The sequence below is a fragment of the Bacteroides sp. 4_1_36 genome (assembly GCF_003466325.1).
Taxonomy (GTDB): domain Bacteria; phylum Bacteroidota; class Bacteroidia; order Bacteroidales; family Bacteroidaceae; genus Bacteroides; species Bacteroides uniformis.
Window position 1 is genome coordinate 1 of the sequence record NZ_QSOX01000021.1, and the last position, 57,271, is coordinate 57,271.

Genomic DNA, 57,271 nt, shown 5'->3' on the forward strand with positions numbered 1-57,271 from the left:
GGATTATCGCCTGTATATTCAATTCTGATTTCATGCCATATAAGCAAGTGGGATAATCGCCTATAAATTCATTTGGAAAGGAAAAACCGACATTATACGGTTTGTTTTCTGTCCGGTTGGTGCAACTGTATTTGACTACGCCTGACAAGATAAACCCGAAGAAAGAACATACATCATCTTCATGGAGAATAAACTCATTCTTTTTATAATGTCGTAACTCTCCATGTTTTAGACACAATTCTTTAAAAAAATCTATGTCTATATTGCTCATATATGAATTAAATTCAGTCATCATTTACTTGCCATTGGTGCAAATGTATAAAAAATGCCTGAAATATGCTTGATAGTACTTAACTACATTGTTTAAATATTCAAAAAAGTATGTAACATAACATGTTTGTTATATTTTTAAGTTCAAAGGTTTAGTACGTTTCTTTGTCTGTATATCCAAAACGAACTAAACTTATTTAGACAGCAAATTATATATGCTGGCGAAAAAAGAAAAACAGAGTTTCTTTCTCTTTTTGCCAGTATCATGTCTATTTTTCACTGAAAAACGAGAGAAAACAGATATAAAAACATCTCCTACCACATTTACCCCTTAACAACAAATATCCTTTTCTGTTTTCTTATAATCACTCTATTTGTATGCAAATTGTATGCTTTAAAAATATTAATATTGATGTGCTTTATACCATAATTAACTGATATTCAGTATTAAATAAATAAATGTTGGTACGGATTAATCACCACCAACCGCAACAAGTTCGTGCTGGGTCCTTCGGGCAGCGGCAAGTCTTTCTTCATGAACCACCTCGTGCGCCAATATTATGAGCAAGGCGCACATGTGGTATTGGTGGACACGGGAAACTCCTATCAGGGCTTGTGCGGCATGATCCGACGCAAGACAGGCGGAGCGGACGGCGTGTATTTCACCTACACGGAAGAGAAGCCCATATCGTTCAACCCGTTCTACACCGACGATTACATCTTCGACGTGGAGAAGAAGGACAGCATCAAGACCCTGCTGCTGACGCTCTGGAAGTCGGAGGACGACAAGGTGACAAAGACGGAGAGCGGCGAGCTGGGCAGTGCCGTGAGTGCCTATATTGAGCGCATCCAATCCGACCGTAGCATCGTGCCGTCGTTCAACACCTTCTACGAGTATATGCGTGACGACTACCGCAAGGAACTGGCACAGCGTGACATCAAGGTGGAGAAGTCCGACTTCAACATCGACAACATGCTCACCACCATGCGGCAGTATTACCGGGGCGGACGCTACGACTTCCTGCTCAACTCCACGGAGAACATCGACCTGCTCGGCAAGCGGTTCATTGTCTTCGAGATAGATTCGATTAAGGAAAACCGCGAACTGTTCCCCGTCGTGACCATCATCATCATGGAAGCCTTCATCAACAAGATGCGGCGACTAAAAGGGGTACGGAAACAGCTTATTGTGGAAGAGGCTTGGAAGGCTCTCTCTTCAGCGAACATGGCTGAATATCTGCGCTATATGTACAAGACGGTCAGAAAATATTACGGCGAGGCAATCGTGGTGACGCAGGAGGTGGACGACATCATTTCCTCTCCCGTGGTCAAGGAGAGCATCATCAACAACTCCGACTGCAAGATACTTCTCGACCAGCGCAAGTACATGAACAAGTTCGACCAGATACAGGCGTTGCTCGGACTGACGGAAAAGGAGAAAGGGCAGATACTCTCCATCAACATGGCGAACAACCCTTCACGGCTCTACAAGGAGGTGTGGATAGGCTTGGGTGGCACACAATCGGCGGTCTATGCCACCGAGGTCAGTGCAGAAGAATATCTGGCGTACACCACCGAGGAAACGGAGAAAGTGGAGGTTTACCGTCTGGCGGAGAAGTTGGGCGGCGACATCGAAGCCGCCATCCGGCAACTTGCCGAGAAGCGGAGAACCAAAAGTTAATCATTTAATCATCAGCTAAAAACAAGAAATGCGTATGAATTTATCAAAAGTTAAAATGCTGCAAGTCAGCAAGTGCCTGATCGGATTGGCGGTCATGATGCTGCAATCCTGCGATGTGGTCGATAACCGCCGTGATATGCTGTGCGGGAACTGGGAGAGCGTGGAGGGGAAGCCCGATGTGCTTATCTACAAGGAGGGCGAAGCCTACAAGGTGACGGTGTTCCGCCGGAGCGGTCTGCGCCGCAAGCTGAAACCGGAAACCTATCTCTTGCAGGAGGAAAACGACAACCTGTTCATGAACACCGGCTTCCGCATCGACGTGTCCTACAACGAGGCAACGGACGTGCTGACCTTCTCGCCGGGCGGCGACTATGTGCGGGTGAAACCGCAGCCGGGACACCCGACAGAAGAATAACAACCACTAAAATCCAAAGTAACATGAGAACAAGAATAACAATGATTATCTGCCTGTGCCTGCTTTTCGCAGGCAGGGCAAGCGCACAGTGGGTCGTAAGCGATCCGGGCAATCTGGCGCAGGGTATCATCAATGCCTCCAAAAACATCATCCATACCTCCAAGACTGCCACGAACATGGTGAGCAACTTTCAGGAAACGGTGAAAATCTATCAGCAGGGCAAAAAGTATTACGATGCCCTCAAATCGGTGAACAATCTCGTCAAGGACGCCCGCAAGGTGCAGCAGACCATCCTGATGGTAGGCGACATCACCGACATTTATGTAAACAGTTTCCAAAGGATGCTCCGTGATGGAAATTTCAGACCAGAAGAGCTGTCGGCAATCGCTTTCGGTTACACGAAACTGCTGGAAGAGAGCAACGAAGTATTGACGGAACTGAAGAATGTGGTGAACATCACCACGCTCTCCATGACCGACAAGGAGCGCATGGACGTGGTGGAACGCTGCTACTCCAAAATGAAGCGTTACCGCAACCTTGTGAGCTATTACACCAACAAGAACATCTCCGTGAGTTATCTGCGTGCGAAGAAAAAGAACGACCTCGACCGCATCATGGGGCTGTACGGGAACATGAACGAAAGATACTGGTAAGCCTATGGAGTTCGATAACCTTCATCAGATTTTACGCTCACTTTATGAGCAGATGATGCCGCTATGTGGGGACATGGCGGGTGTGGCGAAAGGCATCGCCGGGCTGGGTGCGCTGTTCTACGTCGCCTACCGGGTATGGCAGTCGCTGGCGAGAGCCGAACCGATAGACGTATTCCCGATGCTCCGTCCTTTTGCCATCGGTCTGTGCATCATGTTCTTCCCGACTGTGGTGCTGGGCACGATAAACAGCATCCTCTCACCCGTCGTACAGGGCACGGCAAAGATGCTGGAGGCGGAAACGCTGGACATGAACCGATACCGGGAGCAGAAGGACAAGCTGGAATACGAGGCGATGGTACGCAACCCCGAAACCGCCTACCTCGTGTCCAACGAGGAATTTGACAAGCAACTGGAGGAACTCGGCTGGTCGCCCTCCGACATGGTGACGATGGCGGGAATGTATATCGACCGGGGAATGTACAACATGAAGAAGAGTATCCGCGACTTCTTCCGCGAGATACTGGAACTGCTGTTCCAAGCCGCCGCCCTCGTGATAGACACCGTCCGCACCTTCTTTCTCGTGGTGCTGGCGATACTCGGTCCGATAGCCTTCGCCCTGTCGGTATGGGACGGTTTCCAAAGCACGCTCACGCAGTGGATATGCCGCTACATACAGGTCTATCTGTGGCTTCCGGTGTCGGACATGTTCAGCACCATACTGGCGAAGATACAGGTGCTGATGCTGCAAAGCGACATCGAGCGGATGCAGGCAGACCCGAACTTCTCGCTGGATTCGAGCGACGGGGTGTATATCGTGTTCCTCTGCATCGGCATCATCGGATACTTCACCATTCCCACCGTTGCCGGCTGGATTATCCAAGCCGGAGGCATGGGCGGTTACGGTCGCAACGTGAACCAGATGGCGGGACGAGCCGGAAGCATGGCGGGCAGCGTGGCGGGTGCAGCCGCAGGAAACGTGGTCGGACGTGCCGGGAAACTGCTGAAATAATCAACTGACAATTAAAAACGAATAAACAACAATGGAATTTAAGTCACTTAAAAACATCGAATCATCGTTCAGGCAGATACGCCTGTTCGGTATCGTCTTCCTCTCGCTGTGCACCGTGGTGACGGTGTGGAGCGTGTGGAACTCCTACCGTTTCGCGGAGAAGCAACGGGAGAAAATCTATGTGTTGGACAACGGCAAGTCGCTGATGCTTGCGCTGTCGCAGGATCTGTCGCAGAACCGTCCAGCGGAGGCACGGGAGCATGTGCGCCGCTTCCACGAGCTTTTCTTCACGCTGTCACCTGAAAAAAGCGCGATTGAACACAACGTAAAACGTGCCTTGCTGCTGGCAGACAAGAGCGTGTACCACTATTATTCGGACTTCGCCGAGAAGGGGTACTACAACCGCATCATCGCCGGAAACATCAACCAAGTGTTGAAGGTGGACAGCGTGGTGTGTGACTTCAACGCCTATCCCTACCGAGCCGTGACCTACGCCACGCAGAAAATCATCCGGCAAAGCAACGTCACCGAGCGCAGCCTCGTGACCACCTGCCGCCTGCTGAACGCATCACGGTCGGACGACAATCCCAACGGCTTCACCATCGAGGGTTTCACCATCATCGAGAATAAGGATTTACAGACTATCAAACGGTAACGGATTATGAAACGGAAAGTAAAAAGTATCAGAAAAACAATGTGGGGCGTGTACTGGAAGCTCCACGACAAACGGAAACGGCTGGTGGCAAGGCTCAAAGGGTATCTGGACGGTTTGCCGCCGGAAACACGCCGCCGCATCGTACTGGGGATGCTCGCCGCCTTCGCGGTGCTTGCCCTCTACACCTTCGGCAGAGCCGTCTATGACATCGGCAGGAACGACGGCTTACGCATGGAAACGGGACACGCCGGACGGGTGGAACTGCCGACCCCGGTGGAAACTGACAATCACTTAACACCTTATTTATATGGAACAGACGAAGAATGAACCGACGAAAGAGAACAAAGCCGCTCCCGACACGGGAAAGCCGAAAAAGGGGCGCGAACCGCTGACCGAGGCGCAGCGGCTGAAACGGCAGAAGATGATAGTCCTGCCCGCTATGGTGCTGGTGTTCATCGGGGCGATGTGGCTGATATTCGCCCCGTCCTCCGGCAAGGAGCAACAGCCGGGAACAGACGGATACAACACCGAGATGCCCGACGCGGACAAGGCGAACCGGCAGATTATCGGCGACAAGTTGAAAGCCTACGAGCATGGGGAGATGGAAGAGCGTCTGGAGAGCCGCAACCGTGCCATCGGGCAGCTGGGCGACATGTTCGACCGCGAGATAGCTGGAACGGAGGACGGGACGGACTTCGACCTCGCCAATCCGGGCGGCAAAGAGGAAAAGGCACAGCCCGCCACGCCGCAGACCATCCAATCCTCCGCAGCCGCCTACCGTGACCTGAACGCCACCCTCGGCAACTTCTACGAACAGCCGAAGAACGACAATGCCGAGATGGATGAGCTGTTGGAGCGCATCGCCTCGCTGGAGTCGGAACTGGAAAGCGAGAAGGGCAGGACTTCATCTATGGACGAACAGGTGGCACTTATGGAGAAGTCCTATGAGCTGGCGGCAAAGTACATGGGCGGTCAGAACGGAGGAAAGCCGGAACAGGCGGCAGAGCCTTCCACCGTGCAGAAGGGAAAGAAGAACACGGCGACACCCGTAAGGCAAGTGACCCGCCAAGTCGTTTCCTCCCTTGCACAGCCCATGAGCAACGCGGAGTTTGTCGCCACCTTCTCGCAGGAGCGCAACCGGGGGTTCAACACGGCTGTCGGCACTACAGAGGTATCGGACCGGAATACCATCCCGGCATGTGTGCATGGTGCGCAGAGCGTGACGGACGGACAGACGGTAAGGTTGCGCCTGCTGGAGCCTATGGCGGTGGCGGGCAGAACAATCCCACGCAATGCAGTGGTGGTCGGCACGGGCAAGATACAGGGTGAGCGGCTCGACATCGAGGTCACCTCGCTGGAATACGATGGCACGATTATCCCGGTGGAGCTTGCGGTCTATGACACGGACGGACAGCCCGGTATCTTCATCCCGAACTCGATGGAGATGAACGCCGTCAGGGAGGTCGCCGCCAACATGGGCGGCTCGTTAGGGAGCAGCATCAACATCTCCACCAATGCCGGGGCGCAGCTCGCCTCCGATTTGGGCAAGGGGCTGATACAAGGCACGAGCCAGTACATCGCCAAGAAGATGCGAACCGTAAAGGTGCATCTGAAAGCCGGGTACAGGGTCATGCTCTATCAGGAAAAGGACTGAAAACAACAATCAATCAAAAAAACATTTACCACTAAAATCCAAAAGTAATGAGAAAAGTAATCATCATGTTTGCCCTCGCTATGGGCATCGCAACTGCCAACGCGCAGGAGAATGTAACCGTTGAAACGACCAAAGGAAGTGAACAGCCGACCTTGACGAAGGAGGTCTATCCGCAGAAGGAGGCGGACGGCGACCTGTATCACGGTCTGTCGCGCAAGCTGACCTTCGACCGCATGATACCGCCGCACGGACTGGAAGTGACCTATGACAAGACCGTCCACGTCATTTTTCCGGCGGAGGTGCGCTATGTCGATTTAGGCTCGCCCGACCTGATTGCCGGGAAAGCCGACGGAGCGGAGAACGTCATCCGCGTGAAGGCTACCGTGAGAAATTTTCCCAACGAAACGAATATGTCCGTCATCACGGAGGACGGCAGTTTCTACACCTTCAACGTGAAGTACGCCGCCGAACCGCTGTTACTCAACGTGGAGATGTGCGATTTCATCCATGACGGCAGTACGGTGAACCGCCCGAACAATGCGCAGGAAATCTATCTGAAAGAGCTGGGCAGCGAAAGCCCGATGCTGGTGCGCCTTATCATGAAGTCCATCCACAAACAGAACAAGCGCGAGGTGAAGCATATCGGCTGCAAGCGTTTCGGCATCCAATACCTGTTGAAAGGCATCTACACGCACAACGGCTTACTCTACTTCCACACGGAGATAAAGAACCAGAGCAACGTGCCTTTCGATGTGGACTACATCACTTGGAAAATCGTGGACAAGAAGGTGGCGAAACGTACCGCCGTGCAGGAGCAGATCATTCTGCCGCTCCGTGCGCAGAACTACGCCACTCTCGTGCCGGGCAAAAAAAGTGAGCGCACGGTCTTCACGATGGCGAAGTTCACCATCCCCGACGACAAGTGCCTCGTGGTGGAGCTGAACGAGAAGAACGGCGGCCGTCACCAGTCCTTCGTGATTGAGAACGAGGATTTGGTACGAGCCAGCACCATTAACGAACTTCAAGTGCGCTGACCATGAGAAAATACATCGCAATAATCATCGCGTCGCTTGCCCTTTTCACGGGGCAGGCGCACGCCCAGCGGTGTCTGCCGAAGATGCATGGCATCGAGGTAAGGGCGGACATGGCGGACGGTTTCAATCCCGGTGGCAAGGACGGCGGCTACAGTTTCGGGGCGTCTCTTTCCACCTACACGAAGAGGGGAAACAAGTGGGTGTTCGGTGGCGAATACCTCCTGAAAAACAATCCTTACAAGAACACCAAGATACCCGTGGCGCAGTTCACGGCGGAGGGCGGCTATTACTTCAAGATACTGTCGGACGCTCGAAAAATCGTGTTCGTCTATGCCGGGGCTTCGGCTCTTGCCGGATATGAGTCGGTGAACTGGGGAACGAAGGTGCTGCATGACGGTTCTACGCTGCACGACCGGGACGCCTTCATCTACGGCGGCGCGCTGACGCTCGATGTGGAATGCTACGTGGCAGACCGTATAGCCCTGCTTGCCAATCTGCGGGAGCGTTGCCTTTGGGGTGGCGACACGCGGAAGTTTCACACGCAGTTCGGGGTCGGTATCAAGTTCATCATCAACTGACACGGGCATGGAAAGGACGGAAATAGATGCTGTCAGAAGGATGCCGCTTACGGATTTTCTCGCACGGCTGGGGCATGAGCCTGTTAGAAGGAGCAGTAACGAGCTGTGGTATCTTGCCCCGTACAGGGGCGAGCGCACACCCTCTTTCCGTGTGAACGTGGCGAAACAGCTCTGGTACGACTTCGGTTTGGGCAAGGGCGGCGACATCTTCACGCTTGCCGGGGAGTTTCTGCAAAGCGATGACTTCATGAAGCAAGCGAAGTTCATAGCGGAAGCCGCCAATATGACGGTTGCCGGATGGGAAAAGCCCGCCTATCTCCCGAAGCCGACCGAACCCGTCTTTGAGGATGTGGAGGTCGCTCCGTTACTTCGCTCACCGTTGACGGACTATCTGGCGGAACGTGGCATACCCATCGCCATCACATCCCGTCACTGTTGCCGTCTGAACTACAGTGTGCGTGGAAAACGGTATTTTGCTGTCGGTTTCCTGAATATGGCAGGTGGATATGAAGTCCGAAGCCGATTTTTCAAGGGGTGCATCCCGCCAAAAGATGTGTCTTTGGCAAGGACGAAGGAAATCCCGGCTGACGAGTGCCTCGTGTTTGAGGGCTTCATGGACTTTCTCTCCGCTGTGACGCTTGGCGTAACCGGTAACGCTGACTGCCTTGTTCTGAACTCTGTCGCCAACGTGGAGAAGGCGGCGGAATTGCTGGACGGCTACGGGCGCATCGGATGCTTCCTTGACCGTGACGAAGCCGGACGGCGGACGCTTGACGCTCTTGCCAAACGGTATGGGGCGCGTGTCGCCGACCGTTCCTCCCTCTATGACGGTTGCAAGGACTTGAATGAGTACCTGCAACGGACAACGAAAAAACAGAAAAACAATCATCTAAAAATCGAAGAACAATGAACATACTGAACAACAGAAACAAGAGTACAAACATCTTTAAGGTGGTGGCGTTATGCCTGATAGCCGCTGTGTCATTCACCCTCGTGTCGTGCGATGACGACATGGACATCCAACAGTCCTATCCCTTCACGGTGGAGGTCATGCCCGTGCCGAACAAGGTGACAAAGGGGCAGACGGTGGAAATCCGCTGTGAACTGAAAAAGGAGGGCGACTTCGCTAACACGCTTTATACCATCCGCTATTTTCAGTTTGAGGGAGAAGGAAAGTTGAAAATGGATAACGGCATCACCTTCCTGCCCAACGACCGCTACCTGCTGGAGAACGAAAAGTTCCGCCTGTACTACACGGCGGAGGGCGAAGAGGCGCACAACTTTATTGTGGTGGTGGAGGACAACTTCGGCAACTCCTTCGAGCTGGAATTTGACTTCAACAACCGGAATGTAAAGGATGACGGTTTGACCATCGTTCCCATCGGCAACTTCAGCCCCTTGCTGAAATGATGCGTGTATTCATGGTAATGCTCTGTTCGCTTATGGCGGTCTGTTCCGTGTCCGCACGGATCAGCCGCCGAGAGGGAATGGACGGGCAGGCGGCAATCTACCGTTTGCCACTTTTCGAGAGGGCGGTGTGCTGCACGAAATATTTTGAGGGCTGGCACTCGGAAAAACACCACCCATACGTGGGTTGGGGTCACAAAATTCTGCCGGACGAAAGATATTCGGCACGAACCATGACGAAGCGGCAGGCGGACGTGCTTCTGCGGAAAGACTTGCGGAAGTTCTGCGCGATGTTCCGGCAGTTCGGGAAAGACAGCCTTTTACTCGCCACGCTTGCCTACAACGTGGGTCCATACCGGCTTTTGGGTAGCAAGACAATCCCCAAAAGCACCTTGATAAAGAAGTTGGAGGCTGGCGACAGGAACATCTACCATGAATATATTGCTTTTTGCAGTTACAAGGGAAAACGCCATGCCATGCTGCTCACACGGAGAAAGGTGGAGTTTGCGCTGCTGTATATCCCGTGATTGATGCAAAATTCGTAAAAAAAATAATTACCTCTGTTTTATAATTCAAGAGCAGGGGTAATTATGTATCACCTCAATATTACTTTAGTTGTATTATTTTATGATAACATTTTGTCATTCAGTATAAAATGCCTAATTTTGCGTCCAAAGACAGAACAATTATGAATAATAAATTAAATATAAAAATAGAACAATTAAAGAACATCAATAATATTGAGTTAAATCTACCAATAGAAACAGGACTTTATGCTATAACTGGAGCTAATGGAACAGGCAAAAGTACTATCATGACAGTCATTTCTAAGGTTGTACGTAACTCTGCATTCAATGTTTTTCAACCTCATGATTATTCATCTAATAGTAAAATCACAATATCCTATGATGGAAAAGAAAATTCTTGGACAAAAGCCAGTAGAGGATGGAGTTGTAGTTCAACTGATATAATATCTCTAAAAGGTTTTTATGAAGGTAGCATAATACATGGAATGCGTTTTATAGATGCAAATTATGATACATTACTAAAAGCTGAAAGAGTTAATAATACAATTTTAACTGATGCAGATTCGTTTGTTTCGCGCAATTTAAGTTATATTTTGCATGGAAATTATGATTTCTATACAAATCTTAAACGCATTAAAAATAGAACATTAGCACAACTTAAAGCGTTCAAAGGAATTCCATATTTCATTGAAGGAACTAATGGAATAGTTAATCAGTTTTGTATGAGTGCAGGAGAAAATATGTTGATTAGCTTATTGCATATGTTGAATGTTGTCATTGTTCGCCCTGCAAAGTCTGAAGATGTACGGCTTATATTGATAGATGAAATTGAATTAGCATTGCATCCATCTGCAATCATGAGGTTAGTTGATTTTTTGCAAAAATTGGCTACAGAGTATAATCTTGCTATATATTTTTCAAGTCATTCAATAGAATTACTTAGGAAAATAAAGCCTTCAAATATTTTTCATTTACAAAAGGAGTTGGATAATATCGCTATTGTAAATCCATGTTATCCATCATATGCAACACGAGATATTTATCAACATTCGGGATACGATTTTCTTATTTTAGTAGAGGATGTGTTGGCTAAATATATATTGGAGAATATAATTGATGAAAATGCCTTGTATAAAAGTAAATTGATTAATATTCTACCAAGTGGTGGTTGGGAGAATGTGTTAAAAATGCAAGATGATATTTGTAAGTCAAATTTAGCAGGGGTTGGAACAAAAGTATTAAGTGTTCTTGATGGTGATGTAAAACCGGATTTTGAACAACTATATAAGCAAAAGGGATTATATACTAATTTAACAATAAATTTTCTGCCAATACATAGTTTGGAAAAATACCTACATGAAAAAATTATTGTAAATAAAGATGCTGATTTTTTCAAGGAAATAGGTGACCGTTTTTTCAAAGTTAAATCACTAAAAGAAGTGGTGGATAGTTTAATCAAAAAGAATGACGACAAGGCGTTTTATAATTACCTCATTAAAAACTTAAAAGAACAAGGAATAGAAGAAAATGTATTTGTTCAAAAAGTTTGTGAAATGATATATCGAAAGGAAGATATGTCTAAACTACTAACATTCTTACAAAAAACATTTCAAAATTAAAATACTTAATGATTATTTCGGAAAAATCCGATGAAGCCGCCAACTTCATTGGATTTTCCGCTTTTCATACATTCGGGATTGTTCCCGTGTCTATCACGCCACCGTCCCTGCAATGCTCAATGCTACCGGGCGTAAACCCCATGCTCCCAATTGCGATGTGGCTAATATAGTCCGCATACTCCTGACCTTGAAAATTCCTTCCCGTAAGGTTTCTGAAAATCATCTTTATGCTTATGCCGTCGTTGCTGTGCAAGATGATTTTTCCGTTCTGTCTGATTGCTTCCATGATTAAAACTTGTTTTTGTAAATTGTATCACAGATTGGAACTTGGGCTTTTTGCTACTTTTGTGCCGCCCACTGCTCACTGACAAAAGTAGCGGGCGGCGATTTTACCGCCCGTTCCTCTTCTTAAAAGCGTGTGTAAAGTCCCGTCACCATCGTGAACATTTCCTCCAGCATATCAAAATAGATACCCTCGTGTACGGCAATGTCCTTCGTCCTGCACTCGAATGTCTTTTTGCTGAATGTCCTGCGGTAGAAGCGCATATTGTAGAGATCTGCCCCCGCATCATAGATGATGTCAAGGCGGTTGGCACTTGTCTTGTTCCTTGCAAGGCTCATCCGTAAGCCGTTGCCCATATTGATGTAATCTCGGCTACCTGTCATGGCGGTAAAGCGTTTTCCACCTATCTGCTGTAATATCGTCTGTGCTATCATATTCGTTGTTTTTAGGGTTTTAAGTGCTGGCGGTGCGGACACCGCCAACTTGTTCAAAATTCTCGCATCTCGGCAATGGGTGTCTGCCGTTGCAGCCACTCCTTCACACACTCCATATTGTACTCGCTCGTGATGACTGCCGTATGGCTGTCGGTGGCGGTGAAACGTGTGCTTTCGTAATCATCTATCCACCCTTTGAGGGTGTCCGTTCCCCACGCTTGGGCATCGTCAAAGATACCGTCCAATGCCGCGATAGGTTCGCTGAATTTGACTATCAGCGTTTGATAGGTCGTGTTCATCGGTTGCCCTCCTTTCCCTGCTTTGCGTTCAGCCACTTGTTCCTTGCGGTTCGGCACTCGTCCAATGTGGGTTTGACACAAGTGAACAGTTCTCCGTCCGTATGGCGGTAGTCGTACTGCACAAGTGTCCGCTTGCGTCTGCCGATACCCGATTGGAAACGCTCATATTTCTCCGTCCCTGCTTCCGTACAGGTGCTTACTCCGTTGATGGTCATTCGTGTTGCCATAATGTTGCTTTTTAGATGATTAAAAATGTACTGACAGAACTCTGTTCTTCATCACTATTTCGGGGTTGCTCGTGTAGCGTTGGTGCAGGTAGAAATGGTGAGAGCCGAAGCCGTAAAGGAAAAACTTGTCAAGTTCGTGCTTCTCGGCAAACTCCTTTACGCTCTTTCTTAATCCCTCCTCACTTGTTGAGAGAGTGAGGAGATTTACAAATTCAAGGAACAAGGTGGGGATTTTATCGTCCCACACACAAATCATGCTTTCGATTCTTACTTCCATATCAATGTTGTTTTAGGGTTTATGCTATGCCGCTTTCATCCGCTCACGGATAAGGTTGGCGTTCTTGTTCACAAGGTCTATGATGCGCTCGTGGTATTCGGTGTCTTGGTTGTACTTGCCGTGGCACTGCACCACCTTGAGTGTCCGCAAATCCACCTCTACGGTTTCAATTATCTCACCGCCAATCCTTGCCGAGAGTATGAGGGTGTCGGCTTTCTTGTAGTATTCACTGCCGAACACGCAGATGTTCTGTGCCTTGCCCTCGCTGTAATACTCGTCTATGCTTTCAAGTACCTTGACGATTATTTCCTCGTCAGTGATTACCAATCCGAAGAATTTGGATTTGTTGGCAATGAAATCCTCCGCATCTTTTTCCCTTTGCAGTTGCCGCTGTTGTTCACGCTCACGCCTTTCAATCTCCCAGCGGCGGCGTTGTTCGGCCCGTTCCTTCTCGTGTATGGCTTCAATCTTTCGAGTTGCGTTGTCGTGTGCCGCCATGAAATCTTCGGGGCAGATGTTCTTCGGGTTGCGGAGGTCTTGACCGAGTTTGTTGAGCATACGCAGATAGTCGCACCACATGGAGAAGTTGTCTATCCGATACTTGTGACGCTTGGCAATCAGATATGATGCCCAGCATTCATCGGCAGTACGGGCATTGAAAAGAAAGTGTTTCATGACCTCAATCTCATCGCCTTTCATAAGGGTTTCAATTCTTGGGTCTGAAAGCAAGGCTTTGAAAAGACGCACGGGGGAAATGCCGTGGAAATCGCCCTTGAAGCCGTTGCGTCTGAGTTGGGGTAATACCCTCATCTTAGGATATGCACAGCTTCTTGCCACAACATCATCGTATAGGCTGTTGTGCGGTCTTATCTCCATCGCGCTGCACAATGCCCATACATCGCAGTAATAGAATGTGAAGCCACGGAGCAACGCCATGTCCGTAACCTTACCGTCGGGTGAAATCCAACGCTGCACAACCTCGTGGCAATAGAAGTGCATCGGCTCGCCTTTCCTGCTCTCGCATCTGACCTGCGCCACACGGATTACCTGATAGCCTTTGCAGGTGGTTATCACGCTGAAATACTGCGTTTCCTTGTAGATACGTTTGCGTGTGTCCTGCACTTTGAGTTTGGCATAGCATTTGGGGCAGGTACAGCCTTCAAGGGTGTCGCACAGTACGCTGTTGCTGTACCACTCGTGACCGCAGTCGGAGCAGGTAATGTTCCCTTTCTTGGTGCGGTAGCCGATATGTTCAATACAGTGGCGGTATGCCCAATCTATTTGTGTCGCTGATATGGGGCGAAGGTTGGCTGAAAGTCTTGCCACCTTTTTCTGTATCTTGGTCTTCGGTTTCATAAGCCTAAATCAAATAATGAGGGTTGGGATTGGGTTACTTTTCTCGCTGGCGGTCTGTTGCGGTTTTGCAACTTGCGGAGTTCCTCCTCTTGGTATCTGCGAGCTGCGTTCTGACGTGCCTCCGCCTTTTCCTCTTCCGTGAGTTCCACAACATGGTTCACCACCACTTGGCAGTTCATAGGTTTGCCCACCTCTATCTCGTTTTCCTCATAGTAGTGGATGGCTTGCCCGAATATCTCTCCGTCCGTGAAGCCGCTGCAACCGCTTTTCTGCACATAGTTCAGAATGTGGGTCACGCACTCGTCTATGTTTTTGGCAGGGTTGCGGTACTTCTTCGCAAAGAGCGTATCTTCCTCCGCCCGCTGTTCCAGATACATTTGTATCGTTCTTTTGAAATGGTCTGTTCCTTTCATATCGCTGTCGTTTTTAGATTGTCTGTTTAAGTCTCTCTCTCCAATAGGTCGGCTCTACCTCGCTGAGAAGGAAGTCCATGAAGTCCCTCCGTGTGTCCTTGTTCAGTTCGTGGTACAATCTTCGGAAAGTTTCAAAATTACCGTTGATGTACGTTTCCACCATATACACGAAGATGTTGTCCACCTCGTAATATCTGCACTGCTGCGCTACCGTCTTGCTGTTTCTCTTTGCCATGTCGGTAAGGGTTAAAGGGTGAATAACCAAAGGATGAAGCCGAAGTAGGCAATGGTGGAAAGGATAGCCACGATTACACCTATCGCCACTCGGAACACTCCGTTTATAATCTCTCTGATGATGTCCCAAAGGATGCCGAACACCCCGAAGGCGGTGCGCATCATCAAGCCGCATATCGCCAACCCGATGTATTGCGCCACTTGTCTGAAATTTGCCGTTGCCGTCATATCTTCGCTGTTTTTGATTTTTTTGTTTTTTATGCGGATTCAAGAGCTGAGGGAGTTGAGTTTCAAACTATCTTATCTGCCTCTCGTTTATCCGACATTTTTTTTATGCGTCTTTCTGTCGCATCGGTCGTTTTCGTTTCGGGTGCTTGAAAAGGTAGGGATTAGGGAATGCAAGGTTTTTCGGGGAAATACTACCCGAAGGGCTGGAGATTTCCGCAGAAAACAGGAGGCTTGACCTTGCTTTCCCGTCCAATCCCGGAATTACCTTTGCGCCCTGAACGAAAATGACTGACTGATGCGGCTCACTGAAAGGCGCAAAATGGAGGTAAACGAAACCAGAGGCAGATTGGGTAGAAAAAACTTCAGGGGAAAATCCGTAAAAAAGGAATCACCAAAAGGAAAAAGACATCACCGGAAGCGTGAAAAGGGCAAACCACAACAAAGGGAGTATGATTGTTTTCCGATCCGACGGGACTTGTCCAGCCGGGTGGCAACAATCATTCTTCCCGGATTGCCCGCTGTGTGTGGCCGCTTGTTTCATTTATGGGGCAGGCTGACACTCTCTGCATTCACTTTCCGCTTCCGGCACAAAAAACAGCTAAAAAAGAAAAATCATCTGGTAGCCCGTAAAAGCACCTCTTGGCATAGACGCAAAAGAAAGGGGCATTGCTTCATCAGTCTAAACATCGTTTAGGCGTGAGGCAATGCCCTTTTCTCTGGCTATGCGGTAGTCGGCACACGTTTGTTCTAAACTCGTTTTGGGCAATGGTGTTCCGACGAACAATACCGCTTTTACGGAAAAACTAATGAATGAGGTGATAAAAAATCCGGGAGTTTATATCAAAATCTCGGATAAAATAGCTACTTTTGCATACAAAGAGTTCTTTGAAGGTTACGCGACGCGCAGAAGGATAATGCAGTAGATAACTAACTAAATCGTAACCTATTACTATCAAGAGCAATTAACCTACGCTCATTTTCAATAAATTACACTCTTTTCGTAACTTCTCGCCGCAAAGATACGAATTATTTTGTTTCTCCAAGTAAAATTTCTACTTTTGTGTTCGATAACGGTTAATAAAACTAAAAACAATTATACGACCTATTAGCTTTACAATCAATACTATATAGGTGTAATAAATAGAAAGTAATATTTTTAGATACTTAAAACACAAGAAGATGAAAAACTTTATGGACGGAAACTTTCTGTTGCAAACGGAAACATCACAGAAGTTGTACCACGAGCATGCGGCTAAAATGCCGATTATCGACTATCATTGTCACTTGATTCCTCAAATGGTGGCGGAAGACTATCAGTTTAAGTCACTGACTGAGATTTGGTTGGGAGGTGACCACTACAAGTGGCGTGCCATGCGTACCAATGGTGTGGACGAACGTTTCTGTACCGGTAAGGATACTACAGATTGGGAAAAGTTTGAAAAGTGGGCCGAAACGGTACCTTATACTTTCCGTAATCCGTTGTACCACTGGACCCACCTTGAATTGAAGACCGCTTTTGGAATCGATAAAATTCTCAATCCTCATACGGCCCGTGAAATTTATGATGAATGTAATGAGAAGCTGAAACAGCCTGAATATTCCGCCCGTGGCATGATGCGCCGTTATCACGTGGAAGTGGTTTGTACTACAGATGATCCTATTGATTCCTTGGAATATCATATCAAGACACGCGAGAGCGGTTTTGAAATCAAGATGTTGCCTACTTGGCGTCCGGATAAGGCAATGGCGGTGGAAGTTCCTGCCGATTTTCGCGCATATGTAGAAAAGTTGGCCGAAGTGAGCGATGTGGCTATTTCCTGCTTTGACGATATGGTTGCTGCCTTGCGTAAGCGTCACGATTTTTTCGCGGAACAAGGATGTAAACTGTCTGACCACGGAATTGAAGAATTCTATGCCGAGGATTATACAGAAGTGGAAGTTAAGGCTATCTTTAACAAGGTATATGGCGGTACTGGATTGACGAAGGAGGAAATTCTGAAATTCAAGTCGGCCATGCTGGTTGTGTTCGGCGAAATGGATTGGGAGAAAGGTTGGACACAACAGTTCCATTATGGTGCTATTCGCAACAACAATAGTAAGATGTTCAAACTGTTAGGTCCTGATACCGGTTTTGATTCCATTGGCGAATTTACTACAGCAAAAGCTATGGCTAAATTTCTCGACCGCTTAAACTCCAATGGTAAGCTGACCAAGACTATTCTTTATAATTTGAATCCATGCGCCAACGAAGTCATTGCTACTATGCTGGGTAACTTCCAGGATGGTACGGTTGCCGGTAAGATTCAATTCGGTTCCGGTTGGTGGTTCCTTGACCAGAAGGATGGTATGGAAAAGCAGATGAATGCCCTTTCTGTACTGGGCTTATTGAGCCGATTTGTTGGTATGCTGACCGATTCCCGTTCCTTCCTCTCCTATCCGCGCCATGAATATTTCCGCCGTACATTGTGTAATCTTGTAGGCCGTGATGTAGAAAATGGTGAAATTCCTATTTCCGAGATGGAACGCGTAAACCAGATGATTGAAGATATCAGCTATTATAACGCTAAGAATTTCTTCCAATTCTAAAAAGCAATAGTAAGCTATAAGTTATGCAGTTTCACCCATAACTTATAGCTTATCTAATATTCCTTTGATACTATCCAATCGTATAAAATTGGGATGTCGTATTTCCCCTTCATGTTGCTCGTATGCCCAAGTCACGTGGTATGGTACATGGGCAGCGTATCCCCCAAGTTCCAATACCGGAAGTATGTCTGATTTTACAGAATTACCTATCATCAGGAGTTTTTCAGGCGGACAGCCCAATGTATCAATCAGCCTCTGGTAATCATCGATTTTCTTGTCACTCATAATTTCGATATGATGGAAATATTCTCGCAGTCCGGAAGCTTCTATTTTTCTTTTCTGGTCGAACAAGTCCCCCTTAGTGGCCAACACCAATTTATATTTCCCATGAAGTGACGATATGGTCTCCTTCACGCCTTCCAGTAGTGTAACCGGTTTCTGCAGAAGCTCTTGTCCCCATCCTATTACTTCTTCTATAAGATGCATATTCCCGTTTCCGTCTGTCACTTTGCAGATGGTTTCAGTCATACTGAGCATTATGCTCTTCAGCCCATAGCCATACATATGCAGATTCTTCATTTCTGTTTCAAAAAACCTTTGTGATATGGATGAAGCAGGCAGATATTGCCTTAAAAGGTTACAGAATTTGTGCTCGAACTCCTGAATATAAAGTTCGCTTTCCCACAGTGTGTCATCAGCGTCAAAAGCTATAAATTCGATTTTATCTTTCATGAATGGTCGTTTTATAAAAGCGTCCAAAGATACGGAGTATTCTATATAAATGAAAAGATAAATAGTGATAAATGGGAAGTTAATATCTTGTCTGCAACTTATTAATATTGTGTTTGCAGAAAATTAATATCTTGCAAACACGATATTAATTTCCTATTTTTGCACTTATTTTTTCATTTAATACATAAATTTTAATCGTACAAAAGGATGATGACATCACCCCAACCCGCTTCCAAAGGCTTCAGCAGAGCTTTTTGGGTAAGCAGTACAGTAGAACTGTTCGAACGCATGGCATATTATGCTGTATTTATTGTTCTTACCATTTATCTTTCCAATATTTTAGGTTTCAATGATTTTGAGTCAAGCATGATTTCCGGTCTGTTTTCGGGAGGGCTCTATTTGTTGCCTATCTTTACGGGCGCATATGCCGATAAGATAGGTTTCCGAAAGTCGATGATTATTGCTTTCTCACTGCTTTCCATCGGGTATTTGGGCTTGGGATTGCTTCCCACCCTACTGGAAGCAGCCGGTCTGGTGGAGTATGGCGAGACAACCCGTTTTTCAGGATTGCCGGATAGTAATGACCGCTGGATGATTGTCCCCGTATTGTTTGTTATCATGGTAGGAGGTTCGTTCATCAAGTCTATCATATCGGGATCGGTGGCTAAGGAAACAACAGAGGCTACCCGTGCTCGCGGCTATTCCATCTTCTATATGATGGTGAATATAGGAGCTTTTACCGGAAAAACGGTGGTCGACCCTCTACGGAATGTTATCGGTGAGCAAGCTTATATTTATATCAATTACTTCTCGGCTGCCATGACGGTGCTGGCATTATTGGCTGTCATCTTATTGTATAAATCGGCACATACAGCAGGTGAAGGGAAAAGCATGCGTGAAATTGGGCAAGGTTTTCTGCGTATTATCACTAATTGGCGTTTGTTGATTCTTATCCTCATCGTAACCGGCTTTTGGATGGTGCAGCAACAGCTCTATGCAACTATGCCCAAATATGTCATCCGTATGGCGGGTGAAACAGCCAAACCGGGGTGGATAGCCAATGTAAACCCGTTTGTAGTGGTTTGCTGCGTAAGTTTTATCACCCGGTGGATGGCAAAGCGCACAGCTATTACTTCTATGAATATAGGCATGTTTCTTATTCCGGTATCGGCATTGCTGATGGCATGCGGTAATTTGCTGGGCAACGATATTATTTCCGGCATGAGCAATATTACTTTGATGATGGTGTTTGGTATTGTTGTGCAAGCTTTGGCAGAATGTTTTATCTCACCGCGTTATCTGGAATACTTCTCTTTGCAGGCCCCCAAGGGCGAAGAAGGTATGTACCTCGGTTTCAGTCATCTTCATTCATTCCTCTCTTCTATTTTCGGATTCGGTATTGCGGGGGTGCTTCTGACAAAATATTGTCCTGATCCAGTCTTGTTTGAAACCCGCGAAGCGTGGGAAGCAGCTAGTGTCAATGCACATTATATCTGGTATTATTTCGCTGTTATAGGATTGGTTGCGGCAATAGCATTATTCGTTTTTGCCAAAACTACCGAATTCATCGACAAAAAGAAGAAGGCATAAGGTTTATATATTGCATACTTTTTGTATATTTGCCGTCACTTTTTTTAAAAGCGACGGCTTTTTTGTAATTAAGGAGATTAGGATGAAAGTAAAATTTATAAGCCTTGCCAGTGGAAGCAGCGGCAACTGTTATTATATAGGCACAGAAAAATATGGAATACTCATCGACGCCGGCATTGCAGTACGGACGATAAAAAAAGGACTGAAAGAAGCAGGTATCAGCATGGAAATGATACGTGCGGTATTTGTTACGCACGACCATGCAGATCATATTAAAGCGGTAGGTGGATTGGGTGAGAAACAGAATATTCCTATTTATACAACTGCCCGGATTCATGAGGGTATCAACCGGAGCTATTGCATGACAGAAAAGTTATATTCGTCTGTCCGTTACCTGGAAAAGCAGCAACCCATGCAGTTGGAAGATTTTCATATCGAATCTTTCGAGGTACCTCATGATGGCACGGACAATGTGGGCTATTGCATTGAGATAGACGGAAAAGTGTTTGCTTTTCTTACAGACCTTGGTGAAATTACTCCTACGGCCGCAGAATATATCAGAAAGGCCAATTATCTGATATTGGAAGCCAACTACGATGAGGAAATGTTACGCATGGGTACCTACCCCCAATACCTGAAAGAACGGATTACCAGCCGCACCGGACACATGAGTAATATTGCTACTGCTGAATTTCTTTCGGAAAATATGACGGAACATTTACAGTATATTTGGCTTTGTCATTTGAGCAAGGACAACAATCATCCTGAATTGGCATATAAAACAGTGGAATGGAAATTAAGGGAAAAAGGAATTATCGTAGGAAAGGATGTACAGTTGTGTGCTTTGAAGCGTACTACTCCTTCTGATTTATACGAGTTTGAATAAAAAATCCCATTTCATCGCAAAAAATACACCGTTTTGTTTGCACGAATAAAATAAAAGGACTACTTTTGCACCCGCAAACAAGAAATAAGGAATGCACTCTTAGCTCAGTTGGTAGAGCAACTGACTCTTAATCAGTGGGTCCAGGGTTCGAATCCCTGAGGGTGTACTTAAAAAAGGAACAACAGTAGTTGTTCCTTTTTTAATTTGTTTTAACAAGAACATGCTTTGTTGGGTATAAGCTCCTCATACGGAATCACTAGTAAATCTATATGGGGATGATACATTATTTTTCGTTAGTCCGCATCATAAATTCTTCAGAAGTTTGTTTTTATACCTTTGCCCTCACCCGCTTTCCGCCTCTTTCGTCACATTCGAAAATATATGTCAGAAAATGAAAGTAGGAAGAAAACTTTTATTTCCTCCTACTCGTATATCTATATTTTGTATATTTGTACACACATCAATGATTTTAAACTAAAAGAAAAACAATATGGATAAAGATTCAAAGCAAGTAGTGGTTCTTCTGACACATCCCAATATAAAAGAGTCGCGAGCTAACAAGGCATTGATGGATGCTATTAGTGACATGGGAGAGGTGGCCATATACAATTTATATGAGATGCGTGTGGAAGATGCTTTTAATGCAGAGATATGGAGCACTATCATATCGCATGCATCTGCGCTTGTATTTCAGTTTCCGTTCTATTGGATGTCGGCTCCTTCTTTATTGAAGAGATGGTTGGATGAAGTATTTACTTATCTGGCAAAAACTCCTGCTGTGGCTGGTAAGACATTGATGGTGGTCACTACTGCCGGCTCTGAACATGATGCTTATAGAAGCGGAGGAAGAAATCGTTTTACGGTGGATGAGTTGTTAAGACCTTATCAAGCAAGTGCTGTACATGCCGGAATGGTATGGCAAACTCCTCTTATAGTCTATGGAATGGGGACCTCGGAAGCTAGTAAAAATATAGCAGAAGGGATAAATTGCTATAAGCAAAGAATTGAAGCATTGGTGAAGAAAGACATTTCCAGTGATAATTGGTAATAGTAGGACCATATCGAAATGGAACATTCTTTTTCATTTTTTGAATGTTTGTTTTTCTCTTTATCTTTTTCTAAAATCCTGATTATAAGCAATAAATAAAATATTGTATGAGTTGGCATATTTCTTGTGTTAACTCATACATGAAATTTTATATTATATCAAACAGATTACCCGTTAAGGTTACCAAAGAGGATGAAACGTTCGTGTTTTCATGAAGTGAAGGTGGACTGGCTACCGGTTTGGACTCACTTCAGATTTCCTACGAAAAACATTGGATTGGATGGCCTGGAATATGCGTTGACAACGAAGAAAGTAAAAAGGAAATCACTTCTAGATTGGAAGGAATAAATTTTCACCCAGTATTCTTGTCCGAAACACAGATAAAGAATTATTATGAAGGCTATAGTAATAGTACTATTTGGCCATTATGTCACTACTTTTTTGTTTATACGCTATATCGGAACTCTTTCTGGCAATCGTATCAGGAAGTGAACCAGTTGTTCTGCGATGCCATTTGCCGCGTGATACATCCAGGTGACAAGGTGTGGATTCAAGACTATCAGCCAATGCTGCTTCCCGGAATGCTTCGGAAGGTTTACCCGAATTTGAATATCGGATATTTCCATCATATCCCTTTCCCTTCCTATGAACTTTTCCGGATATTACCGGAACGTGCAGAAATCCTGAAAGGATTATTGGATGCTGACTTTATAGCTTTCCATACTTATGACTATATGCGGCATTTTATCAGTGCTGTCAAACGGGTACTGCGTATTGACTTTAAACTGGACGAAGCACAACTCGGGAATAGAGTAGTTGAGACCGATGCTCTTCCTATGGGAATCAACTACGGACTGTATCACAATGCTTCTTCCAGACCGGAAGTAGGGCGGGCGATAGACCGTACACGGAAATTTTTCGGAAATCATAAGTTGATTCTTTCTGTAGACCGCTTGGATTATAGTAAAGGCATTCTGCACCGTTTATTTCTTTCGTTTTTAATTCCATTGAATGATGATATCTTTCTTTTTTTCTTTTTTTTTGCATAAAGAAAATTTCACTATTTCGGCAGTTGTTTTGTACTCATATCGCTGATATAGAATGTTTAGGAACTCAAAATAAAGGATTATCATGTTACGGAAGATTAGACTGACTTTTGCAATGATTTGTTTTGCACTCATCACCTTGCTGTTCCTTGATTTTACGGGAACGTTGCATGGGTGGTTCGGCTGGTTAGCCAAAATCCAGTTTTTGCCGGCTGTATTGGCGCTGAATGTGGGAGTGATATTGTTTCTTGTAATTCTCACTTTGGTATGCGGGCGTATCTATTGTTCTGTGATTTGCCCCTTAGGGGTATTTCAGGATATACTGGCATGGCTGGGCCGGCAACCTAAAAAACGCAGGAAGCTTCCTTACTCTTATTCTCCGGCCTTATCTTGGCTGCGCTATGGCGTATTGGGTGTGTTTATCATTGCTTTGATTGCCGGAATTGGTTCATTGGCTGCTCTACTTGCACCCTATAGTGCATACGGACGTATTGCCAATAATCTTTTTCAACCTATATGGCAATGGGGCAACAATCTGCTTGCTTATCTGGCTGAACGGGCAGACAGTTATGCCTTTTATGAAACGGATGTATGGTTGAAGAGCCTGCCGACTTTTATTATTGCTGCCGCTACTTTGGCTGTGCTTGTTGTTCTGGCCGGACGCAACGGACGAACCTATTGTAATACGATTTGCCCGGTAGGAACGGTCTTGGGCTTCCTTTCACGTTATTCGCTTTTCCGCATCACAATAGATTCGGAAAAGTGCAACCAATGCAGTCTTTGTTCACGCAACTGCAAGGCAGCCTGCATCAACTTTAAGGAGCATCAGATTGATGCAAGCCGGTGTGTGGTTTGCATGAACTGCATTGAGAAGTGCAAGCATGGAGCCATTTCCTACAAGTATCATCCTTTCGGTAAACCTGCTGCGGGCAAGGCAGATTCGGAACAGATAAACGAAACCCGCCGCAGTTTTTTCACAGCAACGGCTCTGGTTGCAGCCACTTCTGTTTTAAAAGCGCAGGAAAAGAAAGTAGACGGAGGACTGGCAGCCATTGAAGATAAGAAGATTCTTGAGCGAAGCACTCCCCTCACTCCTCCCGGCTCATTGAGTGCCCGCAATATGGCGCAACACTGCACGGCCTGCCAGCTCTGTGTGTCGGCATGTCCCAATCAGGTTCTTCGTCCTTCTGCAGACTTAAGGAAATTGATGCAACCGGAAATGTCATACGAACGCGGCTATTGTAGACCGGAATGTACAAAATGTTCGGAGGTATGTCCTGCAGGGGCTATCCGTCCGATAACCAAAGCTGATAAATCATCCGTTCAGATAGGGCATGCCGTGTGGGTAAAGAAAAATTGCATACCACTGACGGATGGTGTGCAGTGTGGCAACTGTGCACGCCATTGTCCGACGGGAGCCATACAAATGGTGCCGAGTATACCTGAAGACAAGGATTCTCCAAAGATTCCGGTAATCAATGTGGAGCGTTGTATCGGCTGCGGGGCATGTGAGAATCTTTGTCCGGCCCGTCCGTTCAGTGCCATCTATGTGGAAGGACATGAAAGACATCGAATTATATAACAAAGTAGAATTTCTATAAGTATGGAAGAACATCATAAAAACAATATGAACCGTCGTGATTTCTTGAAGATAGTGGGAATTACAACCGCCACATCTACTGCTGCCCTCTATGGATGTGGTTCTAAGGAAGGAAGCAGTGAAGGCAGTAAAGTATTGGGCCCCATTCCGACGGATAAAATGACCTATCGTAGTTTTCCTGGTTTGGGGAGTGACAAAGTTTCTATTTTAGGATACGGCTGTATGCGCTGGCCTACCGTTCCTGCTCCGGATGGAAAAGGGGAAATGATAGACCAGGATGCTGTAAACGAACTGGTGGATTATGCCATTGCCCATGGCGTGAATTATTTCGATACGTCTCCGATGTATGTACAAGGATGGAGTGAGAAGTCTACGGGAATAGCTCTGAAACGCCATCCACGCGAATCGTTCTATCTTGCCACCAAACTATCCAATTTTCATCCTGATACCTGGACTCGCGAGGGTTCCATCGCCATGTACCGTAAGTCGTTCGAGGATATGCAGGTGGACTATATAGACTACTATCTGCTACACATGATTGGTGGCGGTGGCATGGAGCAATTCCGCAAACGCTACATAGACAACGGTATGATTGATTTTCTTGTCAAGGAGCGTGAAGCAGGACGCATCCGCCGTTTGGGATGGTCGTTCCACGGAGATATCGAAGTCTATGACTATGCCTTGCAGATGCATGACCGTGGTGAAGTTCATTGGGACTTTGTACAAATACAGTTGAATTATGTGGACTGGAAACATGCTTCGGGCAGCAACTTCAAGGCAGAGTATCTGTATGACGAGCTGGCCAAGCGTAAGATCCCTGCTGTCATTATGGAGCCTCTGCTGGGTGGGCGGCTCTCCAATGTCCCCGACCATATTGTGGCACGGCTGAAGCAGCGCGAACCCGAACGCAGTGTGGCGTCTTGGGCATTCCGTTATGCCGGTTCTCCCCAGGATGTACTGACAGTGCTGAGCGGCATGACTTATATGGAACATTTGCAGGATAACATCCGTACTTACTCTCCATTGGTACCACTCACGGAAGAGGAAACTCAGTATCTGTATGATACGGCAGATTTGATGATGGAGTACCCCACCATACCTTGCAACGACTGCAAGTACTGCATGCCTTGCCCGTATGGAATTGACATTCCTGCCATATTGATACATTACAATAAATGTGTCAATGAAGGAAATGTGCCGGAAAGCAGCCAGGATGAGAATTATCGGAAAGCACGCCGTGCTTTTCTCGTAGGATATGACCGAAGTGTACCCAAACTGAGGCAGGCCGACCATTGTACCGGGTGCAACCAGTGTTCTCCGCATTGCCCGCAAACGATTGATATTCCCAAAGAACTGCATCGTATTGACAAATTTGTAGAACAGTTGAAACAAGAGACTTTATAAAATGGAGAGTATCATTGACATACTGCACAAGGGAGGATACTCTTGTGTTATGAAGAACCGGGAGGAAGTCCGTACTTTCACCCAACGGGGAGTAGCGGATTTGTATGATTTGTACCAGGCAGATTCTGCATTTATGAAGGGGGCTGCCATTGCCGATAAGGTTATAGGGAAAGGTGCCGCTGCTTTGATGGTACTGGGAGGCTTTAAAACGGTCTATGCCGATATAATCAGCACTCCTGCGCTGGCATTGCTGTGCGAAGCAGGAATTGAAACGACTTTTGCCCAAGAGGTTCCCCATATCATTAACCGTGACAAGACCGGCTGGTGCCCGTTGGAGACGGCTTGCATGGAGCTGAATACGGTAGAGGAGATGTATCCGGTGATTCAGAATTTTATATCAAGAATCAGGGCAAAATAGCAACAGCCTGCTCTCTTTCCCTGATTACCTGATGCCTTTCTCTTCCAGCATCTTGAAGTCTTCCTTGAGCATACCGACATCATCCAGTGTGCGGGCTTCATTGTGGTCGTTCAGATAGACTCTGGGTCTTTCGATAAACAGAGCGCTGGTGACAGATAAAGAGTCATTCCGGTATGGGGTCTCCACTCCACCTATTTCCAGCATTGTCTGGAAGAATGAGGCACTGGAAGATACATTCTTCTGCCTATTGGCTTGTGCGGCCTCCAATAACGATGGGTATCTCTGCCGGTAGTTGTCGGACATCCAAATAAAGAATGGCACATGTATCTGATAATAGGAAGGTACCGGTGAAGCATGCAGAAAGAGATGCCGGTTGTCATCGAAAATATCTTCTCCATGGTCTGAAGTGTATATCAGGGCAGAATTGACATGTTGTTCTCGAAGCATATCTATCAGACGAACCAGAAAATTATCCGTGTAGCGGATAGAATTGTCATAGGCATTAATCAGGTTGTCTTTGTATTTCACTTCCGCATCAACGGGCATGTCCGGCAGGAAGAAAGCCTGCTCTGCCGGATAGCGCTCTTTATAATTAAAATGAGAACCGTAAGTGTGGAGAACTATAAATTGCCTGGAAACTCCTTTGCCCAGTTCTTTTGCTACCAGTTTCAACAGTTCGTTATCAGAGGGGTTGTAATTGGAATCCCCCACATCTTCTTTAATGAAATCATACGTGTCGGCTTCTTTGCCGAAGAAGTCTATAAATGAGTGGTTATAGCGCTGGTTCGAGAAAAAGGCGGTCTGGTAACCGGCTTCCTTGAATGCTGTGATAATCCCTTTTTGATAATAGATGGAATCAAAACTGGAAGCACTGACCGGTGACAGCAACATCGGAACACTCTTGTGGGTAGTGTTTGATTCTGTCAGCACATGGCTGAAAGCTGTCAGTCCGCCAATGCCCGACAGTCCCGGGTTAGTCTCCCGTTCGTAGCCGTGCAAAGCCCAGTTGCATGCCCGTGAGGTTTCTCCCACCACCATTACATATACTTCCCTTTCATCAGCCTGATGAGTACTTCTAGCATGAAAGGTAAAATCTTTAGAGGTCTTGTGATAATTCCGCGTCTGGGCCGTCCGTTGAAAAGCAAGTGCTATGTTGTAGCATACGTTGGCAGGATACAGTTCGGATTTCGGCTCATACCGGTTATCTGTCAAATAAGCAGTGCCTAAGGATAATATTCCGGCAGACAACACATACAGAGTGCGACGGCGAGCTTGCCGGATGAATGCTTCGGACAGTCTGCGTTTGTGTACAATGGATATGGTTGCCAGAATTAATGCAGGTATATAGAGCACTACCACAATAACGATGGCAGGTATCAGATTGTCCAGCAGTTCCAGCGCCTCGCTCGAATTGGTTGTCACCAGATTCAGAAACATATCCACTGCGATAATGGACTGACCGAAAAGATACAGCAATACAAGCTGGAAGGCTCCGAAGAAGATGAACGGAAATAGCAGCCAGAATGTCCTGCCACAGTTTCTCGACCAAGCCATTACAGCATAATATATAGAAAGGGGTAGCAGGATATTACATATCTTTGCCGTCCATGATATGGGTTCTGTAAAGCATAGCACTACATTGGGCACTATCAGAATGACCAGAAACAGATAGAACAAATGTTCCTGATTGTCGAACCATTTTTTTATGTCTCTAAAAAGCTTCATTGATATTGAATATAAATCCGGTCTGGTGTTTGCCAAAACCTAAATCCAAACGTACGTTTACTCTCTTTTTGAACTCCCAGCGGTAGCCGAAACCATAATTAGGAAGAATATGCCTGGCCTCCAATTCCGAGAAATTCGGGAATATGGTTCCCGCCCCTACCCATACGGCAACTCCATTTCGCTTCCATACATGTTGGCGTAGTTCCAGCTGGGCATCCATTGCACACTTGTCACGGTAGCGCCCCTCATAATAGCCACGCATAGAATAGGAACTTCCCAATGTTGCCATCAGTCCCCAGGGCGGATTTCCGTAGTTCAGCAGAGTATGGAACTGGCCTGCCAACACCCCACCCTTCCACACGGACTGGTAATAGCTGGTCGTCAGTTCCGTATTGCTGAATGCATATTTATTTCCCAAAAAGGCCGGACTGAAGCGCTGGTCTATCCGTAGGTAATATCCTTTATAGGCATTTGTCAGAAAATCGCGTGAATCATACAACAAGGAAAACCCCAAGCTCACGTTGGTGCTACGCGCTTTCATTCCTTTCCATAATTCCGGTTTTTCAAAGTCATGTCCATACACGTAATCAAATGTTGTCATCGGACCGATATAAAAGTTACGTGCCATCCGGAACATGAAGTCCACCTTAACCTGCGCCTGAAAGCGATCGTATTCACTCTCATTGTCATCATTGGCTCCATTGTCATATCCTTGTCCCCAGTAAAGGCTTGGGAAAGAATAGAAATACAGATTGTAGTTCAACCGGTATTTGTCTTGGGGAAACAGATGGTTTCCACGTACTCCCAGCAAATAGAATCCCACTGTGGAGACATCCCCATACAGAGAGACATTGGACGGAGGGAGAATACTATCGTTCCGGTCGGTACGGTAGAGTCCTGCCGCCACCAGTCCGATTCCAAATTTGGTGTCACTGGAATAATGAGGCCCGCCTATAATGCTGAAATCAAATTTCTTGTTTTTCTTTTCTTTGTTGGCATCGTTGAAGTAATTCAAAATTTTTCCGAAAAAACTGCGTTTCTTGGGAAGCGAGTCTATCGGATACGTAGAAATTGAGTCCACAGAGTTTTTTGCTTCTGCAAGGTGTGTTTGTGCATGAACAGCCGTTTCTGTAATCAGCATCAATATTGGTAATATCCATTTTGTCAATTTAGTGTCCATTTACTTGTAGAAAACTTCCGTGGCAAAGTTAGTTTTTATGTTCTTCATTACAACAATGTTACTGTTCTTTTTGTTTCCAATTTTTCTCTTTTAATGTTCATTTCTACATTGCATGTGGGGTTTACTCTTTTTAACTACATCATTTATAGAACTTTCCTCGATTTATACTGTTATTTTAATATTACAAAGAACAACATGATATTGAATTATGAAAACAGCAATGGACATTCCCGATAAAGAGGGACAGAAACGACTGGTAATCGTAGGCGGCGGCTTTGGCGGATTAAAGCTGGCACGAAAATTGAAAAGCAACAAGTTTCAGATAGTTTTACTGGATAAGAATAACCATCACATCTTCCAACCGTTACTCTATCAAGTGGCCACAGCAGGTATTGAACCGAGTGCCATATCATTCCCATACCGAAAAATCTTCAAAAAAAGAGAGCATTTCCATATACGTATTTGTGAAGCACAGCAAGTCTTCCCGGAACACAATCTGCTGGAGACTTCCATCGGCACGCTGGCATACGACTATTTGGTCATTGCCACCGGCTGCAACACAAATTATTTTGGAAACGACGGGCTGGAGAAACAGACCATGGCACTAAAGAATACTTCGGAAGCCTTGTTCAACCGAAACCAGATATTGGATAGTTTTGAACAAGCCCAGAACACCGGTAATAAAGAAGAGCGCAGGCGTCTGATGACCTTTGCCATTGTAGGCGGTGGAGCTACGGGAATAGAGTTGGCTGGTGCTTTGGCCGAGATGAGGAAGTTTGTCCTTCCTCAAGACTATCCGGACTTGAATATCAATGAGATGCGTATCATCTTGTTGGATGGCTCTTCCCGGCTCTTGTCTGCTTTTTCAGAAGAGTCTTCCAAAGAAGTGGCCGATTATCTGAAGAAGCGTGATGTGGAAATCAAATTGAACCAACGGGTGATGGGATACGAGAATTATCAATTGGCATTGAATGACGGGACTGCCATCGATACCAAAAATGTATTCTGGGTGGCCGGTGTCAAGGCAAACAGCCTTCAAGGATTGCCTGCCGATGCCTATGGACCGGGAAACCGCTTGAAGGTGGACACTTATAACCGTCTTTCTCAATATCCCAATATTTTCGCTATCGGGGATACGGCCCTTATGATTTCTGAGGAGTATCCCAAAGGACACCCGCAAGTGGTGCAACCAGCCATCCAGCAGGCCCGCAACTTGATAAGGAACTTGCAGCGTGCAGAAACAGGCCTGCCGTTGCAGCCGTTTATATATCAAAACAAAGGCTCCATGGCGACCATTGGCCGCAATCATGCCGTAGTCGAGCTTAAGAAACTGCGTTTTGGCGGTTTTCCGGCATGGGCTGTGTGGCTATTCATCCATTTGATGAGTATTGTGGGTGTAAAGAACCGTCTTTTCATCTTCGTAGACTGGATGTGGAGTTACTTTACCTATGACCCATCTTTACGGATTATCATCAAACCGTTGAAGCGGGAGTAAACTTTTATTGAGTAATATTTGTTATAGTTCATATACGAAGTTAAAAACGAATGAATATGTTAAAACGACTTTTATTTCCTGTCAAACCGGACGGAACGGCAACATCTGCTATACTATTGATTGCAAGAATTGTATTCGGTATATTATTAATGAACCACGGCATCCAGAAGTGGACTAACTTTCAAGAGCTGTCGGCTGTTTTCCCTGACCCGCTGGGTGTAGGCAGTCCGCTGTCTTTAGGACTGGCTATCTTTGGTGAATTGGCATGTTCCATGGCATTCATTATAGGTTTTCTCTATCGTTTGGCTATGATACCAATGGTGTTTACAATGGCTGTTGCCTTTTTTGTAATTCATGGCAATGACCCGTTTGCCACGAAAGAGTTGGCTTTTGTGTATCTGGTAGTGTTCATATTGATGTATATCATAGGTCCGGGCAAGTTTGCCGTTGACCGCTGGATAGGAAAAGCTCTTTTCCAAAAGGCTCGTAAATAGACACTTCCGTTTTACTGAAAACAGATTTTAAGCTCAAATAGGATGTATTTTCGTAAAAAATCCTATATTTGCGGATGCTTAAAATAACTCGATGAGCTATAAAGCTAATTAAATACAGTAAAATAAAAAAGAGTGATTATGAAAAAGTTCAATTTGAAGATGGCTGCGACCGTAATGATTTGCGGCTCGTTTCTTTTCAGTTCTTGTATCGGTTCTTTTGGACTGCATAGTAAACTGGTCAGCTGGAATCAAGGTATTGGTACCAAGTTTGTAAACGAACTGGTTTATCTGGCATTCAATATTATCCCGGTATATGGCGTTTGCTATCTGGCCGATGCATTGGTCATCAACTCCATCGAATTCTGGAGTGGTTCAAACCCTATGGCCAGCATTGGTGATGTAAAGAAAGTGAAAGGCGAAAACGGTGACTACCTGGTAGAGACACTTGAAAACGGCTATTCTATCACCAAAGAAGGTGAGACTGCTTCTATGGAACTCATTTACAACAAAGAGTTGAATACTTGGAATGTTGTTGCCGATGGTGTCAGCACAGAATTGCTGCAAATGAACAATGACGGCACTGCACAAATGACCCTTCCGAACGGTGAGGAAATGACAGTGACGCTGGATGCCCAAGGTGTGGCAGCAGCACGTCAGGCGACGATGATTGACAGCTATTACGCTTTTAATTAAAAGTTGAAAATGGAAAGGTGAAAGGTGAAAATAGCTGGGTGCATAGATGCCCAGTAACCATTTTCACCTTTCACCTTTCCACTTCCCATTAGAACGGATATCCCACAGCAAAGTGGAAGGCAAAATCGCGGCTGAATCTGGGATGGATAATGGGATAACGGTCTTTTTTCTTCTCATACGCCGGATTGACAGCCTTCATACCCCCGTCGAAACGCAATACAAAGAAATCCAAGTCAAGTCGCAATCCTAAACCATATGCCACGGCAATCTGTTTATAGAACTTGTCAAATTCAAACTGACCTCCCGGCTGGTCTTTATAATCCCGTATTGTCCAGATATTCCCGGCATCTACAAAGAGGGCTCCTCTGAATTTCCAGAACAACCGTGTGCGGTATTCAATGCTGGCATCCAGCTTGATGTCTCCCGACTGGTTCATGAAGTTATTATCGCCGGGGAAAGAACCGGGTCCCAGATTACGTACAGACCATCCGCGCACACTGTTGGCGCCACCGGAGAAGTAGCGTTTCTCAAATGGAAGCATTGTTGCATTGCCATATGGAATGGCGATACCGGCACCAAAATGAAATGCCAATGAATTGCGGTTGTCAATGACCAGATTCTTGGCAAAGTCAAAATCGCCTTTCAGGTATTGGGCAAAAGGAATGTTCAACAAAGTGTATTCCCCCGATGCATTCTTTTTCATTCCTCCGAGCTTTGCCACAGCATACAACAAGTTACCCGCCGATTCAAAATTGAGGCGGATGGTATAGGAATTTCCGATACCGGAGTTATTCATCAATGCTCTTCCGGCACTGTTGTAGATATAGCTATAGCCGGTGCGGACAATAAAGCGGTCTTCATAATTGTATTTGAGGATGTAGTTCTCGTCTTTCTCCAGATAATCCTCTTTGAATGTCTGGTCTATGCTGGGCATATACAGATAGTTGATGTCCAGCAAATCAATGCGATGCTGCGAACGCTGTTGTTGTACCCCCCATTTGTAGCTCCATCCGGCAGATGCTACAATGCGCGTGAATTCGGGTCTCATCTGGTAGTTATATTGCAATCCGAATTCTGTAGTAGCCCTTATCCTCCGCTTGAAATCGCTGGATACAAAGGGAAACATAAACCGTGGGAAGTTGATGGTTGCTTCCGCACCTAATTCTATGTAGTCTTGATTCAAGGAGCTCTGCAAACCGGACACAGCCTCGTATGCCCCACGTAGCTTGAACATGAATGTTTCGGAACCTTTGAACATGTTGCGGTGCTGAAAAGCCACCGAAGCGGCAGCTCCCAAGTCGCCGGCAGAGTTTGTGCCTTCCACTTCAAAGGATACGGACTGATGCTTGCCTCTGGTCAGCATCACATAAGCGTTGAGCTTTGCACTGTCACTCTGCTGCACTTCGAAAAAACGGATATTGGTATATTTCAGGGCTTGCAGGCGTCCGTAGTTGGAGTAGGTACGCTGCACGTTCTGCTCGTTGTAGAGAGTTCCCGGAATGATGCGCAGATTGTTGGTCAGCACTTTGGGACGCAGATAAAGCTTGTCTTTGTAGTAGATGGGGAATCCTTTGTAGTGCAATGAATCATTCACCTCAATGCTGTTCAAGGCAGATGCCTGCAACACATTATAGTCGGTAATGAAACTCACTTTATTGATAGTGTATTGCCGGTGATTCTGCGGTGTATCCTCGTTGTGCTGCCTGTATGGAGCCAAGTGCAACGTCAAATCTACCAGATAAGAATTACGGACGGTATCTGCGGTATAGGATATGTACTCTTTGTTGAACTTGTAATATCCATTCTGAAGCAGTTTGTTTGTGATACGCTGGCGTTCTGCATCCAGTACATTGACATCAAAATACATGCCTTCGGACAATAGGGTTACTGCGGAATCCTGCCGCATGTATTCCTTTATTTTACTGTCCCGGATATCATATTTCAAGGTACGCACTTTATAGGGCTTGCCGGTCGTCACCTTATAGACCAACTTCATCTTTTTCTTCTTGACTTGGCGTACCGGTTCCACCAGAGCACCCATATAGCCCATATTCTGCACAGCCTTAGTAATCTCTTCCCTGGTCCGGTTGGTTTCCTCCTCACTGTATATGACCGGGGCATCACCTAATTTCCTCAATGTACGGTTTATCCAGCGTGTAGAGTCCCGTCCGGACCAGTTGTAGACATACAACTGGGTCTTTATCAGGCTGAACCACTTCGCATTGGGATTCTGGCGGATGTACATGGAGAGATTGGATGGTTTTACTTCCTTATTGTCGGTATGTATGCGCACTTCATCCAGCAAATACGAACCGTCAGGCACATATTTGGTAGAAGAACAGGAAGCCAACAAAAGTACGATAGTAGTAAGTATCGCGTAGCGGAAACCTTTATCCATACCGAATCATTAATTGCGCATAAACAGCTACAAATATACTTGTATTTTTTTGTTCCCGAAATAAAAAACGCCGGAAGAGTGCGGAGTTTTTGATTATATTGAAATAATCACGTATTTTTGTCAAATGATAACATGTGTATTCTATGGCATTAAGTAAAAACCGCATTAAATATATCCACTCGTTGGAGCAGAAAAAGAACCGGAAGGCAGACAAGGTATTTCTGGCAGAAGGGCCTAAACTCGTAGGGGATTTGTTGGGACATTTTCCTTGTCAGTTCTTGCTGGCAACTTCAGAATGGCTTTCCCGGAACCGCCCTCTCTCCACCGTAACAGATGTCACGGAAGTATCGGAGGAGGAACTTTCGCGTGCCAGCCTGCTGAAAACTCCCCAACAAGTGCTGGCTGTGTTCCGGCAGCCGGATGAGGAGACGGATATTTCCGTCATCAGCCACTCCCTCTGTCTGGCTTTGGATGATGTGCAAGACCCCGGTAACCTGGGAACGATTGTCCGCCTTGCTGATTGGTTTGGGATAGAGCATATTTTCTGTTCGCCCAACACGGTGGATATCTATAATCCCAAAACTGTGCAGGCCACGATGGGAGGTATCGCACGCGTCAGACTGCATTATACTCCCCTACCCGAGTTCATCCGCTCACTGAAGGATATTCCCGTTTACGGCACTTTCCTGGACGGAGAGAATATGTACGGACAACCGCTCTCGAAAAATGGGCTGATTGTGATGGGTAATGAAGGAAATGGCATCGGAAAAGAAGTGGAGGCACTCATCAACCGCAAACTATACATACCGAATTATCCCGCCAGCCGTGAGACCTCGGAGTCATTGAACGTGGCTATTGCCACAGCAGTAGTTTGCGCTGAGTTCCGGCGCCAGGCTGCATTGTAGTAAAATCAAAAGGAAAAAACAACCAGGGAATCAAATAAGGCAATTCTTCCTCGATAAGCGGAGGGATTGCCGTCAGTATATTGCAGCACGTATCAAAATGAGGATAGTCTGTTTCCGCCTCCGTAAGCAAAGCTATGACTCCCGGTAGCCATTCCGTATTCTCCACCTCTTCTGTCAATGGGAAGATACGTGATACACATTGTCCTTCACCTATCTCCACCACATATTGTTTCAGATAGCCATGCCCGGGAAGAAACAGAAAATGGGAAGCGTAGCGTTTCATGCTTTCGGACGGGGACGTATGGTTCTGGGAGTCGTGGTATTTTCCTGCTCCTGAATTTCCAGAGGTTTTAATTTCTCTGGTTTTCCGATACTGTCTTTGCGAAGGGAGTCTGTTGCCTGCTGAAGGCTGTCCTTTGGGGCAATGACCAAGCTGTCCGTGGCGTGATAGCGCATCAGTGAGATACGGTCTGCCAGCAAAGGCTGTGGAGTCTCCTGCTGCGGATAATAGATGAACCCGCGTATTTCCTTGATTTCTCCTAAAGTATCGGCAAACAAGGTGAGCGTTTCCACACCTGTGTCTTGTACTTTCCGAATGGCACTGATGACACTGTCATTCTTTTCGTAAAGAATCTGCATCGCCATCAACGGAGCATGTATGCTGTCCGGTGCACCGTTGTGGAAACGGAAGCGCACGCTCCAGCGCAGCGTGTCACGGTCGTGGAAATTGGTGTCTGATGGCAACGTAAACGTTATCTTGTTGTCCAGGGGCATACCCGTCAACTGATAGATATGCTGCCATATCCACACGTCGATACTGTCTCCGGGAAGTGATTCTTTCGGCTTGTTGTCACGCAGGGCAATCAAGTGGTTGATACCGTCTCTTTCGGCTTTCAACCGTACATTCACTTTCTCGTAGATTTTGGTAAGTACTTCCGGATTACGGGCAAACCAGACCATAGAAGAGTCAAAATCGGCTTGAGTAATGCCATATTTCTTGAAAACCGATTCAATGTATAGCACCCGCTTATAACTTTCGTTATACGGCACTTCTTCACCCATAGCTTTGGCTATGTGATAATCATAAAGCACGTTTTCCATCTTGGCATCCGGAAGGACGGTCTCAGGTCTTTTCACCTTACAAGCCGTCAGACTGAACGCCAGAAGGACTACGCTACACCATTGAATTCGATTTATTCCTTTCATGATTTCTTTATGGCAGCATGATAGGCATCATTGAAGTCCTTGCCGTAGAACAACAGCAAAGCAATGATACCGCAACTGATTGCTGCATCCGCAAAATTGAATATCGGGCTGAAGAAAATGAAATGTTCTCCACCGACAAACGGCATCCATGCGGGCCAGTTTGTATCAATGATGGGGAAATAGAACATATCCACCACCTTGCCATGGAACCACGGGGCATATCCCCCTCCTTCAGGCATGAAGGAGGCTATCTGCGAATGGGTGCTTTCGTTGAACAGCACGCCATAGAACACACTGTCGACAATGTTTCCCAAGGCTCCCGTCAAGACCAAAGACACACAGACGATAAATCCGGTCTTCATGCCTTGCTTCACGAACTTGTACAGAAACCAGCCAATGACCGTGACTGCAGCAATGCGGAACAAGGTCAGGAACAGTTTGGCGAATATTTCCATACCGAAAGCCATACCACTATTCTCGGTAAAGTATATATAGAACCAATCCGTAATCCGGATACTCTCATGCCAGTACATGTGGGTCTTTATCCAAATCTTGATAATCTGGTCTATAACCAATACCGAAAATATAATAAGGCAGGCTATCCGGCCCTTCGTAAAGAATTTACCCATTTTTATTTCTTGCCGTTGTTTTTAGCTTCGATGCTCAAAGTGGCATGGGGCACTGCACGAAGGCGCTCTGCCGGTATCAGTTTGCCGGTTTCGCGGCAAATGCCATATGTTTTGTTCTCAATGCGCACCAAAGCAGCCTGCAATCCTTGGATGAACTTCAACTGGCGTTGGGCCAGACGTGTGGTTTCTTCCTTGGATAAGGTGTTGGCACCTTCTTCCAGTACTTTGTACGTAGGAGATGTATCGTCGGTGTCATTACCGTCTGCACCCGTCAGGCTGGCCTTTAACAGTTCATAGTCACGTTGTGCCAACTCTAACTTCTCCATAATGATAGCGCGGAATTCTTCCAATTCAGCATCTGAGTATCTTGTCTTTTCTGCCATAACTTTTACGTGTTAATCAGGGTTAGTATTTAATTATTCTTTCACTACGCTCACGTACAGCGAGAAATCGTCGAAGTTCAGTTCTGTACCATTTTCTACGTTGTCTGCCAGCGTCAGTGAAGTTCCTAAAACTTGGTTGCGAATATAGTCATTATATTCATTTACCGCATCATCTGTTTGAGGATTTTTTGATAATGTAATCTTTATTTTATCTGTTATCTCAAAACCGCTCGACTTGCGGATATTCTGAATGCGGTTTACCAGCTCGCGTGCAATACCCTCACGGCGCAGCTCTTCGGTAACGGTAACTTCCAGAGCCACGGTCAGTTTGCCCTCGTTGGCAACCAGCCATCCCGGAATATCCTCACTGAAGATTTCCACATCTGCCGTTTCAATCACGGCTTCTGCACCGTCCAGATTGAACGTATAAGAGCCTTTCTTCTCCAGCTCGGCAATGGCTTCCTGGGACATTTCCGCCACAGCAGCAGCCACGGCTTTCATCTGCTTCCCGAATTTCGGTCCCAGCTTCTTGAAGTCGCATTTCACTTTCTTTACCAGTACACCGGCAGCACCGTCCACAAACTGGATTTCTTTTACATTCACCTCGTTCATGATAAGTGCTTTCACAGCCTCGATGTGTGCACGCTGTTCTTCATCCACTACCGGTATCATGATGCACTGAAGCGGTTGGCGGACTTTGATGTTCACCTTGCGGCGCAATGCCAATACCATGGAAGTGACGTCTTGTGCCATCTGCATGCGGACTTCCAATTCCTTGTCTATCATTTCCTCCTTATATTCGGGGAACTTGGCAAGGTGTACGGAAACCACATTGTCGCGTCCCGTAGCTGCAATCAGGTCGGAATAGAGCATATCAGCATAGAACGGAGCGATGGGTGCCATCAGCTTAGCCACGGTTTCGAGGCATGTATAGAGTGTCTGGAATGCAGAGAGCTTGTCCTGCGTCATACCACCGCCCCAGAAACGTTTGCGGTTCAGGCGGACATACCAGTTGGAGAGGTTGTCGTTCACGAATTCGGAAATGAGACGTCCTGCTTTCGTGGGCTCGTATTCATTGTAGCAGGTATCCACGTTCTTCACCAACGTATTCAGTACAGAGAGAATCCAACGGTCTATCTCAGGGCGTTCTGCCATGGGCACATCGGCTTCTTTGTAGTCAAATTCGTCTACATTGGCATAGAGGGCGAAGAATGAATAGGTGTTATAGAGTGTTCCGAAGAACTTGCGGCGCACCTCTTCCACTCCATCCACGTCGAACTTAAGATTGTCCCACGGAGAAGAGTTGGTGATCATGTACCAGCGCAACGGGTCGGACCCGTATTTCTCGATGGTCGAGAAGGGGTCTACGGCATTGCCCAGACGCTTGGACATCTTGTTACCATTTTTGTCGAGCACCAAGCCGTTGGAAATGACAGCCTTATAAGAAATACTGTCGAACACCATTGTAGCGATGGCGTGCAACGTGAAGAACCAACCGCGTGTCTGGTCCACCCCTTCGGCGATGAAATCGGCAGGATATACCTGGTGGCTATCCAGCAGTTCCTTATTCTCGAACGGATAGTGTATCTGTGCATAAGGCATGGCACCGGAATCGAACCAAACGTCAATCAAGTCCGTTTCGCGTTTCATCGGCTTGCCGTCTTTAGAAACAAGGATGACATCGTCCACGTAAGGACGGTGCAAGTCTATCTTGTCGTAATTCTCTTTGGTATATACACCCGGCTGGAAGCCCTTCTCCTTGTAAGGATTGGACTGCATCAAGCCGGCAGCTACGGATTTCTCTATTTCGTTGTAAAGTTCTTCTACAGACTCGATACACTTTTCCTCGCTATTGTCCTCTGTACGCCAGATGGGCAGCGGAGTACCCCAGTAGCGTGAACGGCTGAGGTTCCAGTCATTCAGGTTTTCCAGCCACTTGCCGAAACGTCCCGTACCGGTGCTTTCCGGCTTCCAGTTGATGGTCTTGTTCAACTCTATCATACGTTCTTTGCAAGCGGTGCTGCGGATAAACCAGCTATCCAGCGGATAGTACAATACGGGTTTGTCCGTACGCCAGCAGTGCGGATAATTGTGTACATGCTTTTCTATCTTGAATGCCTGGCGGGCGGCTTTCATCATCATGCAGAGTTCGATATCCAATGATTCGGCAGCTTGTGCAGCCTGCTCATCATACTTGCCGTCTACAGTGAATTGAGGGTCATAGGCATTCTTTACCCACTTGCCCTGATAGTCTTTGTAAAGGTCTGCATTGACACATGCCTTTACAAACTCCTCGTCCAGTTCGTCAATCAAGAAGAACTTACCGGTGAGGTCTACCATCGGGCGGGTCTCACCCTTCTTGTTTATCATGAACAAGGACGGTATACCTGCAGCGCGTGCCACAAAAGCATCGTCCGCACCAAAGGTCGGGGCAATGTGTACGATACCCGTACCGTCTTCAGTCGTCACATAGTCACCAGAAATTACACGGAAACCTTTGTCGCTGGGAGTCCAGCTACCGTCTTCGGCAACGTCTATCGGTTTCACCCAAGGGATGAGCTGTTCGTACTCCATACCTACCAAATCGGGGCCTTTGTACTCACCTACTATCTTGAAAGGTATCAGCTTATCACCCGGCTTATAATCCTCTAATGCAATGCCTTCCGCTTTTTTGTTGAAGTGAGTGTAGAGCAGTGCTTTTGCCAAGACAACAGTCATCTTCTCACCGCTATATCCGTTGTAAGTCTGTACGGCCACGTAGTCTATCTTGGGACCGACGCAGAGCGCAGTGTTGCTGGGCAACGTCCACGGAGTAGTGGTCCATGCCAGGAAGTAAGGAGTTCCCCACTCTGTCATTTCCGGTTTCGGATGCTTCATCTTGAACTGTGCCACCATGGTCGTGTCTTTTACGTCACGGTAACATCCGGGCTGGTTCAACTCGTGCGAGCTGAGTCCGGTTCCGGCAGCAGGAGAATAAGGTTGTATGGTATACCCTTTATAAAGGAGTCCTTTCTTATAGAGCTGTTTCAGCAGCCACCACAAGGTTTCGATGTAGCGGTTGTCGTAGGTGATATACGGGTCCGTCATGTCCACCCAGTAGCCCATCTTGTGCGTCAGGTCTTCCCATTCCTTGGTGAACTTCATGACGTCCTTGCGGCAGGCAGCATTGTATTCTGCTACGGAAATAGTCTTGCCAATATCCTCTTTCGTAATGCCGAGTGCTTTTTCCACACCCAGTTCCACGGGCAGTCCATGAGTATCCCATCCGGCCTTACGCTTTACTTGGAACCCCTTCATCGTTTTGTAACGGCAGAAAATGTCCTTAATGGAGCGAGCCATTACGTGGTGAATGCCCGGCATACCATTGGCCGAGGGAGGTCCTTCGAAAAATACGAAAGAAGGACAACCTTCACGTTCTGTCATACTCTTGGCGAAAACCTGGTTTTCGTCCCATTTCTTCAACACTTTTCCGTTCACTTCGGAAAGGTCGAGCTTCGAATATTCGGCAAACTTCTTACCCATCTTGATATTTACTATTTGACAATTTACAATTTACGATTGAAGATACTCTTGATAGGCATTTGGTACGTCAAAAGCTACCTTCTCCATTTTAAGGGTGCAAATTTACAAAAAACTTAAATACAAGAGACTTTTTAAGAACAAAAAAATATGCAGGTACGATTTTAAAAAATATTCGCTCACTCAACACTGTCCCTCTTTTCTCTTTTCCCGAATTAGTACATAGAAGTGCATCTGTAGATGTCGTTTGGGGCAATGCAGGGTTCCCTAAGCAAAAAACGACAAAAAACGCAGAATTTGCCAAAACCTACCCCCTGAAAACTACGTTGAAAACAACAAATGAGAGGGCTATTTTGCTGAGTTCAACAAATGGTATGTAGAATTCTGCGAATGCTATTGCCGCAATCAGCAATAAGCGTGCAGAGAACAGCATAGGAAAGAATAATAAAGTATTATATTAAAAGAAATAATAACAGCATCATCAGCGGATAGACTTCAACTGTTGCTGCTGTAACTATAATGCAAGGTGAAATAATTAAGGTAATGATTCACCACTCCGAAACAATCCGATGTCTCATCGAAAGAGAGAAAGTAATACATCAGGTTTTCGGGTTCTTTCTTTTGGGTCAGGATTTCGTCCACATAGGCAAGAAAGGCGTTTTTGATGCTGTTATCGTTGTAGTAGTCTGCCAACTTTGCCAGTTTACGTTCTATGGGTTTGTTATGCTGCAATTGCATGGCAGATTTCGAGCGTTCAGGCTTCACATCTCCGGTCAGTCCCCCATCATTATAGTATTGGCGGCGCTCGTCATAGACTTGGCTCAGCAGTTGATAGATTCGGGCGGCAGCCTCGTGATTTATGGCGGAGGCAGGCTTCAGTTGTTCTTCCTTGCTCTTCTTCTGCATAGTGGCGTGGTAGGCAAAGTAGAGGATGAAGTCACGGAAGAGCGTGGTTTGGGGCATGATGATTTCTACCAGGACATCCACGTCGGCAAGTACACTGAAGTCCACGGAGTAATAGCGGACACGTCCACGGGTGACGGAATTGACCTTTATGTCGGTTTTCAGGAAGCCCAAGGCCGAGAATTGCTTAATGATGACTTCCTGCCGGGTACGGCGGATACGGGTTTCTTCCTCTACACGCGCCTGGGAGTAATGGAAAGGCTTGTATTTAAAAGAAATCTGTTTTACTGTAAGCCAGTCGAACAGAATCAGCTCGTCGGGAGCCAGACGGTAGTTAAGTAATCGCAACACATTGATGCAGAGAGGTATTTCGGGAGCAGAGAGAGCTTTCTTGGCCATTGTTTCTGTTTTTTAGAATAAAAGTTTTGTAAAGATACGGATAAACTATGGAATTACCATCCGAAATGCCATACTTCATCGTCCCGGATGCCACACTTCAGCAGCTGAAATGCCACACTCCGTTGTCCGAAACCTATGGCATTCCGAACGATGAAGTGTGGCATTTCGGAGAATAAGGTGTGGCATTGGAGGCAACCGAGTGTGGCATTCGGGAAAGTCATCTTTTCATCTTCACCTCGTACAAATCGCCTCTCCGGTCTTTCAGGTTGCGTACACTGCCGTAGGTATGCAGTTCATTCAGCAAGTCCAGATCCACATCCGACACAAGAATCATTTCGGTATTCGGAGTGGCTTCCGCACGCTTGCCGTCTGTGGGGAAAGCGAAGTCGCAGGGAGTGAACACGCCGGACTGGGCATACTGGATGTCCATGTTGTGCACGCGGGGAAGATTGCCTACACTGCCGGCTATCACTACAAAGCACTCGTTTTCGATGGCACGAGCATGGGCGCACACCTTTACGCGGCTGTAAGCATTCTGCGTATCGGTAAGGAAAGGAACAAAGAGTATCTGCATGCCTTGGTCCGCCATGATGCGGCTCAGTTCGGGGAACTCTACATCGTAGCATATCAGCACGCCTATCTTAGCACAGTCCGTATCGAAAGTTTGGATGGACTTGCCTCCGCTCAGTCCCCAGGACTTTATCTCGTCGGGAGTGACATGTATCTTTTCGTACATTTCATAACTTCCGTCACGTCGGCAGAGGAATCCTACGTTGTATAGCAGCCCGTCTTCCTTGATAAGCGGCATACTGCCCGTAATAATGTTGATGTTATAGCTGATGGCGAGCTTGACGAAACGCTCCTTGATTTCCTCGGTATAGGCCGCCAGCCCGCGGATAGCCTGCGACTCGCCCTCGTTGTTGAATTTTGCCATCAACGGTGCGTTGAAGTATTCGGGAAAAAGGACAAAGTCACTCTTGTAGTCGCTCACGGCATCCACAAAAAATTCCACTTGCTCAAAAAGGTCATCCAGTGTCTTGTAGGTACGCATCTGCCATTGTACCAAGCCTACGCGGACAGTGGTTTTGGGGTTTACATAGTCTTGTGTGGGAGCCTGATAGTAGATATTGTCCCATTGCAGCAGGCAGGCGTAGTGCTTGGACTCCTCATCATTGGGAAGGTAGTTGCGCATCACCTTGCGCACGTGGAAGTCGTTAGAGAGCTGAAAGGTCAGCACCGGGTCGAAGATTTCCTTTTGCTTCACCTTATCTATGTACTCCTTGGGGCGGATTTGATCGGCATATTTGTAGTAGTTGGGGATACGTCCGCCAAACATGATTGCCTTCAGGTTCAATGTCTCGCAAAGTTCCTTGCGGTATTCATACATACGGCGTGCCAGACGCAGGCCACGGTATTGGGGATGGATAAAGACTTCGATGCCATAAAGTATGTTGCCTTTCGGATTGTGGGTGTTGAAAGTCTCCTTGCCCGTAACCTGGGCGTAAGTGTGGTCGTTCTTCACATCATCGTAGTTCACTATGATGGAAAGCGCACAGCCCACGATTTTCTCGTCAACCACCGTCACAATCTGTCCCTCGGGGAAGATGCGTATCAGTTTTTCTATTTGTTTGTGCGTCCAGAACACATCGCTTCCGTCTGAATAAACGCGCGTAAACGATTGTGCCAACTGGTCATAATCTTCAATCTGCAGATTGCGTATCTGCACCTTATTGATTTTCATTGAATCCATAACTTTCTTGCTATTCCTGATTAAAAACAGTGCAAAGGTACGGTTTATCCTTACATGTTATCTTCCCCTCCGAAGATTTTTCTTTCCCATCTTGAACGGATAAGGGAAAAGATACGGAATTGATAACAAAAAGAGGAGGCATTCATCAGGCCTCCTCTTTCCCGTCTTATATGGACAGTTTCAATGACGGTCTTATCTATTGTTTCTTCTATTCTTCCACAGCTTGGTCATGTCTTCCAGTGTCTTGCCTTTCGTTTCGGGAACAAGCTTCCAGACAAACAGAGCAGCCACCACACAGATGATTCCGTATAAGCCATAAGCAAACATGTGCCCGAACTTGTCTCCCATATCTCCCAAACTCATATTGTACATAGGTACGAAGGTGGAAGATACAATGAAATTGAATATCCATTGGAAGGCTACGGCAATGGCTACTGCAGCGCCACGGATGGTATTCGGGAAGATTTCAGCAATCAGTACCCAGCAGATGGGGCCCCAGCTGAACATGAACGAAGCACTGTAGACCATGATGCTGACAACAGCCAACATGGGAGGAAGCCCTGCCACAACGTTGCAAAGAGCTACTCCGAAAGCACCTATCGCCATGCCGATAGACCCCGAGATGAGCAGCGGTTTACGTCCCCATTTCTCGACTGTAAAGACAGCCAGCAACGTGAACAGAATATTGATGATACCCATGATGACGGTTTGAACCATCGGGTTGCCCATTCCCATCGTTTCGAAGATACGCGGTGCGAAATAGAGTACGGCGTTGATACCTACCGCTTGCTGGAATACACTCAGCATGATACCGATAAAGATAACCATCCAGCCATAAGTGAAAAGCTTTTCCGTCTTTTCCTCTGCCGTGGCTTTGATTTGAGACAGAATAACCTTTGCCTGAGCCAAGCCGTTGATACGGCTTAACACCTGGAGTGCCTTATCATCCTTGCCACTCATGGCAAGATAGCGTGGCGTTTCGGGAACAAACAGTACGAGCAACGCAAAGACTCCTGCAGGAACAGCCTCACTGACAAACATCAGACGCCATCCTATCTCTGTGGTCCATGCTGCCGCTTCGGGATTCAGAATCTGGTTGACTCCTTCAATGGCCTTTATCACCGGATTTGAATTCTCGCCCAGAATAAGGAAATTCACGAAGTAAACCACCAACTGGCCGAAGATAATGGCAAACTGATTCCATGATACCAGAGTCCCGCGAATGTTGCTCGGCGCAATTTCCGCAATATACATCGGGCAGATGGCCGATGCCAAACCTACGCCGATTCCTCCCAATACACGGTAGAAATTGAATGCCACGAGCAAGGAATAGGAAGGAACACCATAGTCGAAGAAAAGGAATTCCGGGTAGTAGGAGCCCAATGCCGACAGAAAGAACAAGACGCCGGCTATGAAAAGAGAATTCTTACGTCCCAGATTGGATGCGAAGAATCCCGAAAGAGCACTACCGATGATACATCCGATAAGTGCACTGGAAGAGGTAATGCCGTGAATCGTATCTGTGTAGACAAAATCGGAGGCACCCATAAAAAATGCCTGAAGCCCTTTATCGGCACCGGATATGACTGCTGTATCGTAGCCGAAAAGCAAGCCCCCGATGACGGCTACCAGCACAATAGAGAAGAGGTAGAGTTTACTGCCTTTTTCTGTATAATTCATGATATTAATGATTAATGATTAGCGATTAATGATTAGCGATTAATGATTAATATTGAAACACCTCATGCGCAACTTATTAACCACTAATCACTAAACATTGATCATTATTAGCAGTACATATTCACGATTGCCTCATACAATTCCTGCTTGCCGCTGGTCTGTTTCGGCTCACCGTTGGCTTTTGCGTAAGCTACCAAATCCTCCAGCATCAGTTTGCCATCTTCAAATTCCTTGCCTTTGCCGCTGTCGAAGGAAGCATAGCGGTCGGCCAGCATCTTCTTGTAAGGAGACTCTTCAAGCAATTTGGCTGCACTTTCCAGTGCACGTGCCATCACGTCCATACCGGCGATGTGGGCAATGAAAATGTCTTCCAGGTCGGTGGAGTTGCGACGGGTCTTGGCATCGAAGTTTGTACCGCCATTGCCAAAGCCTCCGTTACGGATGATTTGCATCATTGCCTGGGTCAGTTCGAAGTTGTCAATGGGGAACTGGTCTGTATCCCAGCCGTTCTGGTAGTCACCACGGTTGGCGTCGATGGAGCCGAGCATACCGTTGTCTACGGCTACTGCGAGTTCGTGCTCGAAGGTGTGGCCCGCCAAAGTAGCGTGGTTCACTTCGATGTTCACCTTGAAATCTTTGTCCAGATTGTGAGCCTTCAAGAAGCCGATAACGGTTTCGGTGTCTACATCATACTGGTGTTTTGTAGGTTCCATCGGTTTCGGTTCAATCAAGAAGGTACCTTTGAAGCCGCGGGCACGTGCATAGTCGCGGGCGATGGTCAACATCTGTGCGAGGTGCTCTTTCTCACGCTTCTGGTCTGTATTCAGCAATGACATGTAGCCTTCGCGACCGCCCCAGAATACATAGTTTGAGCCTCCCAGTTCGATAGTAGCGTCGATGGCGTTTTTGATTTGGATGGCGGCACGTGCCACAACATCGAAATCGGGATTGGTGGCTGCACCATTCATGTAGCGGGCATGGCCGAATACGTTGGCAGTACCCCACAACAGTTTGATGCCGGTTTCTGCTTGTTTCTGCTTGGCATACGCTACGATTTCCTTCAAGTTGGCTTCGTATTCTTCAATGGTCTCGGCTTCTTCGCAGAGGTCTACATCGTGGAAGCAGTAGTATTCGATACCCATTTTCTGCATGAATTCAAAGCCGGCGTCCATTTTGTTCTTGGCAGCCTGAACCTTGTCAGCCTCACCGTTCCAGGGGAATTTCTTTGTTCCGCCACCGAATTGGTCACCACCTTCTGCGCAAAGAGTGTGCCACCATGCCATGGCGAACTTCAGCCATTCGCTCATTTTCTTACCCATGATTACTTTATCGGCATCGTAATAACGGAATGCCATCGGGTTCTTGCTCTCTTTACCTTCGAATTTAATCTTTCCTATTCCGGGAAAATACTCTTTTGTTGCCATAAGAATTTAATGTTTTAATGTGAGAATGTGCCAATGACAGACACATTCATCACGGGGTTAATTATTAATTTATTGTTTTAACGTGCTAACGTTTTAATGTGCACATTAGCACATTACCCAGTGTTTCCAGCGCGCATATGCGTCGGCATAAGCCTGGCGGTCTGCCACTTTCGGCTCTATCACCTCGAGCTTCTCAAGCGTGGCAAATGCTTCGTTGTTGTCCTTGTATATGCCCACACCGATTCCGGCGCCTTTGGCGGCACCTACAGAGCCGTCGGTATCATACAGTTCGATGACAGCTCCCGTCACACCGGCCAATGTCTCGCGGAACAGCGGGCTGAGGAACATATTAGCCTTGCCTGCATGAATTTTCTGCACGGGAATGCCCATTTGTTCCATGATGTCGATTCCATATTTAAAGGAGAAAACGATGCCTTCCTGTGCTGCGCGGATGATATGCTGTTTGCCGTGCTGGTTGAAGTTGATGCCATGAATGGAGCAGCCTGTTTCCTTGTTCTCCAGCATACGCTCCGCACCGTTTCCAAAGGGCAGGATACTGATACCGGCACTGCCGATGGGGGCTTGTGCGGCCAGCAGATTCATATCGCTGTAGGAGATGCCTTCGGGAGCAACGGTGCGTTTTACCCATGAATTGAGGATGCCCGTACCATTGATGCACAGCAGAACACCCAGACGGGTTTGCCCGGCAGCATGGTTGACGTGTGCAAAGGTGTTGACACGTGACTTGGGGTCGTAGTTCACCTCACCGTTCACGCCGTATACCACGCCGGATGTTCCGGCGGTGGAAGCTATTTCACCCGGATTGAATACATTCAGGGAAAGGGCATTGTTGGGCTGGTCGCCGGCACGGTAAGTGATAGGCGTACCTTCTTTCAGACCCAGCTCTGCGGCTGCAGCAGCATTGACGCGTCCCTGCTCGGAGAAAGTCGGTTTGATGTCGGCAATCAGAGAGGAGTCGAATCCATAATACTCCATCAGAAAATCAGCAACCCGGTTGTTCTTGAAATCCCAGAACATCCCTTCGGACAAACCGGACACCGTGGTACAGATGGTACCGCTCAACTTCATGGCGATATAGTCGCCCGGCAGCATTATCTTATGAATCTTTTCGTAAACGGAAGGCTCATTCTCCTTAATCCAAGCCAGTTTGGAGGCCGTGAAGTTGCCCGGAGAATTCAGCAAATGTGAAAGGCAAGTCTCCTCTCCCAATGTTTCGAAAGCCTTTTGTCCGTAGGGCACGGCTCTGGAGTCGCACCAGATAATGGCAGGACGCAACACCTGCTGGTTTTTATCTACACATACCAAGCCATGCATCTGATAAGAGATACCAATCGCCTTGATGTCTTCTGCGTTTACTCCGGATTCTGCCAATACAGCTTGTGTGGCCAGTTTCAAATTTTCCCACCAATTTCCGGGGTCTTGCTCTGCCCAGCCGGGCTTCACTGCGATAATTTCCGCTTCAGTCTTGGGGAAGAAGGCAGACGATACACACTTGCCGCTTTCCGCATTTACCAGACTCGCTTTTACAGACGAGCTGCCGATGTCATAACCTAATAAATACATTTCTATCAATATTAAAGAATGAAAGTGATATGAAGAATTAAGAATGAAAGAAGAATGTAAAGGCATTCTCTTTTAATTTTTAATTCTTTAATTTTAATTTAAAATCCGACTACCGTCGGATTTTATTGTATATCTTCTTGTCGAAACGGTAGTAGCGTGCCGCCCGGTGGGCCACGCCCTGCTGTTTTTCTTCCAGGGGGACGACATACTCCATCAAGGCAATTTTTTTATGGAAATTGCGTACGTCGTACTGCTTGTCATACACCAGTTCGTACAAAGTGCGAAGCTGGGATGCGGTGAACTTACGCGGCAACAAGTCGAACAGTGAAGACGGGTTGAACTCGACGTACTGGCGGACATAGGTAATGGCTTCCTTGATAATCAGGTTGTGGTCGAATGCCAGAGCCTTTATATCCGGCATGGCTACCCAACTGGCTTGATAATTGTCCAAATCACGGTTCAATGCGCGGTCTATCTTCACCAGGGAAAGATAGGCTATGGTGACAATACGCTCTACCTTGGACTGCATGGCACGTTCCAGCCAATGTACATCTCTGGGGTCCTTCGTACGGTTTTTTGAGCCGAATGCCTTGAATTGCATCAGATTGACGTTCTTCAGACCCGTCAATTCATTCAACACCCGTTTGGCAGCTTCATCCAAATCCTCATCCATGTAAATCAAACTTCCGGGAAGCTTCATATCATGAAAGATTTCTCCTTCTTCCTCTCCTGCACGCTTAATCAGCAGAACCTTTAGCTGTTCTCCGTCAAAACCAATCACTACACAGTCCACAGAGATATGATTGTTTGCCAACGGCGTTTTTTGTTCTATGTTTTGCATAATATATCTCGTTAAGCGCTGCAAATATAAATAGGTTTTTCTAATTTGCAATAAAGGAAAAGAATATTTTTATAATGTTATAAAGCATTATTTTTCAACCGAATACATATCTTACTTTATACAATATCATTTTCAGTTGTTATCGTATGGAATACAATATGTAATTTACAAGAATATACAAGAGGTCTAATTGTAGGAAGTACAATAAGGAGAAAGTGTTTCATTTATAAGTATTTCAGTATCCGGATACCACAGAAGGTCCAAGCATACATATTGTATTTTAGCTTCCCCTTTAAAGTAAGGGTATTGCACAAAAAACATCCGTTTGTGCGGTGAATATCAGAAAAACCTCTACCTTTGCAGCACTTTTTATTTAAACACTAAAAAACGAGTAAATATGAAAGCATTTGTATTTCCGGGTCAAGGTGCCCAATTCGTTGGCATGGGAAAGGACCTGTACGAAAATTCGGCATTAGCCAAGGAACTTTTTGAGAAAGCAAATGATATCCTCGGGTATCGTATTACTGATATTATGTTCAACGGAACAGATGAAGACCTGCGCCAGACTAAAGTTACCCAACCTGCCGTGTTCCTTCATTCCGTTATTTCCGCCCTCTGCATGGGCGATGACTTTAAGCCGGAGATGACCGCCGGTCACTCATTGGGCGAGTTCTCTGCCTTGGTTGCTGCCGGTGCACTGAGCTTTGAAGATGGTCTGAAACTGGTGTATGCCCGTGCCATGGCTATGCAAAAGGCTTGCGAGGCACAGCCCTCCACTATGGCAGCCATTATTGCCCTGCCGGATGAAAAGGTTGAGGAAATCTGCGCTCAAGTAAGTGCTGAAGGTGAAGTTTGCGTGGCAGCCAACTATAACTGCCCAGGACAGATTGTAATTTCCGGTTCCATAGAAGGTATCAACAAGGCTTGCGAACTGATGAAGGCTGCAGGTGCAAAGCGTGCTCTGCCGTTGAAGGTAGGCGGTGCGTTCCACTCTCCGCTGATGAACCCTGCCAAAGTTGAACTGGAAGCAGCCATCAATGCAACAGAAATCCATGCTCCGAAGTGCCCCGTATATCAGAATGTAGACGCTATGCCTCATACTGACCCGGTAGAAATCAAGAAGAACCTGGTGGCTCAGCTGACAGCATCGGTACGTTGGACGCAAACAGTGAAGAACATGGTTGCCGATGGTGCTACGGACTTCACAGAGTGCGGTCCTGGTGCAGTGCTGCAAGGTCTTATCAAAAAGATTGCACCGGAAGCTACGGCTCACGGGATTGCATAATTCTTTAAATACAATATTTTCAAGGCTGTCTTTCTTCAAATAGACAGCCTTTCTTGTTTTAGTAGGCTATTTTATTCAACGGGAGTCAGAACCACCATTCGGAATACGCTGAAAAAGATACGTGCCACAAAGGGGCGCGAGTAAACAAAAAGTAATCACTGAAATAAAAAGTACGTTCTTTTGTTTTTTATTTCCGATTTTCCCTTACCTTTGTTGCCGTAAAGACAAAGGGGTGCCCCGACGGGCTGAGATTATACCCTCGAACCTGATGCAGTTAGTACTGCCGTAGGAATTGGATATTTCTTTCTTCACTGAACTTGCCGTAAAGACGCTTCTTTGTATTTACTTCCATTGTTTTATTTCTTAATGAACAGAAAAATGAAAGTATTGGTCAACAACAAGGAAGTGAAAACCGGCGCCACTACCCTTTCACAACTTATCGAGGAACTTGCCCTACCGATGCAAGGCATTGCCGTGGCCGTAGACAACCGTATTGTACTTCGCACGGAATGGACAAAATGCATCCTGAGGGAATACATGCCCATCATCATTATCAAAGCAGCTTGCGGAGGGTGAGGAAGATGAAGGATGAGAGACTGAAAAACGGAGGAATGCAGTTCATCACGCACTATACGGAACGATATTCGTATCTGGATGCTGCACGCATGGCTCTTGAGGGCGGTTGCCGCTGGGTGCAACTGCGCATGAAAGACACCCCGGTGGAAACGATAGAACCCGTAGCTTTGGAAGTGCAGGCCCTTTGCCGGCAATACGGTGCCACCTTCATCATTGACGACCATGTGGAACTGGCGCGAAAACTGCATGCCGACGGCGTACATCTTGGAAAGAAAGACATGCCCATAGCCGACGCACGCCGGATTCTGGGCGCGGAGTACATTATAGGCGGTACCGCCAATACTTTTGAGGATGTACTGCAACACTACAAAGCCGGTGCCGACTACATAGGCTGCGGCCCCTTCCGCTACACCACTACCAAGAAGAATCTGAGTCCGATATTGGGACTGGAAGGATATACAGCTATCATCCACCGGATGCAGGAGAAGGATATACACCTTCCGATAGTAGCCATCGGTGGAATAACCATAGCGGATATTCCAGCCGTTATGCAGACGGGGGTAAGCGGGATTGCCCTTTCGGGCACGGTACTGCATGCCGATAGTCCGGCAGATGAAATGAAAAGAATCATTTCTTTAATGGAGAATGAAAAATAAAGAATTAATATATGACGACTGATATGGAAAAATTAGTGATTGCGGGACGTGAGTTCAACTCCCGTCTGTTTTTAGGAACCGGAAAGTTCAATTCCGATGAAGTGATGGAGCAGTCTATCCTGGCATCCGGCACAGAAATGGTGACGGTAGCCATGAAACGCATTGAACTGGACAACAAGGAAGACAATATGCTGGTACACATACAGCATCCCGGCATCCAGCTTCTGCCCAACACCTCCGGCGTGCGCAATGCCGAAGAAGCTGTTTTTGCTGCACAGATGGCGCGTGAAGCTTTCGGCACGAACTGGCTGAAACTGGAGATACACCCCGACCCCCGCTATCTGTTGCCCGATTCTGTAGAGACGCTGAAAGCCACGGAAGAACTGGTCAAGTTAGGATTTGTGGTACTGCCCTATTGCCAGGCCGACCCCACACTGTGCAAGAGGCTGGAAGAAGCCGGTGCCGCCACCGTCATGCCGCTGGGTGCTCCTATCGGTACAAACAAAGGACTACAGACAAGGGATTTCCTGAGAATAATCATTGAACAAGCCAATATCCCCGTAGTGGTGGATGCCGGTATCGGTGCCCCGAGCCATGCGGCAGAGGCTATGGAAATGGGCGCTTCGGCTTGCCTGGTGAATACAGCCATTGCAGTGGCGGGCGACCCCGTGACCATGGCGGTAGCGTTCAAGCAGGCTGTAGAGGCGGGACGCATGGCATACGAAGCAGGTCTGGGCATACAGGCAGATAATTTTGTTGCGGAAGCCAGCTCACCGCTGACGGCTTTTTTGAACCTATAAAACTGACAATGCAATGAACCAGAAGATAAAATTCCCCCGTTCCGAGAAAGTATATTTGCCGGGCACCTTGTTTCCCGAATTGCGCGTAGCTATGCGCAAGGTGGAGCAAGTGCCCAGTACGAACTTCGTTGATGGAGAAAAGGTACTTACTCCGAATCCGGAAGTGTATGTGTATGATACCAGCGGACCGTTCAGCGACCCTGCCGTCGAAGTGGATTTGAAGAAAGGGCTGCCCCGTCTGCGCGAGCCGTGGATACTGAAACGCGGCGATGTGGAGCAGCTTTCCGAAATAACGTCGGAGTACGGGCGCATGCGCCGCGACGACCGGTCGCTCGACTCTCTGCGCTTTGAGCATATCACCCTGCCCTACCGCGCCCTTCAAGGAAAATGCTGCACACAGATGTACTATGCCAAACAAGGCATCATCACGCCTGAAATGGAGTATGTGGCGATTCGCGAGAACATGAACTGCGCGGAGCTGGGAATAGAGACGCACATCACACCGGAATTTGTACGCCAGGAGATTGCTGCCGGACGCGCCCTGCTTCCTGCCAACATCAACCATCCCGAAGCAGAGCCGATGATTATAGGCCGTAACTTCCTGGTGAAGATAAATACCAATATCGGAAACTCCGCCACCACCTCGGGCATCGAAGAAGAGGTAGAGAAAGCATTGTGGAGCTGCAAATGGGGCGGCGACACACTGATGGACCTCTCCACGGGCGAGAACATACACGAAACGCGCGAATGGATTATCCGCAACTGTCCCGTTCCCGTGGGCACTGTCCCCATCTACCAGGCATTGGAGAAAGTGAACGGCAAGGTGGAAGACCTCACCTGGGAAATCTACCGCGACACCTTGATTGAACAATGCGAGCAGGGAGTGGACTACTTCACCATCCATGCCGGCATACGCCGCCACAATGTGCATCTGGCCGAGAAAAGGTTGTGCGGCATCGTGAGCCGTGGCGGCAGCATCATGAGCAAATGGTGCCTGGTGCACGACCGCGAGAGTTTCCTTTACGAACACTTTGATGACATTTGCGACATTCTGGCACAGTATGACGTTGCCATCTCTTTGGGAGACGGGCTGCGTCCGGGGTCTACGCACGATGCCAACGATGAAGCGCAGTTTGCAGAACTCGACACGATGGGCGAGCTTGTGCTGCGTGCCTGGGACAAGAATGTGCAGGCTTTCATCGAAGGTCCCGGCCACGTGCCCATGCACAAGATTAAGGAGAATATGGAGCGCCAGATAGAAAAATGCCACGATGCGCCTTTCTATACGCTCGGCCCCATCGTGACGGACATCGCACCGGGATACGACCATATCACGTCCGCCATCGGTGCGGCGCAGATAGGCTGGCTGGGTACGGCGATGCTCTGCTATGTCACTCCCAAAGAGCATCTGGCGCTGCCCGATAAGGAGGATGTGCGTGTAGGTGTCATCACCTATAAGATAGCCGCCCATGCCGCCGATCTGGCAAAAGGGCATCCCGGAGCACAAGTGCGTGACAATGCACTGAGCAAAGCACGTTATGAATTCCGCTGGAAAGACCAGTTTGACTTGTCGCTCGACCCGGAACGTGCGTTCAGCTATTTTCATGCAGGGAAGCATGTGGATGGGGAGTATTGCACGATGTGCGGACCGAACTTCTGTGCGATGCGGTTGTCGAGAGAATTAAAAAAGAAATAAATGGGAATTGATAGAGCACTATGTTTTCAGACGAATTAGAACATATATCCTGGGAGGAAACCACGGCACGCATCCATGCCAAGACAGATGCGGATGTACGCCGTGCCCTCTCCAAAGAACATTGTAATGTAGAGGACTTCATGGCCCTCATCTCACCCGCCGCTGCCCCCTATCTGGAGACGATGGCACGATTGAGCAAGAAATACACCGAGGCACGATTCGGGAAAACCATCTCCATGTTCGTGCCTCTTTACATCACGAATTCCTGCACCAACTCTTGCGTGTATTGCGGTTTCCATATCAGCAACCCCATGCCGCGTACCATACTGACGGAAGAAGAAATCGTGAACGAATACAAGGCCATCAAGAAGCTGGCACCTTTCGAGAATTTGCTGTTGGTGACGGGAGAAAATCCGGCCAAAGCAGGCGTGCCCTACATAGCCCGTGCACTGGACCTGGCAAAACCCTACTTCAGCAATCTGAAAATAGAAGTGATGCCCTTAAAAACGGAAGAGTATGCAACGCTGAAAGAACACGGCATGAATGGCGTGATTTGTTTTCAAGAAACCTACCACAAGTCGAATTACAACATCTACCACCCCCGTGGCATGAAGTCCAAATTCGAATGGCGTGTCAATGGTTTCGACCGCATGGGGCAGGCAGGCGTCCATTCCATCGGCATGGGAGTGCTCATCGGTCTGGAGAAAGAATGGCGGACAGACATCACCATGATGGCTTATCACCTGCGCTATCTCCAGAAACATTATTGGCAAACGAAATACAGCGTCAACTTCCCCCGTATGCGTCCTTCGGAGAACGGCGGCTTCCAGCCCAATGTCATCATGAGCGACCGCGAACTGGCACAAGTCACTTTCGCCATGCGCATCTTCGACCATGATGTAGACATCTCCTACTCCACCCGCGAGCCTGCCGATATACGCGACCATATGGCAACACTCGGTGTGACAACCATGAGCGCCGAAAGCAAGACCGAACCGGGAGGATATTACAGCTATCCGCAAACACTGGAACAGTTTCATGTCAGCGACGAGCGCAAGGCTGTGGAAGTGGACAAAGCATTGAAACGCCTGGGGCGCGAACCAGTGTGGAAAGATTGGGATGCGAGTTTTGATTTGAAGGCTTTCAAGAGATGAGTGGCCGAATACAGAACCTTAATAACAATGAACAAATGAACCGATATGCCAGACAAACGTCCCTTCCCGAAATAGGCGAAGCCGGACAAGAGAAACTGCGTAATGCCAAGGTGTTGATAGTCGGTGTGGGAGGATTAGGTTCTCCCATTGCCCTCTATCTGGCGGGAGCAGGAGTCGGAACGCTGGGATTGGTGGACGATGACCAGGTCAGCATCAGCAACCTTCAACGTCAGGTTCTGTATGCTGAAGCTGACGTTGGCGAGTCTAAACCTCTATGCGGCGCCCGCAGAGTGCAGGGTTTGAACAGCGATGTAAACGTGGAAGTATACCCCTTCCGTCTGGACAAGAAGAATGCCGGAGAACTGATAAGGAACTACGATATAGTGGTAGACGGGTGCGACAACTTCGCTACCCGCTACTTGCTGAATGACGTATGCAACGCTTGGGGCAAGCCCTACGTTTATGGTGCCATTCAAGGCTTTGAAGGCCAAGTGTCCGTCTTCTGCTACGGTGAGAGTGCAAAAAACTATCGTGACCTCTATCCGGATGAAGAAGGGACACTGCTCATGCCATCTCCGGACAAATCGGTTATCGGCGTAACCCCTGCCATTGTGGGTAGCGTAGAAGCCAATGAAGTGTTGAAACTGATTTGCGGCTACGGTGAACCCTTGGCTGGAAAGCTATGGACGATTGATTTAAGGACCATGCAGTCGTATATTCTCTCATTATAGGCAAACATCCATAAAGATATGAAACTGATAGTCATTACCACGCCGCAATTCTTTGAAGGAGAAGCAGAGGCAGTTACCTCCTTATTCCAAAACGGTTTGGAAATACTCCACCTGCGCAAGCCGGGAGCTTCGGCAGAGGAGATGGGGAATTTTCTTCAACAGCTACCGATGGAATATATGCCACGCATTGTCACGCATGAGCAATTCCAGCTGGCATCCGTTTTCGGTCTGAAAGGAATTCATCTGAACGGGCGCAATCCGCAGATACCGTCCGGATATAAGGGACATGTCAGTCGCTCTTGTCACTCTCTTGAAGAAGTGTTGAAACATAAATCAGATTGTAACTATGTGTTCCTCAGCCCCATTTATGACAGTATATCCAAAGAAGGCTATTCTTCCGCTTACTCCTGCGATACCTTGCAGAAGGCGCAGCAAGCTGGTATTATCGACTCAAAGGTGATGGCATTGGGTGGCATCACCTTGGAACATCTTCCGGAAATAGCCGCTTTAGGTTTCGGAGGTGCCGTACTGCTGGGAGATGTCTGGCAGCAAGCGAAGGAAGCTTTCATCCCCCACTTCCTCCACCTGAAACAGCTTTCCTC

The 57,271-nt window shown here is 47.0% G+C and carries 57 protein-coding genes, 1 tRNA gene, 3 pseudogenes and 1 riboswitch (1 of these 62 cut by a window edge); of the genes and pseudogenes, 36 read left to right on the plus strand and 25 right to left on the minus strand.

The genetic code is table 11. The annotated features are described in order from the left end of the window. A partial coding sequence (locus DXD65_RS21335; protein WP_147350693.1) for a Crp/Fnr family transcriptional regulator occupies positions 1-292 on the minus strand: 292 nt, incomplete at its 3' end. 453 nt (positions 293-745) lie between these two features. Between DXD65_RS21335 and DXD65_RS16675 the strand changes: the two are divergent. From DXD65_RS16675 to DXD65_RS16735, 13 genes and pseudogenes are all read left to right on the plus strand, one after another. Continuing rightward, a pseudogene (locus DXD65_RS16675) lies at positions 746-1,951 on the plus strand (TraG family conjugative transposon ATPase); the annotation flags it as partial. A 34-nt stretch (positions 1,952-1,985) separates the two neighbouring features. Beyond that, the gene (locus DXD65_RS16680) at positions 1,986-2,366 is read left to right on the plus strand and encodes a DUF3876 domain-containing protein (RefSeq protein ID WP_002560979.1); all 381 of its coding nucleotides are present in this window, start codon (positions 1,986-1,988) and stop codon (positions 2,364-2,366) included. Positions 2,367-2,389: 23 nt separating this feature from the next. Continuing rightward, entirely contained in the window at positions 2,390-3,019 is a 630-nt protein-coding gene (locus DXD65_RS16685; RefSeq protein WP_002560978.1) for a DUF4141 domain-containing protein, read from the plus strand. Between the two features lie 4 nt (positions 3,020-3,023). After that, positions 3,024-4,028 (plus strand): conjugative transposon protein TraJ, encoded by a 1,005-nt coding sequence (gene traJ / locus DXD65_RS16690; RefSeq protein WP_002560977.1) that lies wholly within the window; start codon positions 3,024-3,026, stop codon positions 4,026-4,028. A 31-nt stretch (positions 4,029-4,059) separates the two neighbouring features. Beyond that, complete coding sequence (gene traK / locus DXD65_RS16695) at positions 4,060-4,683, plus strand: conjugative transposon protein TraK (RefSeq protein WP_002560976.1); 624 nt, start codon at positions 4,060-4,062, stop codon at positions 4,681-4,683. A gap of 39 nt (positions 4,684-4,722) precedes the next feature. Next, the gene (locus DXD65_RS16700) at positions 4,723-5,010 is read left to right on the plus strand and encodes a TraL conjugative transposon family protein (protein ID WP_002560975.1); all 288 of its coding nucleotides are present in this window, start codon (positions 4,723-4,725) and stop codon (positions 5,008-5,010) included. Next, a complete protein-coding gene (traM, locus tag DXD65_RS16705; protein ID WP_002560974.1) occupies positions 4,991-6,337 on the plus strand; it encodes a conjugative transposon protein TraM in 1,347 nt (448 codons plus the stop codon). Before DXD65_RS16700 ends, traM begins: the two co-directional genes overlap by 20 nt. Positions 6,338-6,384: 47 nt before the next feature. Further along, positions 6,385-7,371, plus strand: coding sequence for a conjugative transposon protein TraN (traN, locus tag DXD65_RS16710; protein WP_002560973.1), 987 nt, complete (start codon positions 6,385-6,387; stop codon positions 7,369-7,371). A gap of 2 nt (positions 7,372-7,373) precedes the next feature. Continuing rightward, positions 7,374-7,949, plus strand: coding sequence for a conjugal transfer protein TraO (locus tag DXD65_RS16715; protein ID WP_008764729.1), 576 nt, complete (start codon positions 7,374-7,376; stop codon positions 7,947-7,949). A gap of 7 nt (positions 7,950-7,956) precedes the next feature. Next, positions 7,957-8,859 carry a toprim domain-containing protein gene (locus DXD65_RS16720; protein WP_002560971.1) on the plus strand — a complete coding sequence of 301 codons (903 nt, stop codon included), beginning with the start codon at positions 7,957-7,959 and terminating at the stop codon, positions 8,857-8,859. Further along, entirely contained in the window at positions 8,856-9,359 is a 504-nt protein-coding gene (locus DXD65_RS16725; protein ID WP_002560970.1) for a DUF3872 domain-containing protein, read from the plus strand. Before DXD65_RS16720 ends, DXD65_RS16725 begins: the two co-directional genes overlap by 4 nt. Beyond that, on the plus strand, positions 9,356-9,883 hold the full coding sequence (locus tag DXD65_RS16730) for a glycoside hydrolase family protein (RefSeq protein WP_002560969.1): 528 nt from the start codon (positions 9,356-9,358) through the stop codon (positions 9,881-9,883). The genes DXD65_RS16725 and DXD65_RS16730 overlap by 4 nt, the downstream gene beginning before the upstream one ends. 161 nt (positions 9,884-10,044) lie before the next feature. Then, a complete protein-coding gene (locus tag DXD65_RS16735) occupies positions 10,045-11,502 on the plus strand; it encodes an ATP-dependent nuclease (protein WP_002560968.1) in 1,458 nt (485 codons plus the stop codon). Positions 11,503-11,566: 64 nt separating this feature from the next. On the opposite strand, the gene DXD65_RS16740 is transcribed toward DXD65_RS16735, so the two are convergent. From DXD65_RS16740 to DXD65_RS16780, 9 genes are all read right to left on the minus strand, one after another. Continuing rightward, on the minus strand, positions 11,567-11,788 hold the full coding sequence (locus DXD65_RS16740) for a hypothetical protein (protein ID WP_004356138.1): 222 nt from the start codon (positions 11,786-11,788) through the stop codon (positions 11,567-11,569). 122 nt (positions 11,789-11,910) lie between these two features. Continuing rightward, positions 11,911-12,219, minus strand: a complete 309-nt coding sequence (locus DXD65_RS16745; RefSeq protein WP_002560966.1) for a hypothetical protein — start codon at positions 12,217-12,219, stop codon at positions 11,911-11,913. 53 nt (positions 12,220-12,272) lie between these two features. Beyond that, the gene (locus tag DXD65_RS16750; protein ID WP_002560965.1) at positions 12,273-12,518 is read right to left on the minus strand and encodes a DUF6956 domain-containing protein; all 246 of its coding nucleotides are present in this window, start codon (positions 12,516-12,518) and stop codon (positions 12,273-12,275) included. Then, on the minus strand, positions 12,515-12,745 hold the full coding sequence (locus DXD65_RS16755) for a DUF3873 domain-containing protein (protein WP_002560964.1): 231 nt from the start codon (positions 12,743-12,745) through the stop codon (positions 12,515-12,517). Before DXD65_RS16755 ends, DXD65_RS16750 begins: the two co-directional genes overlap by 4 nt. Positions 12,746-12,764: 19 nt before the next feature. Continuing rightward, positions 12,765-13,022: a hypothetical protein gene (locus DXD65_RS16760; protein ID WP_002560963.1), complete on the minus strand. Its 258-nt coding sequence runs from the start codon at positions 13,020-13,022 to the stop codon at positions 12,765-12,767. A gap of 24 nt (positions 13,023-13,046) precedes the next feature. Beyond that, positions 13,047-14,378: a PcfJ domain-containing protein gene (locus tag DXD65_RS16765; protein ID WP_002560962.1), complete on the minus strand. Its 1,332-nt coding sequence runs from the start codon at positions 14,376-14,378 to the stop codon at positions 13,047-13,049. Continuing rightward, positions 14,375-14,791, minus strand: a complete 417-nt coding sequence (locus DXD65_RS16770) for a PcfK-like family protein (protein WP_002560961.1) — start codon at positions 14,789-14,791, stop codon at positions 14,375-14,377. The genes DXD65_RS16765 and DXD65_RS16770 overlap by 4 nt, the downstream gene beginning before the upstream one ends. Positions 14,792-14,804: 13 nt before the next feature. Next, positions 14,805-15,026 carry a hypothetical protein gene (locus DXD65_RS16775; protein ID WP_002560960.1) on the minus strand — a complete coding sequence of 74 codons (222 nt, stop codon included), beginning with the start codon at positions 15,024-15,026 and terminating at the stop codon, positions 14,805-14,807. 11 nt (positions 15,027-15,037) lie between these two features. Then, entirely contained in the window at positions 15,038-15,253 is a 216-nt protein-coding gene (locus DXD65_RS16780) for a hypothetical protein (protein ID WP_002560959.1), read from the minus strand. Between the two features lie 666 nt (positions 15,254-15,919). Here DXD65_RS16780 and DXD65_RS21580 point away from each other — a divergent pair. Next, positions 15,920-16,109, plus strand: a pseudogene (locus tag DXD65_RS21580) (hypothetical protein). Between the two features lie 323 nt (positions 16,110-16,432). Further along, positions 16,433-17,839, plus strand: coding sequence for a glucuronate isomerase (uxaC, locus tag DXD65_RS16800; RefSeq protein ID WP_057253015.1), 1,407 nt, complete (start codon positions 16,433-16,435; stop codon positions 17,837-17,839). Positions 17,840-17,881: 42 nt separating this feature from the next. Here uxaC and DXD65_RS16805 read toward each other — a convergent pair whose 3' ends face one another. Then, positions 17,882-18,571, minus strand: coding sequence for an HAD family hydrolase (locus DXD65_RS16805; protein ID WP_005825494.1), 690 nt, complete (start codon positions 18,569-18,571; stop codon positions 17,882-17,884). A gap of 207 nt (positions 18,572-18,778) precedes the next feature. Here DXD65_RS16805 and DXD65_RS16810 point away from each other — a divergent pair, with 207 nt between their 5' ends. The 8 genes and pseudogenes from DXD65_RS16810 to DXD65_RS16845 all read left to right on the plus strand — a co-directional run bounded on the left by DXD65_RS16810 (position 18,779) and on the right by DXD65_RS16845 (position 26,563). Then, a complete protein-coding gene (locus tag DXD65_RS16810; RefSeq protein WP_008664585.1) occupies positions 18,779-20,161 on the plus strand; it encodes an MFS transporter in 1,383 nt (460 codons plus the stop codon). Positions 20,162-20,243: 82 nt separating this feature from the next. Beyond that, the gene (locus DXD65_RS16815; protein ID WP_025835841.1) at positions 20,244-21,047 is read left to right on the plus strand and encodes an MBL fold metallo-hydrolase; all 804 of its coding nucleotides are present in this window, start codon (positions 20,244-20,246) and stop codon (positions 21,045-21,047) included. Between the two features lie 93 nt (positions 21,048-21,140). Then, positions 21,141-21,213, plus strand: a tRNA-Lys gene (locus tag DXD65_RS16820). 324 nt (positions 21,214-21,537) lie between these two features. After that, positions 21,538-22,095 (plus strand): NAD(P)H-dependent oxidoreductase, encoded by a 558-nt coding sequence (locus DXD65_RS16825; RefSeq protein ID WP_057258613.1) that lies wholly within the window; start codon positions 21,538-21,540, stop codon positions 22,093-22,095. A gap of 140 nt (positions 22,096-22,235) precedes the next feature. Continuing rightward, positions 22,236-23,096: pseudogene (locus DXD65_RS16830) on the plus strand (trehalose-6-phosphate synthase); the annotation flags it as partial. 130 nt (positions 23,097-23,226) lie between these two features. Next, the gene (locus tag DXD65_RS16835; protein ID WP_117713956.1) at positions 23,227-24,723 is read left to right on the plus strand and encodes a 4Fe-4S binding protein; all 1,497 of its coding nucleotides are present in this window, start codon (positions 23,227-23,229) and stop codon (positions 24,721-24,723) included. Between the two features lie 21 nt (positions 24,724-24,744). After that, a complete protein-coding gene (locus tag DXD65_RS16840) occupies positions 24,745-26,145 on the plus strand; it encodes an aldo/keto reductase (RefSeq protein ID WP_009038429.1) in 1,401 nt (466 codons plus the stop codon). A gap of 1 nt (position 26,146) precedes the next feature. Continuing rightward, positions 26,147-26,563 (plus strand): DUF1893 domain-containing protein, encoded by a 417-nt coding sequence (locus DXD65_RS16845; RefSeq protein ID WP_005825513.1) that lies wholly within the window; start codon positions 26,147-26,149, stop codon positions 26,561-26,563. A 24-nt stretch (positions 26,564-26,587) separates the two neighbouring features. Here the strand turns inward: DXD65_RS16845 and DXD65_RS16850 are convergent, their stop codons facing one another. After that, positions 26,588-28,288 (minus strand): lipid A phosphoethanolamine transferase, encoded by a 1,701-nt coding sequence (locus tag DXD65_RS16850; RefSeq protein ID WP_117887815.1) that lies wholly within the window; start codon positions 28,286-28,288, stop codon positions 26,588-26,590. After that, positions 28,275-29,468 carry a BamA/TamA family outer membrane protein gene (locus tag DXD65_RS16855; RefSeq protein WP_009038431.1) on the minus strand — a complete coding sequence of 398 codons (1,194 nt, stop codon included), beginning with the start codon at positions 29,466-29,468 and terminating at the stop codon, positions 28,275-28,277. The genes DXD65_RS16850 and DXD65_RS16855 overlap by 14 nt, the downstream gene beginning before the upstream one ends. A gap of 208 nt (positions 29,469-29,676) precedes the next feature. On the opposite strand from DXD65_RS16855, the gene DXD65_RS16860 reads away from it, so the two are divergent. From DXD65_RS16860 to DXD65_RS16870, 3 genes are all read left to right on the plus strand, one after another. Beyond that, positions 29,677-30,963: an NAD(P)/FAD-dependent oxidoreductase gene (locus DXD65_RS16860; RefSeq protein WP_008664590.1), complete on the plus strand. Its 1,287-nt coding sequence runs from the start codon at positions 29,677-29,679 to the stop codon at positions 30,961-30,963. 56 nt (positions 30,964-31,019) lie between these two features. Beyond that, entirely contained in the window at positions 31,020-31,457 is a 438-nt protein-coding gene (locus DXD65_RS16865; RefSeq protein ID WP_044468852.1) for a DoxX family protein, read from the plus strand. 138 nt (positions 31,458-31,595) lie between these two features. Then, positions 31,596-32,150, plus strand: coding sequence for a DUF3332 domain-containing protein (locus DXD65_RS16870; protein WP_005825518.1), 555 nt, complete (start codon positions 31,596-31,598; stop codon positions 32,148-32,150). Between the two features lie 88 nt (positions 32,151-32,238). On the opposite strand, the gene DXD65_RS16875 is transcribed toward DXD65_RS16870, so the two are convergent. Then, positions 32,239-34,548 (minus strand): BamA/TamA family outer membrane protein, encoded by a 2,310-nt coding sequence (locus DXD65_RS16875; protein WP_117887816.1) that lies wholly within the window; start codon positions 34,546-34,548, stop codon positions 32,239-32,241. 143 nt (positions 34,549-34,691) lie between these two features. Here DXD65_RS16875 and DXD65_RS16880 point away from each other — a divergent pair, with 143 nt between their 5' ends. Continuing rightward, a complete protein-coding gene (locus DXD65_RS16880; protein WP_008664596.1) occupies positions 34,692-35,453 on the plus strand; it encodes a TrmH family RNA methyltransferase in 762 nt (253 codons plus the stop codon). On the opposite strand, the gene DXD65_RS16885 is transcribed toward DXD65_RS16880, so the two are convergent. The 6 genes from DXD65_RS16885 to DXD65_RS16910 all read right to left on the minus strand — a co-directional run bounded on the left by DXD65_RS16885 (position 35,401) and on the right by DXD65_RS16910 (position 42,492). Further along, positions 35,401-35,736 (minus strand): hypothetical protein, encoded by a 336-nt coding sequence (locus DXD65_RS16885; RefSeq protein ID WP_025835363.1) that lies wholly within the window; start codon positions 35,734-35,736, stop codon positions 35,401-35,403. The two genes, DXD65_RS16880 and DXD65_RS16885, sit on opposite strands and share 53 nt — an antisense overlap. Beyond that, positions 35,733-36,659: a DUF4296 domain-containing protein gene (locus tag DXD65_RS16890; RefSeq protein ID WP_022402446.1), complete on the minus strand. Its 927-nt coding sequence runs from the start codon at positions 36,657-36,659 to the stop codon at positions 35,733-35,735. Before DXD65_RS16890 ends, DXD65_RS16885 begins: the two co-directional genes overlap by 4 nt. Then, positions 36,656-37,288 (minus strand): lipoprotein signal peptidase, encoded by a 633-nt coding sequence (locus DXD65_RS16895; RefSeq protein WP_016273745.1) that lies wholly within the window; start codon positions 37,286-37,288, stop codon positions 36,656-36,658. Before DXD65_RS16895 ends, DXD65_RS16890 begins: the two co-directional genes overlap by 4 nt. Positions 37,289-37,290: 2 nt before the next feature. Continuing rightward, positions 37,291-37,671 carry a TraR/DksA family transcriptional regulator gene (locus tag DXD65_RS16900; protein WP_004290962.1) on the minus strand — a complete coding sequence of 127 codons (381 nt, stop codon included), beginning with the start codon at positions 37,669-37,671 and terminating at the stop codon, positions 37,291-37,293. Between the two features lie 33 nt (positions 37,672-37,704). Then, positions 37,705-41,193, minus strand: a complete 3,489-nt coding sequence (gene ileS / locus DXD65_RS16905) for an isoleucine--tRNA ligase (protein WP_117887817.1) — start codon at positions 41,191-41,193, stop codon at positions 37,705-37,707. 492 nt (positions 41,194-41,685) lie between these two features. After that, positions 41,686-42,492, minus strand: coding sequence for a hypothetical protein (locus DXD65_RS16910; protein ID WP_005825533.1), 807 nt, complete (start codon positions 42,490-42,492; stop codon positions 41,686-41,688). A gap of 47 nt (positions 42,493-42,539) precedes the next feature. Between DXD65_RS16910 and DXD65_RS21500 the strand changes: the two genes are divergently transcribed. Then, positions 42,540-42,668 carry a hypothetical protein gene (locus DXD65_RS21500; protein WP_255420228.1) on the plus strand — a complete coding sequence of 43 codons (129 nt, stop codon included), beginning with the start codon at positions 42,540-42,542 and terminating at the stop codon, positions 42,666-42,668. Between the two features lie 41 nt (positions 42,669-42,709). Here DXD65_RS21500 and DXD65_RS16915 read toward each other — a convergent pair whose 3' ends face one another. The 5 genes from DXD65_RS16915 to DXD65_RS16935 all read right to left on the minus strand — a co-directional run bounded on the left by DXD65_RS16915 (position 42,710) and on the right by DXD65_RS16935 (position 49,771). Then, entirely contained in the window at positions 42,710-44,242 is a 1,533-nt protein-coding gene (locus DXD65_RS16915; protein ID WP_005825535.1) for a carbon-nitrogen hydrolase family protein, read from the minus strand. A 192-nt stretch (positions 44,243-44,434) separates the two neighbouring features. Further along, entirely contained in the window at positions 44,435-45,922 is a 1,488-nt protein-coding gene (gene xylE / locus DXD65_RS16920; RefSeq protein ID WP_005825537.1) for a D-xylose transporter XylE, read from the minus strand. Positions 45,923-46,029: 107 nt separating this feature from the next. After that, positions 46,030-47,346, minus strand: coding sequence for a xylose isomerase (gene xylA, locus DXD65_RS16925; RefSeq protein WP_117887818.1), 1,317 nt, complete (start codon positions 47,344-47,346; stop codon positions 46,030-46,032). Positions 47,347-47,451: 105 nt separating this feature from the next. Beyond that, the gene (locus tag DXD65_RS16930) at positions 47,452-48,930 is read right to left on the minus strand and encodes a xylulokinase (RefSeq protein ID WP_117887827.1); all 1,479 of its coding nucleotides are present in this window, start codon (positions 48,928-48,930) and stop codon (positions 47,452-47,454) included. Between the two features lie 109 nt (positions 48,931-49,039). Continuing rightward, positions 49,040-49,771: an NUDIX hydrolase gene (locus DXD65_RS16935; protein WP_005825541.1), complete on the minus strand. Its 732-nt coding sequence runs from the start codon at positions 49,769-49,771 to the stop codon at positions 49,040-49,042. A gap of 397 nt (positions 49,772-50,168) precedes the next feature. Between DXD65_RS16935 and fabD the strand changes: the two genes are divergently transcribed. The 8 genes from fabD to DXD65_RS16975 all read left to right on the plus strand — a co-directional run. After that, complete coding sequence (gene fabD / locus DXD65_RS16940; protein ID WP_005825542.1) at positions 50,169-51,056, plus strand: ACP S-malonyltransferase; 888 nt, start codon at positions 50,169-50,171, stop codon at positions 51,054-51,056. 218 nt (positions 51,057-51,274) lie between these two features. Then, positions 51,275-51,365, plus strand: a riboswitch (TPP riboswitch). A gap of 69 nt (positions 51,366-51,434) precedes the next feature. Continuing rightward, the gene (thiS, locus tag DXD65_RS16945; RefSeq protein ID WP_005837106.1) at positions 51,435-51,632 is read left to right on the plus strand and encodes a sulfur carrier protein ThiS; all 198 of its coding nucleotides are present in this window, start codon (positions 51,435-51,437) and stop codon (positions 51,630-51,632) included. A 5-nt stretch (positions 51,633-51,637) separates the two neighbouring features. Next, positions 51,638-52,288, plus strand: a complete 651-nt coding sequence (locus tag DXD65_RS16950) for a thiamine phosphate synthase (protein WP_009038436.1) — start codon at positions 51,638-51,640, stop codon at positions 52,286-52,288. 23 nt (positions 52,289-52,311) lie between these two features. Next, complete coding sequence (locus DXD65_RS16955; protein WP_117887828.1) at positions 52,312-53,088, plus strand: thiazole synthase; 777 nt, start codon at positions 52,312-52,314, stop codon at positions 53,086-53,088. A 13-nt stretch (positions 53,089-53,101) separates the two neighbouring features. Next, entirely contained in the window at positions 53,102-54,784 is a 1,683-nt protein-coding gene (gene thiC / locus DXD65_RS16960; protein ID WP_008664608.1) for a phosphomethylpyrimidine synthase ThiC, read from the plus strand. Between the two features lie 20 nt (positions 54,785-54,804). After that, on the plus strand, positions 54,805-55,938 hold the full coding sequence (gene thiH, locus DXD65_RS16965; RefSeq protein WP_008664609.1) for a 2-iminoacetate synthase ThiH: 1,134 nt from the start codon (positions 54,805-54,807) through the stop codon (positions 55,936-55,938). Between the two features lie 35 nt (positions 55,939-55,973). Next, positions 55,974-56,669: a HesA/MoeB/ThiF family protein gene (locus DXD65_RS16970; RefSeq protein ID WP_117887829.1), complete on the plus strand. Its 696-nt coding sequence runs from the start codon at positions 55,974-55,976 to the stop codon at positions 56,667-56,669. An 18-nt stretch (positions 56,670-56,687) separates the two neighbouring features. Continuing rightward, positions 56,688-57,271 carry the 5' portion of a thiamine phosphate synthase gene (locus DXD65_RS16975; protein ID WP_016273738.1) on the plus strand. 19 nt of this gene lie beyond the right edge of the window, so 584 of the gene's 603 nt are visible here — the first part of the coding sequence; the start codon lies at positions 56,688-56,690; its stop codon lies beyond the right edge, outside the window.

What these genes read in the sequence shown, in the direction of transcription:
- DXD65_RS16680 (WP_002560979.1), top strand. Translation starts at nt 1,986, where the DNA reads ATGAATTTATCAAAAGTTAAAATGCTGCAAGTCAGCAAGTGCCTGATC.
- DXD65_RS16685 (WP_002560978.1), top strand. Translation starts at nt 2,390, where the DNA reads ATGAGAACAAGAATAACAATGATTATCTGCCTGTGCCTGCTTTTCGCA.
- traJ (WP_002560977.1), top strand. Translation starts at nt 3,024, where the DNA reads ATGGAGTTCGATAACCTTCATCAGATTTTACGCTCACTTTATGAGCAG.
- traK (WP_002560976.1), top strand. Translation starts at nt 4,060, where the DNA reads ATGGAATTTAAGTCACTTAAAAACATCGAATCATCGTTCAGGCAGATA.
- DXD65_RS16700 (WP_002560975.1), top strand. Translation starts at nt 4,723, where the DNA reads ATGTGGGGCGTGTACTGGAAGCTCCACGACAAACGGAAACGGCTGGTG.
- traM (WP_002560974.1), top strand. Translation starts at nt 4,991, where the DNA reads ATGGAACAGACGAAGAATGAACCGACGAAAGAGAACAAAGCCGCTCCC.
- traN (WP_002560973.1), top strand. Translation starts at nt 6,385, where the DNA reads ATGAGAAAAGTAATCATCATGTTTGCCCTCGCTATGGGCATCGCAACT.
- DXD65_RS16715 (WP_008764729.1), top strand. Translation starts at nt 7,374, where the DNA reads ATGAGAAAATACATCGCAATAATCATCGCGTCGCTTGCCCTTTTCACG.
- DXD65_RS16720 (WP_002560971.1), top strand. Translation starts at nt 7,957, where the DNA reads ATGGAAAGGACGGAAATAGATGCTGTCAGAAGGATGCCGCTTACGGAT.
- DXD65_RS16725 (WP_002560970.1), top strand. Translation starts at nt 8,856, where the DNA reads ATGAACATACTGAACAACAGAAACAAGAGTACAAACATCTTTAAGGTG.
- DXD65_RS16730 (WP_002560969.1), top strand. Translation starts at nt 9,356, where the DNA reads ATGATGCGTGTATTCATGGTAATGCTCTGTTCGCTTATGGCGGTCTGT.
- DXD65_RS16735 (WP_002560968.1), top strand. Translation starts at nt 10,045, where the DNA reads ATGAATAATAAATTAAATATAAAAATAGAACAATTAAAGAACATCAAT.
- DXD65_RS16740 (WP_004356138.1), bottom strand. Translation starts at nt 11,788, where the DNA reads ATGGAAGCAATCAGACAGAACGGAAAAATCATCTTGCACAGCAACGAC.
- DXD65_RS16745 (WP_002560966.1), bottom strand. Translation starts at nt 12,219, where the DNA reads ATGATAGCACAGACGATATTACAGCAGATAGGTGGAAAACGCTTTACC.
- DXD65_RS16750 (WP_002560965.1), bottom strand. Translation starts at nt 12,518, where the DNA reads ATGAACACGACCTATCAAACGCTGATAGTCAAATTCAGCGAACCTATC.
- DXD65_RS16755 (WP_002560964.1), bottom strand. Translation starts at nt 12,745, where the DNA reads ATGGCAACACGAATGACCATCAACGGAGTAAGCACCTGTACGGAAGCA.
- DXD65_RS16760 (WP_002560963.1), bottom strand. Translation starts at nt 13,022, where the DNA reads ATGGAAGTAAGAATCGAAAGCATGATTTGTGTGTGGGACGATAAAATC.
- DXD65_RS16765 (WP_002560962.1), bottom strand. Translation starts at nt 14,378, where the DNA reads ATGAAACCGAAGACCAAGATACAGAAAAAGGTGGCAAGACTTTCAGCC.
- DXD65_RS16770 (WP_002560961.1), bottom strand. Translation starts at nt 14,791, where the DNA reads ATGAAAGGAACAGACCATTTCAAAAGAACGATACAAATGTATCTGGAA.
- DXD65_RS16775 (WP_002560960.1), bottom strand. Translation starts at nt 15,026, where the DNA reads ATGGCAAAGAGAAACAGCAAGACGGTAGCGCAGCAGTGCAGATATTAC.
- DXD65_RS16780 (WP_002560959.1), bottom strand. Translation starts at nt 15,253, where the DNA reads ATGACGGCAACGGCAAATTTCAGACAAGTGGCGCAATACATCGGGTTG.
- uxaC (WP_057253015.1), top strand. Translation starts at nt 16,433, where the DNA reads ATGAAAAACTTTATGGACGGAAACTTTCTGTTGCAAACGGAAACATCA.
- DXD65_RS16805 (WP_005825494.1), bottom strand. Translation starts at nt 18,571, where the DNA reads ATGAAAGATAAAATCGAATTTATAGCTTTTGACGCTGATGACACACTG.
- DXD65_RS16810 (WP_008664585.1), top strand. Translation starts at nt 18,779, where the DNA reads ATGATGACATCACCCCAACCCGCTTCCAAAGGCTTCAGCAGAGCTTTT.
- DXD65_RS16815 (WP_025835841.1), top strand. Translation starts at nt 20,244, where the DNA reads ATGAAAGTAAAATTTATAAGCCTTGCCAGTGGAAGCAGCGGCAACTGT.
- DXD65_RS16825 (WP_057258613.1), top strand. Translation starts at nt 21,538, where the DNA reads ATGGATAAAGATTCAAAGCAAGTAGTGGTTCTTCTGACACATCCCAAT.
- DXD65_RS16835 (WP_117713956.1), top strand. Translation starts at nt 23,227, where the DNA reads ATGTTACGGAAGATTAGACTGACTTTTGCAATGATTTGTTTTGCACTC.
- DXD65_RS16840 (WP_009038429.1), top strand. Translation starts at nt 24,745, where the DNA reads ATGGAAGAACATCATAAAAACAATATGAACCGTCGTGATTTCTTGAAG.
- DXD65_RS16845 (WP_005825513.1), top strand. Translation starts at nt 26,147, where the DNA reads ATGGAGAGTATCATTGACATACTGCACAAGGGAGGATACTCTTGTGTT.
- DXD65_RS16850 (WP_117887815.1), bottom strand. Translation starts at nt 28,288, where the DNA reads ATGAAGCTTTTTAGAGACATAAAAAAATGGTTCGACAATCAGGAACAT.
- DXD65_RS16855 (WP_009038431.1), bottom strand. Translation starts at nt 29,468, where the DNA reads ATGGACACTAAATTGACAAAATGGATATTACCAATATTGATGCTGATT.
- DXD65_RS16860 (WP_008664590.1), top strand. Translation starts at nt 29,677, where the DNA reads ATGAAAACAGCAATGGACATTCCCGATAAAGAGGGACAGAAACGACTG.
- DXD65_RS16865 (WP_044468852.1), top strand. Translation starts at nt 31,020, where the DNA reads ATGTTAAAACGACTTTTATTTCCTGTCAAACCGGACGGAACGGCAACA.
- DXD65_RS16870 (WP_005825518.1), top strand. Translation starts at nt 31,596, where the DNA reads ATGAAAAAGTTCAATTTGAAGATGGCTGCGACCGTAATGATTTGCGGC.
- DXD65_RS16875 (WP_117887816.1), bottom strand. Translation starts at nt 34,548, where the DNA reads ATGGATAAAGGTTTCCGCTACGCGATACTTACTACTATCGTACTTTTG.
- DXD65_RS16880 (WP_008664596.1), top strand. Translation starts at nt 34,692, where the DNA reads ATGGCATTAAGTAAAAACCGCATTAAATATATCCACTCGTTGGAGCAG.
- DXD65_RS16885 (WP_025835363.1), bottom strand. Translation starts at nt 35,736, where the DNA reads ATGAAACGCTACGCTTCCCATTTTCTGTTTCTTCCCGGGCATGGCTAT.
- DXD65_RS16890 (WP_022402446.1), bottom strand. Translation starts at nt 36,659, where the DNA reads ATGAAAGGAATAAATCGAATTCAATGGTGTAGCGTAGTCCTTCTGGCG.
- DXD65_RS16895 (WP_016273745.1), bottom strand. Translation starts at nt 37,288, where the DNA reads ATGGGTAAATTCTTTACGAAGGGCCGGATAGCCTGCCTTATTATATTT.
- DXD65_RS16900 (WP_004290962.1), bottom strand. Translation starts at nt 37,671, where the DNA reads ATGGCAGAAAAGACAAGATACTCAGATGCTGAATTGGAAGAATTCCGC.
- ileS (WP_117887817.1), bottom strand. Translation starts at nt 41,193, where the DNA reads ATGGGTAAGAAGTTTGCCGAATATTCGAAGCTCGACCTTTCCGAAGTG.
- DXD65_RS16910 (WP_005825533.1), bottom strand. Translation starts at nt 42,492, where the DNA reads ATGGCCAAGAAAGCTCTCTCTGCTCCCGAAATACCTCTCTGCATCAAT.
- DXD65_RS21500 (WP_255420228.1), top strand. Translation starts at nt 42,540, where the DNA reads ATGGAATTACCATCCGAAATGCCATACTTCATCGTCCCGGATGCCACA.
- DXD65_RS16915 (WP_005825535.1), bottom strand. Translation starts at nt 44,242, where the DNA reads ATGGATTCAATGAAAATCAATAAGGTGCAGATACGCAATCTGCAGATT.
- xylE (WP_005825537.1), bottom strand. Translation starts at nt 45,922, where the DNA reads ATGAATTATACAGAAAAAGGCAGTAAACTCTACCTCTTCTCTATTGTG.
- xylA (WP_117887818.1), bottom strand. Translation starts at nt 47,346, where the DNA reads ATGGCAACAAAAGAGTATTTTCCCGGAATAGGAAAGATTAAATTCGAA.
- DXD65_RS16930 (WP_117887827.1), bottom strand. Translation starts at nt 48,930, where the DNA reads ATGTATTTATTAGGTTATGACATCGGCAGCTCGTCTGTAAAAGCGAGT.
- DXD65_RS16935 (WP_005825541.1), bottom strand. Translation starts at nt 49,771, where the DNA reads ATGCAAAACATAGAACAAAAAACGCCGTTGGCAAACAATCATATCTCT.
- fabD (WP_005825542.1), top strand. Translation starts at nt 50,169, where the DNA reads ATGAAAGCATTTGTATTTCCGGGTCAAGGTGCCCAATTCGTTGGCATG.
- thiS (WP_005837106.1), top strand. Translation starts at nt 51,435, where the DNA reads ATGAAAGTATTGGTCAACAACAAGGAAGTGAAAACCGGCGCCACTACC.
- DXD65_RS16950 (WP_009038436.1), top strand. Translation starts at nt 51,638, where the DNA reads ATGAAGGATGAGAGACTGAAAAACGGAGGAATGCAGTTCATCACGCAC.
- DXD65_RS16955 (WP_117887828.1), top strand. Translation starts at nt 52,312, where the DNA reads ATGGAAAAATTAGTGATTGCGGGACGTGAGTTCAACTCCCGTCTGTTT.
- thiC (WP_008664608.1), top strand. Translation starts at nt 53,102, where the DNA reads ATGAACCAGAAGATAAAATTCCCCCGTTCCGAGAAAGTATATTTGCCG.
- thiH (WP_008664609.1), top strand. Translation starts at nt 54,805, where the DNA reads ATGTTTTCAGACGAATTAGAACATATATCCTGGGAGGAAACCACGGCA.
- DXD65_RS16970 (WP_117887829.1), top strand. Translation starts at nt 55,974, where the DNA reads ATGAACCGATATGCCAGACAAACGTCCCTTCCCGAAATAGGCGAAGCC.